The sequence below is a fragment of the Paenibacillus sp. JCM 9796 genome (assembly GCF_055379675.1).
Map to the genome: position 1 here is coordinate 4,772,097 of NZ_AP043723.1, position 57,671 is coordinate 4,829,767.

General features: G+C 54.8%; 56 protein-coding genes and 1 other RNA gene (2 of these 57 cut by a window edge). 51 read left to right on the forward strand and 6 right to left on the reverse strand.

What is annotated here, in order from left to right; all coding sequences use genetic code 11:
- From era to rnpB, 11 genes are all read left to right on the forward strand, one after another.
- Positions 1-129 carry the end of a GTPase Era gene (gene era / locus ACZ439_RS22890; protein ID WP_127608496.1) on the forward strand. 795 nt of this gene lie to the left of the window's left edge, so 129 of the gene's 924 nt are visible here — the last part of the coding sequence; the start codon falls outside the window, past its left edge; it ends in the stop codon at positions 127-129.
- Between the two features lie 143 nt (positions 130-272).
- Positions 273-416: a YqzL family protein gene (locus tag ACZ439_RS22895; RefSeq protein ID WP_127608497.1), complete on the forward strand. Its 144-nt coding sequence runs from the start codon at positions 273-275 to the stop codon at positions 414-416.
- Between the two features lie 39 nt (positions 417-455).
- Positions 456-1,202, forward strand: a complete 747-nt coding sequence (gene recO / locus ACZ439_RS22900) for a DNA repair protein RecO (protein WP_127608498.1) — start codon at positions 456-458, stop codon at positions 1,200-1,202.
- A 193-nt stretch (positions 1,203-1,395) separates the two neighbouring features.
- Complete coding sequence (locus ACZ439_RS22905) at positions 1,396-2,208, forward strand: pyruvate, water dikinase regulatory protein (protein WP_127608499.1); 813 nt, start codon at positions 1,396-1,398, stop codon at positions 2,206-2,208.
- 113 nt (positions 2,209-2,321) lie between these two features.
- Positions 2,322-2,783: a YaiI/YqxD family protein gene (locus ACZ439_RS22910; RefSeq protein WP_127608500.1), complete on the forward strand. Its 462-nt coding sequence runs from the start codon at positions 2,322-2,324 to the stop codon at positions 2,781-2,783.
- Positions 2,784-2,823: 40 nt separating this feature from the next.
- Positions 2,824-4,659, forward strand: a complete 1,836-nt coding sequence (dnaG, locus tag ACZ439_RS22915) for a DNA primase (RefSeq protein WP_127608501.1) — start codon at positions 2,824-2,826, stop codon at positions 4,657-4,659.
- A 46-nt stretch (positions 4,660-4,705) separates the two neighbouring features.
- On the forward strand, positions 4,706-5,824 hold the full coding sequence (gene rpoD / locus ACZ439_RS22920) for an RNA polymerase sigma factor RpoD (protein WP_054797348.1): 1,119 nt from the start codon (positions 4,706-4,708) through the stop codon (positions 5,822-5,824).
- Between the two features lie 135 nt (positions 5,825-5,959).
- Positions 5,960-6,799 (forward strand): hypothetical protein, encoded by an 840-nt coding sequence (locus ACZ439_RS22925; RefSeq protein WP_464620255.1) that lies wholly within the window; start codon positions 5,960-5,962, stop codon positions 6,797-6,799.
- A gap of 5 nt (positions 6,800-6,804) precedes the next feature.
- A complete protein-coding gene (locus tag ACZ439_RS22930) occupies positions 6,805-7,578 on the forward strand; it encodes a tRNA (adenine(22)-N(1))-methyltransferase (protein ID WP_054797349.1) in 774 nt (257 codons plus the stop codon).
- Positions 7,545-8,660, forward strand: coding sequence for a Nif3-like dinuclear metal center hexameric protein (locus ACZ439_RS22935; RefSeq protein WP_141333778.1), 1,116 nt, complete (start codon positions 7,545-7,547; stop codon positions 8,658-8,660). Before ACZ439_RS22930 ends, ACZ439_RS22935 begins: the two co-directional genes overlap by 34 nt.
- A gap of 73 nt (positions 8,661-8,733) precedes the next feature.
- An RNA gene (gene rnpB, locus ACZ439_RS22940) (RNase P RNA component class A) lies at positions 8,734-9,146 on the forward strand.
- A 98-nt stretch (positions 9,147-9,244) separates the two neighbouring features.
- On the opposite strand, the gene ACZ439_RS22945 is transcribed toward rnpB, so the two are convergent.
- Positions 9,245-11,104: a S8 family peptidase gene (locus tag ACZ439_RS22945; protein WP_464620256.1), complete on the reverse strand. Its 1,860-nt coding sequence runs from the start codon at positions 11,102-11,104 to the stop codon at positions 9,245-9,247.
- A 196-nt stretch (positions 11,105-11,300) separates the two neighbouring features.
- Between ACZ439_RS22945 and ACZ439_RS22950 the strand changes: the two genes are divergently transcribed.
- The 13 genes from ACZ439_RS22950 to ACZ439_RS23010 all read left to right on the forward strand — a co-directional run bounded on the left by ACZ439_RS22950 (position 11,301) and on the right by ACZ439_RS23010 (position 21,578).
- On the forward strand, positions 11,301-11,801 hold the full coding sequence (locus ACZ439_RS22950; RefSeq protein ID WP_127608506.1) for a YpuI family protein: 501 nt from the start codon (positions 11,301-11,303) through the stop codon (positions 11,799-11,801).
- Between the two features lie 101 nt (positions 11,802-11,902).
- A complete protein-coding gene (locus tag ACZ439_RS22955; protein WP_464620257.1) occupies positions 11,903-13,048 on the forward strand; it encodes a glycoside hydrolase family 15 protein in 1,146 nt (381 codons plus the stop codon).
- A 66-nt stretch (positions 13,049-13,114) separates the two neighbouring features.
- A complete protein-coding gene (locus ACZ439_RS22960; protein ID WP_054797353.1) occupies positions 13,115-13,330 on the forward strand; it encodes a DUF1540 domain-containing protein in 216 nt (71 codons plus the stop codon).
- 20 nt (positions 13,331-13,350) lie between these two features.
- Positions 13,351-13,785, forward strand: coding sequence for a hypothetical protein (locus tag ACZ439_RS22965; protein WP_054797354.1), 435 nt, complete (start codon positions 13,351-13,353; stop codon positions 13,783-13,785).
- Between the two features lie 119 nt (positions 13,786-13,904).
- Positions 13,905-14,627 carry a lytic transglycosylase domain-containing protein gene (locus tag ACZ439_RS22970; RefSeq protein WP_054800014.1) on the forward strand — a complete coding sequence of 241 codons (723 nt, stop codon included), beginning with the start codon at positions 13,905-13,907 and terminating at the stop codon, positions 14,625-14,627.
- 105 nt (positions 14,628-14,732) lie between these two features.
- Positions 14,733-15,905: a cysteine desulfurase family protein gene (locus ACZ439_RS22975; RefSeq protein ID WP_464620258.1), complete on the forward strand. Its 1,173-nt coding sequence runs from the start codon at positions 14,733-14,735 to the stop codon at positions 15,903-15,905.
- Positions 15,906-17,114, forward strand: coding sequence for a tRNA uracil 4-sulfurtransferase ThiI (thiI, locus tag ACZ439_RS22980; protein ID WP_464620259.1), 1,209 nt, complete (start codon positions 15,906-15,908; stop codon positions 17,112-17,114).
- A 39-nt stretch (positions 17,115-17,153) separates the two neighbouring features.
- Positions 17,154-17,810, forward strand: a complete 657-nt coding sequence (locus ACZ439_RS22985) for a TerC family protein (RefSeq protein WP_464620260.1) — start codon at positions 17,154-17,156, stop codon at positions 17,808-17,810.
- A 185-nt stretch (positions 17,811-17,995) separates the two neighbouring features.
- Complete coding sequence (gene typA / locus ACZ439_RS22990) at positions 17,996-19,843, forward strand: translational GTPase TypA (protein WP_054797356.1); 1,848 nt, start codon at positions 17,996-17,998, stop codon at positions 19,841-19,843.
- Between the two features lie 103 nt (positions 19,844-19,946).
- Positions 19,947-20,240 carry a YlaH-like family protein gene (locus ACZ439_RS22995; protein WP_054797357.1) on the forward strand — a complete coding sequence of 98 codons (294 nt, stop codon included), beginning with the start codon at positions 19,947-19,949 and terminating at the stop codon, positions 20,238-20,240.
- Between the two features lie 7 nt (positions 20,241-20,247).
- Positions 20,248-20,718, forward strand: coding sequence for a hypothetical protein (locus ACZ439_RS23000; RefSeq protein ID WP_054797358.1), 471 nt, complete (start codon positions 20,248-20,250; stop codon positions 20,716-20,718).
- Positions 20,715-20,987: a hypothetical protein gene (locus ACZ439_RS23005; protein ID WP_127608514.1), complete on the forward strand. Its 273-nt coding sequence runs from the start codon at positions 20,715-20,717 to the stop codon at positions 20,985-20,987. Before ACZ439_RS23000 ends, ACZ439_RS23005 begins: the two co-directional genes overlap by 4 nt.
- A gap of 138 nt (positions 20,988-21,125) precedes the next feature.
- Positions 21,126-21,578 (forward strand): pyridoxamine 5'-phosphate oxidase family protein, encoded by a 453-nt coding sequence (locus tag ACZ439_RS23010; protein WP_054797359.1) that lies wholly within the window; start codon positions 21,126-21,128, stop codon positions 21,576-21,578.
- 41 nt (positions 21,579-21,619) lie between these two features.
- Here the strand turns inward: ACZ439_RS23010 and ACZ439_RS23015 are convergent, their stop codons facing one another.
- Positions 21,620-22,177: a YhcN/YlaJ family sporulation lipoprotein gene (locus ACZ439_RS23015; RefSeq protein ID WP_054797360.1), complete on the reverse strand. Its 558-nt coding sequence runs from the start codon at positions 22,175-22,177 to the stop codon at positions 21,620-21,622.
- A gap of 106 nt (positions 22,178-22,283) precedes the next feature.
- Between ACZ439_RS23015 and ACZ439_RS23020 the strand changes: the two genes are divergently transcribed.
- The gene (locus tag ACZ439_RS23020) at positions 22,284-23,618 is read left to right on the forward strand and encodes a PhoH family protein (RefSeq protein WP_127608515.1); all 1,335 of its coding nucleotides are present in this window, start codon (positions 22,284-22,286) and stop codon (positions 23,616-23,618) included.
- Between the two features lie 34 nt (positions 23,619-23,652).
- Here the strand turns inward: ACZ439_RS23020 and ACZ439_RS23025 are convergent, their stop codons facing one another.
- The 3 genes from ACZ439_RS23025 to ACZ439_RS23035 form a co-directional block, all read right to left on the reverse strand.
- Positions 23,653-24,225: a hypothetical protein gene (locus ACZ439_RS23025; protein ID WP_054797361.1), complete on the reverse strand. Its 573-nt coding sequence runs from the start codon at positions 24,223-24,225 to the stop codon at positions 23,653-23,655.
- 25 nt (positions 24,226-24,250) lie between these two features.
- Entirely contained in the window at positions 24,251-25,375 is a 1,125-nt protein-coding gene (locus ACZ439_RS23030; protein ID WP_141333769.1) for a hypothetical protein, read from the reverse strand.
- 192 nt (positions 25,376-25,567) lie between these two features.
- Positions 25,568-26,503 carry a hypothetical protein gene (locus ACZ439_RS23035; protein WP_054800016.1) on the reverse strand — a complete coding sequence of 312 codons (936 nt, stop codon included), beginning with the start codon at positions 26,501-26,503 and terminating at the stop codon, positions 25,568-25,570.
- A 130-nt stretch (positions 26,504-26,633) separates the two neighbouring features.
- On the opposite strand from ACZ439_RS23035, the gene ACZ439_RS23040 reads away from it, so the two are divergent.
- The gene (locus ACZ439_RS23040) at positions 26,634-27,749 is read left to right on the forward strand and encodes a class I SAM-dependent methyltransferase (RefSeq protein WP_464620261.1); all 1,116 of its coding nucleotides are present in this window, start codon (positions 26,634-26,636) and stop codon (positions 27,747-27,749) included.
- Positions 27,750-27,805: 56 nt separating this feature from the next.
- On the opposite strand, the gene ACZ439_RS23045 is transcribed toward ACZ439_RS23040, so the two are convergent.
- A complete protein-coding gene (locus ACZ439_RS23045) occupies positions 27,806-28,036 on the reverse strand; it encodes a DUF2626 domain-containing protein (RefSeq protein ID WP_054800017.1) in 231 nt (76 codons plus the stop codon).
- Between the two features lie 301 nt (positions 28,037-28,337).
- On the opposite strand from ACZ439_RS23045, the gene ACZ439_RS23050 reads away from it, so the two are divergent.
- The 25 genes from ACZ439_RS23050 to murA form a co-directional block, all read left to right on the forward strand.
- A complete protein-coding gene (locus ACZ439_RS23050; RefSeq protein WP_127608519.1) occupies positions 28,338-28,982 on the forward strand; it encodes an RsfA family transcriptional regulator in 645 nt (214 codons plus the stop codon).
- 189 nt (positions 28,983-29,171) lie between these two features.
- On the forward strand, positions 29,172-30,173 hold the full coding sequence (locus tag ACZ439_RS23055; protein WP_464620262.1) for a ketopantoate reductase family protein: 1,002 nt from the start codon (positions 29,172-29,174) through the stop codon (positions 30,171-30,173).
- A 27-nt stretch (positions 30,174-30,200) separates the two neighbouring features.
- The gene (locus ACZ439_RS23060) at positions 30,201-30,596 is read left to right on the forward strand and encodes a DUF3397 domain-containing protein (RefSeq protein WP_127608521.1); all 396 of its coding nucleotides are present in this window, start codon (positions 30,201-30,203) and stop codon (positions 30,594-30,596) included.
- Between the two features lie 13 nt (positions 30,597-30,609).
- Positions 30,610-30,885: a late competence development ComFB family protein gene (locus tag ACZ439_RS23065; RefSeq protein ID WP_054797364.1), complete on the forward strand. Its 276-nt coding sequence runs from the start codon at positions 30,610-30,612 to the stop codon at positions 30,883-30,885.
- Positions 30,886-31,191: 306 nt separating this feature from the next.
- Positions 31,192-32,859: a peptide ABC transporter substrate-binding protein gene (locus ACZ439_RS23070; RefSeq protein ID WP_141333765.1), complete on the forward strand. Its 1,668-nt coding sequence runs from the start codon at positions 31,192-31,194 to the stop codon at positions 32,857-32,859.
- A 224-nt stretch (positions 32,860-33,083) separates the two neighbouring features.
- Entirely contained in the window at positions 33,084-34,019 is a 936-nt protein-coding gene (locus ACZ439_RS23075; protein WP_141333764.1) for an ABC transporter permease, read from the forward strand.
- Entirely contained in the window at positions 34,019-34,933 is a 915-nt protein-coding gene (locus ACZ439_RS23080; protein WP_127608524.1) for an ABC transporter permease, read from the forward strand. Before ACZ439_RS23075 ends, ACZ439_RS23080 begins: the two co-directional genes overlap by 1 nt.
- A gap of 28 nt (positions 34,934-34,961) precedes the next feature.
- Positions 34,962-35,987: an ABC transporter ATP-binding protein gene (locus ACZ439_RS23085; protein WP_054797365.1), complete on the forward strand. Its 1,026-nt coding sequence runs from the start codon at positions 34,962-34,964 to the stop codon at positions 35,985-35,987.
- Positions 35,984-36,943, forward strand: coding sequence for an ABC transporter ATP-binding protein (locus ACZ439_RS23090; RefSeq protein ID WP_054797366.1), 960 nt, complete (start codon positions 35,984-35,986; stop codon positions 36,941-36,943). Before ACZ439_RS23085 ends, ACZ439_RS23090 begins: the two co-directional genes overlap by 4 nt.
- Positions 36,944-37,067: 124 nt before the next feature.
- Positions 37,068-38,693: a bacillithiol biosynthesis cysteine-adding enzyme BshC gene (gene bshC, locus ACZ439_RS23095; protein WP_464621163.1), complete on the forward strand. Its 1,626-nt coding sequence runs from the start codon at positions 37,068-37,070 to the stop codon at positions 38,691-38,693.
- A gap of 35 nt (positions 38,694-38,728) precedes the next feature.
- Entirely contained in the window at positions 38,729-39,997 is a 1,269-nt protein-coding gene (locus ACZ439_RS23100; RefSeq protein WP_127608527.1) for an adenosylhomocysteinase, read from the forward strand.
- A gap of 272 nt (positions 39,998-40,269) precedes the next feature.
- Positions 40,270-41,313, forward strand: coding sequence for a DUF4349 domain-containing protein (locus ACZ439_RS23105; protein ID WP_141333762.1), 1,044 nt, complete (start codon positions 40,270-40,272; stop codon positions 41,311-41,313).
- 118 nt (positions 41,314-41,431) lie between these two features.
- Positions 41,432-41,869 carry a division/cell wall cluster transcriptional repressor MraZ gene (gene mraZ, locus ACZ439_RS23110; RefSeq protein ID WP_127608541.1) on the forward strand — a complete coding sequence of 146 codons (438 nt, stop codon included), beginning with the start codon at positions 41,432-41,434 and terminating at the stop codon, positions 41,867-41,869.
- Between the two features lie 33 nt (positions 41,870-41,902).
- Positions 41,903-42,859, forward strand: coding sequence for a 16S rRNA (cytosine(1402)-N(4))-methyltransferase RsmH (gene rsmH, locus ACZ439_RS23115; protein ID WP_054797368.1), 957 nt, complete (start codon positions 41,903-41,905; stop codon positions 42,857-42,859).
- Positions 42,860-42,873: 14 nt separating this feature from the next.
- Positions 42,874-43,332 carry a cell division protein FtsL gene (gene ftsL / locus ACZ439_RS23120; RefSeq protein WP_127608530.1) on the forward strand — a complete coding sequence of 153 codons (459 nt, stop codon included), beginning with the start codon at positions 42,874-42,876 and terminating at the stop codon, positions 43,330-43,332.
- 29 nt (positions 43,333-43,361) lie between these two features.
- Entirely contained in the window at positions 43,362-45,623 is a 2,262-nt protein-coding gene (locus ACZ439_RS23125; protein ID WP_464620263.1) for a penicillin-binding transpeptidase domain-containing protein, read from the forward strand.
- Positions 45,624-45,699: 76 nt separating this feature from the next.
- The gene (locus ACZ439_RS23130; protein WP_127608532.1) at positions 45,700-47,649 is read left to right on the forward strand and encodes a stage V sporulation protein D; all 1,950 of its coding nucleotides are present in this window, start codon (positions 45,700-45,702) and stop codon (positions 47,647-47,649) included.
- A gap of 220 nt (positions 47,650-47,869) precedes the next feature.
- Positions 47,870-49,357 (forward strand): UDP-N-acetylmuramoyl-L-alanyl-D-glutamate--2,6-diaminopimelate ligase, encoded by a 1,488-nt coding sequence (locus ACZ439_RS23135; protein WP_127608533.1) that lies wholly within the window; start codon positions 47,870-47,872, stop codon positions 49,355-49,357.
- A 3-nt stretch (positions 49,358-49,360) separates the two neighbouring features.
- The gene (locus ACZ439_RS23140; protein WP_054795528.1) at positions 49,361-50,770 is read left to right on the forward strand and encodes a UDP-N-acetylmuramoyl-tripeptide--D-alanyl-D-alanine ligase; all 1,410 of its coding nucleotides are present in this window, start codon (positions 49,361-49,363) and stop codon (positions 50,768-50,770) included.
- A gap of 4 nt (positions 50,771-50,774) precedes the next feature.
- Positions 50,775-51,737 (forward strand): phospho-N-acetylmuramoyl-pentapeptide-transferase, encoded by a 963-nt coding sequence (gene mraY / locus ACZ439_RS23145; protein ID WP_054795529.1) that lies wholly within the window; start codon positions 50,775-50,777, stop codon positions 51,735-51,737.
- 2 nt (positions 51,738-51,739) lie between these two features.
- A complete protein-coding gene (gene murD, locus ACZ439_RS23150) occupies positions 51,740-53,164 on the forward strand; it encodes a UDP-N-acetylmuramoyl-L-alanine--D-glutamate ligase (RefSeq protein ID WP_464620264.1) in 1,425 nt (474 codons plus the stop codon).
- Positions 53,165-53,218: 54 nt separating this feature from the next.
- Positions 53,219-54,316 (forward strand): stage V sporulation protein E, encoded by a 1,098-nt coding sequence (gene spoVE, locus ACZ439_RS23155; protein ID WP_464620265.1) that lies wholly within the window; start codon positions 53,219-53,221, stop codon positions 54,314-54,316.
- A gap of 9 nt (positions 54,317-54,325) precedes the next feature.
- Positions 54,326-55,399 (forward strand): undecaprenyldiphospho-muramoylpentapeptide beta-N-acetylglucosaminyltransferase, encoded by a 1,074-nt coding sequence (locus ACZ439_RS23160; protein WP_054798714.1) that lies wholly within the window; start codon positions 54,326-54,328, stop codon positions 55,397-55,399.
- Positions 55,400-55,602: 203 nt separating this feature from the next.
- Entirely contained in the window at positions 55,603-56,508 is a 906-nt protein-coding gene (murB, locus tag ACZ439_RS23165; protein WP_127608537.1) for a UDP-N-acetylmuramate dehydrogenase, read from the forward strand.
- A gap of 15 nt (positions 56,509-56,523) precedes the next feature.
- Positions 56,524-57,671 carry the 5' portion of a UDP-N-acetylglucosamine 1-carboxyvinyltransferase gene (gene murA, locus ACZ439_RS23170; RefSeq protein ID WP_127608538.1) on the forward strand. It continues 121 nt past the right edge of the window, so 1,148 of the gene's 1,269 nt are visible here — the first part of the coding sequence; its start codon is at positions 56,524-56,526; its stop codon lies off the right edge, out of view.

The window sequence follows — 57,671 nt, forward strand, 5'->3', positions numbered from 1 at the left end:
AAACAGGCGCGCGCCGATATCGAGGCGCTGCTCGGCTCCAAGACGTTCCTCGAGCTGTGGGTGAAGGTGAAGAAAGACTGGAGAAACCACGACCGCGTGCTGAAGGATCTCGGTTTTAGGCACGAATAAGACGGAATTTGTTTCAGTAGTACAAAGGCAGGGTAATGGAGAGCATACATGCCAGTATTTGTTCAGCATACTTCGATGCGATTCGTATCATCCTATTCCTATAAACAGGTATTGTAGTCATGTCACACTGGGGAGGATGTACCATGAGAGATTTTTCGTGGAAGTATTTTTCGATGACTGGAGATGTGGATGCCTACCTGCTTTATAAAGAGATGAATGTCCAAGACGGAGAGGAACCGGAACCGGAGGAAGAAGCGGGGCTGGAAGCCTCCGACTGGCTTCAGTAAGTAATACGCGCGAGGCTTAGGAGCAGGGAGAGACTGCCGATGCAGTATAGGCTGCAGGGAATCGTCATTCGCAGCATGGATTATGGGGAAGGCAATAAAATTATTACGCTGTTTACTCGGGAACAAGGAAAAATGAGTATTGTCGCCCGAGGCGCCAAAAAAGTAAAAAGCCGATTCGGCTCGACCGTCCAGCTTTTTACGCTGGGCGATTTTTCATTTTTCAAATCGGGTCAGCTCGGAACGCTGAATCACGCCGAGATCGTGGAGGCGTTCCACAAGTTGCGCGAAGATTTGCATCTGGCGGCTAACGCGTCGTACCTGGCGGAGCTGACTGACCGGATGCTGGGCGATCAGGAAGGACAACCTTACTTATTCGAGCAATTGAAAGGGAGCTTTCATGCGCTGCTTGAAGGCAAGGATATGCAGATTGTCGTCCACTTATACGAAATGAAAATGATGATGCACGCCGGTTATATGCCTGAGCTGGAACAGTGCGTCATCTGCGGCAGTAAAGGGGAAGCGGTTTCGTTCAGCGTCGGGCTCGGCGGCATCTTATGCGAGACTTGCCGGCTGCGCGATCCGCAGGCGATTGCTTTAACGCCCGGAGCATTGAAGCTGCTGCGGATCTTTGTTCAAACCGACGTCAGGAGGCTCGGGCAAATTGACGTGAAGCCGCAGACGAAAGCGTTGTTGAAACAAATATTGCGCGCTTACTTCGACACGCACGCAGGCTTGCGCTTGAAATCGCGTGATTTTTTAGATCAAATGGATCGCTATGAAATATAGATGAAAAAATTGACATAATTTTCGTGCAATGTTATTATAATATGATGCATCCATGGAATTCTCGTTACAGAGTCTGCTTACTAGGCTTTGGTTAGCGAGATTTTTTGTTTGTCCCATCATGAAACATTACCGTGTATAGGCTCGTAGTAAGAGTAGGTCATGCCAGAACTTTACCAAGGGGGACGAGGCCGAGATGGTAACCATGCTTAAGCCGGTCATATTCGTTGCTTCCGATTCGGCCGGAGATACGGGGGAAGCGGTCGTACGCGCGGCCGCCGTTCAATTCGATCCGTTGCAAGTAGAAATAAGACGGGTGCCTTTCCTGCAGGAAATAACGGATATCGATCGAATGATCCGAACCGTGGTGGAACGCAACGGGGCGATCGTCTTTACGCTCGTTATTCCCGAGCTGCGGGATTACTTGATCGAGGAAGCTGAACGCGCCGGCATCGTATACATCGATGTGCTCGGACCGGTCATTCGCACACTGGAGCATACGCTTAAACAGGAAGCAAGGCATTTGCCGGGAATGATCCACAAGCTGGACGAAGATTATTTCAAGAAGGTGGAAGCGATCGAGTTTGCCGTCAAATACGACGACGGCCGCGATTTCAGCGGCGTGCTGCAGGCCGACATCGTGCTGGTCGGCGTGTCGCGGACTTCCAAGACACCGCTGTCCATGTATTTGGCCCACAAAAAATTCAAGGTCGCGAATGTGCCGCTGGTACCGGAAATTGCACCGCCCGATCAATTGTTCACCGTATCCTCCAAGAAGATTGTAGGCTTGCGGATCGACCCCGAGAAGCTGAACGTGATTCGCACCGAGCGGTTGAAGACGTTAGGGCTGCCCGGCAACGCCACTTACGCGAACACCGCGCGCATTCATAAAGAGCTGGAGTTTGCTGACGCGGTCATGAAACGAATCGGATGCGCGGTCATCGACGTGTCCAACAAAGCCGTCGAGGAGACGGCCAGCATCATCATCGATATATTCCGTTCCAGGTAGTCTGTTTCTTTTGGATATAAGCAGGATTTTTTGTAATTTCATCGTATATAATATTACGGTAGTGCGATTGTAAAAACATTCACATATCTGAATTATCCCCGTGGTGGTCTCTCATGACGTATAAAATAATAGTGGATGCGGACGCTTGCCCGGTCAAAGCCGAAATCCGCAACGCCGCTTCACGGTTTGACGTTCAAGTGGTCATGGTCGCCTCGTTCGATCACCGGCTGCAGCCGGAAGACGGCGTCGAAATCGTTCAAGTGGATCGTTCCGATCAATCGGTCGATCTTTATATCGTGAATCGAATTCAGGCAGGAGACGTTCTCGTTACCCAGGACTTCGGTCTTGCGGCTCTTGCGCTCGGGAAGAAGGCGTTCGCCCTATCCAACCGGGGGCAGCTGTTCAACGATCGTACGATGGATTTTTTGCTGGAACGCCGCCACGAGCAAGCCAAGCTGCGGCGCGGAGGGAAGCATACGAAAGGGCCCAGAGCGTTTACGAATCAGGATCGTGATGAATTTCTACAATCTTTGACAAAACTTTTATCCCGTTTGCAGGAGAATCGCCTAAAGTAGCGAATAGTATTACGTGTTAATTGGATTGAAGGTGGATAGGATGAGTAACGGACGCATTCCCGATCATGTCATCGACGCCGTCCTGAAGGCTCACGATATTGTCGAAGTCGTCGGCAAGTACGTGCATTTGACGAAACAAGGGCATTATCTGAAAGGCCTGTGTCCTTTTCACTCCGAGAAGACGCCGTCGTTCACCGTTACGCCGGAGAAGCAAATTTACCATTGCTACGGCTGCGGCGCAGGCGGGCAAGTGATTCGTTTCGTCGCCGAAATCGAAGGTTTATCCTTCGGTCAAGCGGTTAGGAAATTAGCGGAGGAAGCGAATCTGCAGGTCGGCCTTGGGGCGTCTCATACCGGGGCGGAAACGAAAGAGAGCAAGGAGCGGGCTAAGCTTCTCGAAGCGTACGAGCTGGCCGACAAGCTGTACCAGTACATTCTCCACAATACGGAGCAGGGAAAAGCGGCTAAACAGTATTTGATGGGACGAGGGATTACAGGTAAGCTGATGGAGACATTCGGCATCGGCTACGCGCCATCCAGATGGGATACGCTCGTTAATCTGCTGGACAAGAAGCAATTTCCGCTGCCGCTCATGGAACAAGGCGGTTTGATTTCGGCGAAACAGGATGGCACCGGTTACGTCGACAAATTTCGAGATCGCGTGATGTTCCCGATCCGCGATTGGAAAGGGCAGACGATCGCATTCGGCGGAAGGTTGATGGGGGACGGACAGCCCAAATATTTAAACAGCCCGGAATCGATGCTGTTCCATAAGAGCCGTACCTTGTACAACTTGCACGCATCGAGACCCCAAATACGCAAAATGCAGGAGATTGTCCTGTTCGAAGGGTACATGGACGTCATTCGTTCCTGGGATGCGGGAGTCACGAACGGAGTCGCCACGATGGGAACGGCTCTGACGCCGGAACACGCCGAAGCGATTCGCAGGCTTGCGGAACGGGTAACGGTTGCATACGACGGCGATAATGCCGGACAATCGGCCGCCTACAAGAGCATTCCGCTCTTAGAGAACGCCGGGTGCCAGGTGAAGATCGCGGTAATCCCGGGGGGCATGGATCCGGACGAATATATTGCCAATCACGGTTCTGAACGATTCGTACGCGAGGTTATCGAGACCGCCGTACCGTCGATCAAATATAAACTTCTTTATTTTCGCAAAAACTATAGGATGCAGGAGGATGGGGAGAGGCTACGATATATACAGCAGGCGCTCCGATTGATTGCGGGGCTCACATCACCGATTGAGAGGGAGCACTACGTGAAGGATTTAACTTCCGAGTTCCGGTATTCCTATGACTCCGCGATGCAGACGCTTAATGAGATCAGGCTGCAGACGGAAAAAAACAGCCGATCCGGGGATAATAAACCCAATCCGTGGAATAATGGTATGAATGACGGAAAGCCTCGTGAACAGACCCCTTCAATGATCCCTGCCTATCAATTTGCAGAGCGACAATTGCTTGCCGTAATGATGCTGGACCGGGACGTTTCCCAGTATGTCGAGCGTCGTTTGGGGGACGAGTTCAATATGGAGGCTCATGCGGCCATCGCCGCCTACTTGTACGCCTACTATGCACAAGGATACGAACCGAATGCAAGCATGTTCATCGGGATGCTCCAGGATGACAAGCTCGAGAGCTTGGCAAGCTCTTTGACCTTAATAGATAATCGCAACGGTGTGAACGAAGCCGTGATTGACGATTACATTCGCGAAATTAAGAAGTATCCGCTTCTGCAGCAATTGGAGCGTAAGAGAGAAGAAATTAAACAAGCGGAACGAATGGGAGATATTCCAAGAGCTCTGCAGCTGGGCAGTGAAATTATATCCTTGGAAAAGCAATTGAAATCATCCTGATGCTTAAGCGCGCTTAGGGGAGTTCCAAGGAGGAGGGAGTTGGATTATGGCGAACGATCAACGCACGGAAATAGAGACAGAGTTGACGTTGGAGCAAGTGAAAGAACAACTGATCGAACAGGGCAAGAAGCGCTCGGTTATTACGTACAAAGAGATAATGGAAAAGCTGGCGCCTTTCGATCAAGATCCGGAGCAGATCGACGAATTTTTCGAGCAGCTCCAAGAAATGGGCATCGACGTCGGCAACGAGTCGGATGAAGACCATGACATGAATCCGCATGATAATGAGCACGACGATTTCCACTTTGACGACGATCTATCTTTGCCTCCGGGCATTAAGATCAACGATCCGGTGCGGATGTACTTGAAGGAAATCGGCCGTGTTCCTCTGCTTTCCGCAGAAGATGAAGTCGATTTGGCGAAACGGATCGAGCTTGGCGACGAAGAAGCGAAGCGCCGTCTGGCCGAAGCCAATTTGCGTCTCGTTGTCAGCATTGCCAAACGATATGTCGGACGCGGCATGCTGTTCCTTGATTTAATCCAGGAAGGCAATATGGGCTTGATTAAAGCCGTTGAGAAGTTCGACCATACGAAGGGATACAAATTCAGTACGTATGCGACATGGTGGATTCGCCAGGCGATTACGCGAGCGATTGCGGACCAGGCGCGGACGATTCGGATACCGGTACATATGGTAGAGACCATCAACAAGCTGATCCGGGTATCCCGACAACTGCTGCAAGAGCTCGGGCGCGAACCCACACCGGAAGAAATCGCCAAAGAGATGGATCTCAGTACCGATAAAGTGCGCGAAATTATGAAAATCGCTCAAGAGCCGGTTTCATTGGAAACGCCGATCGGTGAGGAAGACGATTCACATTTGGGGGATTTCATCGAGGACCAGGAGGCGCTGGCACCTGCGGATGCCGCCGCTTACGAACTGCTGAAGGAACAGCTTGAGGACGTGCTCGACACGTTGACGGAACGGGAAGAAAACGTTCTTCGCTTGCGCTTCGGACTGGATGACGGCCGCACAAGAACGCTGGAGGAAGTCGGTAAAGTATTCGGCGTTACGCGCGAGCGGATTCGCCAAATCGAAGCCAAGGCGCTCCGTAAGCTTCGGCACCCAAGCCGCAGCAAGCGGCTGAAGGATTTCTTGGAATAAACGAAACGGTCATGCGTTCGGATCTATGTTGGACCTTCTGCGAGTGCCTCGCAGCAAGGTCTAATTTTTTATGTCCCCGCCGCCGATAATGAAATAGGAAAGAAGTATGCCGGGCCTTGGGGGAGAAGGACGCTTATGGACGAAAAAAAGAAAATGCTCATTCGCGAAATCGAACACTGGCGGCGCAGCCGACTGTTACCGGAGCAGTATTGCGATTTTTTACTTAACATTTATTTGGATAACGATGCAGCGAAGCCCGATACCGGGAGCGGATTTTTGGGGCTTTCGTCATCGCAAATAAGAAACAGCAATTGGAAAATATGGATGCTCAATTTAATCATAGCGGCCGCTTTATCCTTTTCTGCTCTTAATTTTAACGCTTTTGAATTACCAATGCAAATGGGGGTCGCATTGGCCGTTTTGGCCGCCTGTTATGTGTGGGGAGGGCTCAAGCGGGCCAAGGAACCGATGGCGGCGCAAATACTGCTGGGCATGGCTTCGCTATTCCTGCTGTTTATCGGGGTTTATATGATGAAGCTTCACGGCATCGAGGAGCCGGTGCTTGTCGTCGGATATGTGTTTATCACCAGTCTAATATGGATGATCACCGGGCTATTGGCACGGCTGGCGCTGTTCCAGTTGTGCGGATGGGTCAGTCTCGTTTTTTGTTACGGTTGGCTGCTTCATCATCAGCTTGATGCGATCAACTGGTTTACGCTGGAAATTAGCTGGGTGCCGCTTGGGATATTGTTTTGCTGGCTGTCCTGGTTGATCCACGAGAGAAGCCGTCAAATCGGGCTCGTCTTCTTCTTGCTGGGCCTCATCGTTTGGTACATGCCGGAATTGTATGGTATGCTTTATGCCGAGAAGTACGGCGAACAAGCGCTGCAATGGCTGCTGCTAAGCAAAATGTGTATGCAAGCGGCGATCTTGTTCGTTTGGCGAAAAAAATGGACCGTCTGGGTCATGGGGTAATGTGAATGATAAAGTTGTCGAAACGATTGGAATGGATTGCGAGGGAAGTACCGGAGGGCAGCCGGTTAGCGGATATCGGGTCCGATCACGCGCTGCTCCCTTCTTATTTGGCGGCAAACGGGGTCATCGTGAGCGGGGTGGCCGGCGAGGTGAACGAAGGGCCGTATGAGGCGGCATCCAAGCAAGTCCGTTCAGCGGGCTTGAAGCACGTCATCGACGTTCGGCTTGGCGACGGGCTGGCGGTGATCGAACCGGGCGAAGTGGACGTCATTACGATCGCGGGAATGGGCGGAGCCTTGATCGTGTCTATTCTAGAAGCGGGGAAGTCGAAGCTCAAGGGGGTGAAACGGCTCGTATTGCAGCCGAATGTCGGCGAACCTGCGGTTCGGGAGTGGCTGCTTGCGAACGGCTGGGTGCTGATCGGAGAACGTATTCTGGAAGAGGACGGCAAAATCTACGAAATCTTAACTGCTGTGTCCGCCGCTGAAACCGGGCTTGAGCCGGAGCAGATGTACGCTCCTCTCGTATGCGCGGACGGAAGGGAAGTTCAGCGTGAGCTTCTCCTTCTCATGGGGCCCTACTTGACGCGGGAAGCGTCCGACGTCTGGAGAACGAAGTGGACTTGGGAACTTGAGAAAATGGATAAGATATGCGCGCAGCTTCGGTTGTCGCAGACCGAGGCCGCCCGCGCGAAAGAAGCCGAATACCGGAAGGAAATGAACCGGATCAGGGAGGTGTTGGCCGCATGTACGCCAAAGGTCAAGCCGTCATTCAACTAATGGAAGAGTTAGCGCCGAAATCGTATGCGGTGGAGAATGACAAAATCGGTCTGCAGCTCGGAACGCTGCAGAAGGAAATCCGCAATGTGCTCATTGCGCTGGACGTCACGGATGAAGTCGTTGAAGAAGCGCTGCGCGTCGACGCCAATTTGATCATTGCGCATCATGCGATTATTTTTCGCCCGCTGCCGCATCTGCAAACCGATACGCCGGCCGGGCGCTTGTACGAGAAGCTGATTAAACACGATATCGCCGTCTACATTTCCCATACCAATTTGGATGTGGCGGACGGCGGCATTAACGATATGATGGCTGAGGCGATCGGGCTGAAGGTTACCGAGCCGCTTGATGAAGTGCACACCGACAAGCTGAAGAAGCTGGTTGTCTTCGTGCCGGTCGACCACGCGGACAAGGTGCGCGCCGCGATGTTCGATGCAGGGGCGGGCGCTATCGGCAAGTACAGCCACTGCAGCTTCAACATCGAAGGCGTCGGAACGTTCAAGCCGGGCGAAGGAACGGATCCTTACATCGGACGGCAGGGGCAGCTGGAGCAAGCGCAAGAAATCCGCATTGAAACGATCGTGCCGCAGAGCGCCGAACGGCGTGTCGTGCAGGCCATGCTGAAGGCGCATCCGTACGAAGAGGTAGCTTACGATTTATATGCGCTTGACTTGAAGACGCGTACGTTCGGGCTGGGCCGGGCCGGGAAGCTGGAGGCTCCGGTCACCTTAGCTGAGCTGTGCGAGCGCGTCAAACAGGCATATGAAGTGCCGATGGTGCGCATGGTTGGCGACCCGCAGCGCGTCATCCGTAAGGCGGCTGTGCTCGGAGGCTCGGGCGGCAGGTATGTGCGCAATGCGATCTTCGCAGGAGCCGATGTGCTGATCACCGGCGATATCGATTATCATACGGCGCACGATGCGCTCGCCGCGGGCATCGCCTTGATCGACCCCGGACATAACGTGGAGAAGATTATGAAGCAAGGCGTCGCCGATTATTTGCAGCGCAAGCTGGATGATCGCAAATGGAAGACGCGCGCCATCGCTTCGCAGACCGACACGGAGCCTTTCCGATTTGTGTAAGCCCGACCTCATTTAGGCGTATTGCCTTTTGCGGCGAATGGGGTTATACTAGCAATTGCATCTGTTGCAAAAGAAAGTTTGACAGACAATCGCTGGCGGCCTTGCGCCGCGAGAGGAAAGTCCGGGCTCCATAGGGCAGGATGCTGGATAACGTCCAGTCAGCGCGAGCTGAAGGCTAGTGCCACAGAAACGGACCGCCGATGGCCGCCGCTTCACGGCAGCGGCACAGGCAAGGGTGGAACCGTGGTGTAAGAGACCACGAGGAGCCATGGTGACATGGTTCCTGGTAAACCCCATCTGGAGCAAGACCTAGAGGAACGCTAGTCTCTTTAAGGGACAGCCTTAGCCCGAGGCGCGTTCGGGTTGGTCGCTTGAGCCAGGCAGCAATGTTTGGCCTAGATAGATGATTGTCGCTTCAATGGTGGCAGGGTGGCCCCCGTTACGACCACTGGAAGCACAGAACCCGGCTTACGGCAAACTTTCTTTCAGCCACATACAGCAAACGGATGGTTTTAGATGTGCAAAGAAACCGCCTCATGAGGCGGTTTCTTTGCTTTGCGCACATGCGCTGTGCTGGTGCCGGTTCAACTGCCGAACAGACGCTGCAGCCACCCGGGCCAGTTCGGAAGCGTGGTGTTATTCGGAGCTGTCGGCTCTTCCTGCCGGACGGACTTCGGTTGGGCGGCTTTCAGGGCGGCGGCCACGTCGATTAAGCCGTAGCCGAAATATTTATCTTTGCCGGCCTGGCCCAGATCCGTCGCGGTGTCGCGCATGAGCTGCATCACTTCCGTATTTTTCAGCTTCGGATTGACCGAACGAATCAGCGCGGCGAGCGCTGTTACGTGCGGGCTTGCCATTGACGTCCCCGACAATGCCGCGTACTGGTTGTTCAGGTACGTGCTGGCGATGCTGACGCCCGGCGCCGTAACGTCGATGTAATCGCCGTAGTTGGAGAACGACGCCTTCGACTTCTGGGAGTCGGCCGCCGCGACCGCGAACACTTCCTCATAAGCGGCGGGATAACCCGGCCGATCCGTGTTATCGTTGCCGCTCGCGGCAATCAGCACGACATCGCGGTCGTACGCATATCGAATCGCGTCATGGAGAAATTCGGCATCGGCATAATTGCCGAGACTCATATTGATGACTTTGGCGCCATGGTCGGTGGCCCAAATGATGCCTTGCGCCACGGCATAGGTGCTGCCGGCTCCGCTCGAGTCAAGTACTTTAACCGGCATGATCCGGTTGTACCAGCTCATGCCGGCTACGCCCAGATTGTTGTTGACCAAGGCTCCGATGACCCCGGCGACATGGGTGCCGTGCCCGACATCGTCCTGCGGATCGGCGTCCTTATTTACGACGTTCAAACCGCTAACAAGCTGGTTCTTCAAGTCCGGGTGCTTCAAATCGACTCCGGTGTCGATGACGGCAACGGTGACTTGATCGGAGCCTTTGGAAATGTTCCAGCCGGCCTCGGTTTCGATTTGCGGCAAATTCCATTGATACCGGCGATATAAAGCATCATTCGGCGTGATGCTGTTAGCTGTCGGCGTGGGAACGGCCGACTCGTTGGTTAAATAAAGGAAGTGAGGCTCGCTGTACGAAACATTCCATTTGCGGAAGTAATTCATAAGCGCCTTAGCTTCCATGCGGTCGGACTCGAACACATAGGTGTAACCGAGCTTCTGCACGGTGCTACCGCCGATTTCTTTGCGAATTTGGGAAAGCTCGGCTTCGGTCGGTTCTTTGTTGAACCGGACGACAACTTGATTTTGATGATAATGGCTCGTGCCTTGATTTCCTTCCGGATGATGGACATGAACATCCTGTAAGGTATCAGAATCGACCGATTCGATTTTGTAGCGTCCTTCGCTCGGATAGGTGACAATCCGCAAGTTTTTAAGCTGATGATCGGCCACCTGCTTCAGAATGTGCTGCTCTACGACGCCGATAATACCGCTTGTACCGTCATCCGCCGGCTCGCCTAAGACGAAGTACTGGCTGCCTTCCGCTTCGAAGGCCGGCGATTGATACGAGCGTCCTGCGTCTACTTGGATTTTCGCTTCCGTCATATAGGTATCCGCAGCCCGGCGCACCGGATCTTTCAAAGTACCGGCAGCTTTGCCCTGCGACAAGGACTCGTTGCGCTTGGTTCGAACAAGAAGCTGCATATGCGGATGATCCTTTTGCAAGTCGGACAGTAAAGCCGGAATGCGGTTTTCGTCATTGCGGCTCATCTCGCCGGCCACACGGCGCAGCTCATAGCTGCATTGATTGCGGCACAGCTCTTCGGTCTGCTTAAGGTCTTGATTCAATGTCGTTTGCTTCATCTGAAGCTCGGCTTGGGGCGACAAGGCTTCGGGTCGTGGCGTTTGATCGCCGCGGGGGAACAGGATCAGCGCGCCTGCAACTACGAGCAACACGGGGAACGCGTATTTCCACATCGGTGACAGCCTCCTGTATTCGTCATAGGAGTAGACTTCCCGACGTTCGTAGGAATCATCATAAGCAAAGTTAACCAGCCGGATGAATGAATTTCTCCTATTACTTTTACTCTGGTTTTATGGTACGATTGATTGGAAATCTGCTTGTATGAATAAAATTTATTGTTGCGTCAAAGTTGAGGAGGCTACCGGAATTATGTCAGTAGAACATGTGAAAAACCTTTGTGAAACGACGAGAGCAAAATTGAGCGAAGCCATCGCCAAAATGGAGCAGTTTTTAAACGGGAGCTCGCTCACGAAATTAAACACCGAGAACGACAGCGCGATGGAAGAGTTTTATAAAGGATATCTTTCCGATACCCGGCACTTGCTCGTATTTTCGGAGGTGGCTTACGAGAAGCTGGGGGTTGCGCTGCGCCGACCGAACTTCAACGTGGAATATTCGGAGAAAGTACTTTATGAAGTGTATCATTCATCCGTAAACAGCTTCTTTTATCCTAAAAATGAATGTTATTCCGAAGACGGTCGTTACGCCTACACAGGCCAGGATGCTATTCGTTTCCGCAAAAAGCCGGTGCGTGAAGTCCGCGACTTGACGATTGAGCTCTCCAAAATTTTCGAGACGCTTCGCGAAGATCTGTCGTACTATGAAACCGACTATATTACGCAAAAAAGGATGCAGGGCGAAAAGGTATAACGTATAATCGCCACTGCTTTTCCATATAATGACAAGTAGAGGTGCTTTCCGGCATCTCTTTTTATTTAGCTTGATACAAGCGTAAAGGAAGTGTCGCCCGGATGACCGCTAGGCTGACGGCGGAACAATTGGCGGAAGCCAGCACCCGCGTAATAACATGGAATCAGCACGAACGGGGAGGGTACGTAGCATCCCCTTTATTTTCCCATTACACGTTCAGTTGGCTGCGCGACGGCAGCTTTATCGCTTACGGCATGGATGTTGCGGGGCAGCATGACAGCTCCCGCCTGTTCTATGAGTGGGTAAGCCGAATTATCGAATCGAAAAAGCCGCATATTGACGATTTGCTAGGCAAGAAGGAGCGGGGCGAGTTTATTCCGCAGGAGCAGTTTTTACATACGCGCTACTATGCGGACGGCCGCGACGACGAACAATCGGATTGGGGTCACTTTCAACTGGACGGTTACGGCGCCTGGTTGTGGGGACTGAGCGAACATTTGAAGGCGACGGGGCAGCCGCAAATTCCGGATGCGTATCGCCCGGCTGTCGATGCGACGGTCGCTTATTTGGTCGCGTTCTGGCAGCTGCCGAATTTCGACTGTTGGGAAGAATATGCGGAATTTATCCACCCCTCCACGCTTGCCTGTTTGTACGGCGGGCTGAAAGCGATCGCGCGACTGGACCGGCGGAATGAGCTGGAAACGGTTTGCGCGAGCATTCGTGAGTTCCTGCTGCAGCATGCGGTCCACCCGGACGGACATTTCGTGAAAAATATCGCGCCCGTCAAAGCCGACGACACGGTAACGTATAAAATCAATTACGAAGGCGTCGATGCGAGCTTGCTGTGGCTGTTTGAGCCGTTTCACATGTTCGAAGCGGATCATCCGGCGATGGAGGCGACGCTTAATCGAATCGATGCCGAGCTGCGCACGGCACAAGGCGGGCTTCGCCGTTATGCCAGCGACACGTATTACGGCGGCGGCGAGTGGCTCCTCCTGACCGCCTGGTACGGATGGGCCGCTCTTTCGCGCGGCCGACGCGAGACAGCCGAAGCGGCGCTGCATTGGATCGTGTCCAAGGCCGACGCCAGCGGCCGGCTGCCGGAGCAGGTTCCGGATGCGCTTCCGTCACGCGAAGGGTACGAGAATTGGGTCAGCAAATGGGGCCCTCCGGCGAGGCCATTATTATGGTCGCACGGCATGTATTTGGTGCTGTACCATCGACTCTACCCCGACTCTATCCGGTAAATGAACCCAGTTTGGCAAGAATACCCCCTCTTTGCAGCGGGCAAGCTGTGGGCAGGGGGTGATCATATGCCAGAAGTCAAATGCAGCGTTGCCAACTGCGAATACTGGGCGCAAGGCAACAATTGCAATGCGAAAACGATCATGATTGAAGTCGACAAACATGCTGAAGTCGGGTACGATACTGAATTCGCGACGGATTTCGTTGATCATCAAGACCGTGCCACAAGCGTAAGAAACACCTGTTGTCACACCTTTGAGCCGAAGAAGTCCAAATCATCCTGACCCGGAAAGGACGAACGGATATGAAACGGAAGCTCGGAGGGGAGCCTGCAAAGCCTGACCGTAACGATGCCGCGCTGCAGCGTTACAAGCTGCAGCAGGTTACTCGCGAATCGGGGGGTAGCGTTCACGAGGAATTTGCCGCAGAGGCGGGCATTTATCCTCCTTCCGGTGCGCCTGTTTCCGTAAGGGAACGGACGGAAGACCGGGCGGTACGTACAACAAGTGAGGGTCAGGCGCCGGAGCGATCGGGTACTGCGTACCGCTGGCTCGGTTTGACGGCGATCGTGCTCGCCGTCTTGTCGCTGTTCGCGTTCCCGGCGCTGCTCGGCAGTACAGCCGCTGTGCTGGGGCTGTTCGCTTACTCTGTCGGACAGCGTGCACTCGGCGGCTGGGCGCTTGTAATCGGATTGATATCGCTGGCTGGGTATTTCATCCTCGTACCGCTGTACGCATGACTTCGGGAGAAACGAAGCAGGCCGCCTTCGGCCTGCTTTACATTTTTAGGGTAGAACCCGTACTCGAAAGAGTGTACAATAGATCTATGATCTCTTATACGTAAGGAGCATTCACCATCATGTCCATGAACATCGGATCCCTGGATCCGCGCACGATCAAGGAACTGCTGCAGCTGCAAACGATAAATAAAGCCGGCTTGCTTTCCTCGAATCCGGCAGGCTCCGACGGGAGCGACGGCGATTTCGCCGAGTTGCTCGAGGGGCTGATGGCGACTCAGGCTGCCCGGCAAAATGCGGCTAAAGCCTCGGGAGCCGCGCTAACCTCGGCCGCGTCATCGGCTATGTCCAAATCGCCGCTTTTCGCGAATGGGACGTTCGGTTCGTCAGGAGCGTATTGGCAGGAGCAATTGGCCCCAAGCCAACCTACGGATTTCGAGCCTATCATTCAAGAAGCGAGTCAGAAGTTCGGCGTGCGGCCGAGCATGATCAAGGCTGTCATTGAAGCGGAATCTTCATTCAATCCTCGCGCTGTTTCCCAGGCGGGGGCGAAGGGCCTGATGCAGCTGATGGATTCGACGGGCGCCGACCTCGGGGTTACGAACGCTTTCGATCCAGCGCAGAACATTGCCGGCGGTACGCAATATTTGTCCGATCTGCTCATGAAATACAACGGCAATCAAGGTGTGGCGCTAGCCGCTTACAACGCCGGTCCCGGCCGTCTGGACCGGCTCGGCATACGCACCGATCAACAGTTGATGGACAAGCTGCATCTGCTCCCGAAGGAAACGCAAAACTATGTTCGCAAAGTGCGGCAGCTTCAAACTGCCTACGAGCTTTCTTAAAAGGTTGGGTAGGACCAATTTCCGTTTCCGGTGTACGGAGGCGCGAGGATTGGTCTTGTTTTTCGTTAGACGGCTAGTACTTATTGGAAGCGGAGGCTCATAGACTTGTTATATTTGGATTATGCGGCGACTGCGCCGATGCTGCCCGAAGTTATTGACACGATGACGGAAGTCATGAAAACCTATTACGGGAATCCGTCTTCGCTGCACCGCCTCGGTATCGACGCGCAGACGCTCGTCGCCCGCAGCCGGGAAACGATTGCGTCTGCGCTTCACTGTAAGGCTGCGGAAATTCGGTTTACGTCCGGCGGCACGGAAAGCAACAATTGGGCGATAAGAGGGGCCGCCTATCGTTACCGGCACCGCGGCACGCACTTGATCGCGTCTCAAATCGAACACGACTCGGTTTACGCCACGTTCCGGCAGCTGGAACAAGAAGGGTTCCGCGTGACCTACGTGCCGGTCGACCGCACCGGCCGGATTGACATGGATGCGCTGCGCGCCGCATTGACCGACGATACGATTCTTGTAAGCGTCATGTATGTGAATAACGAAATGGGCCGCGTGCAGCCGATCCGGGAAATCGGAGAGCTGCTGCGTCCCCGCGTGAAGACGCTGTTCCACGTCGATGCGGTACAAGCTCTGGGCAAGCTGCAGGTGGTCCCGCAGGAATTGGGGGCCGACCTGCTTACCTGCGCGGCGCATAAGCTCGGCGGGCCGAAAGGAACGGGATTTCTGTACATCCGTTCCGGGGTGGAGCTGCAGCCCCTGCTGTATGGGGGAGGCCAGGAGCAAGGGCTGCGATCCGGCACCGAGAACGTGCCGGCGATCGTCGGCATGGCTAAGGCAGTCCGGATCGCCGTTCAGCAGCAGCCGCAGTTTGCGGCTCATACCGCGGAGCTGCGAACGAAGCTGGAGGCCGTAATCGGCTCCCATCCGGAGCTGATGCTTAGCGGAACGGACGAGCCTGGAGGCATGGCACCGCATCTGATTCACTTCACTTATCCGGGCATGAAATCGGAGGTGCTCGTTCACGCGCTTGAGCAGCGAGGCATCTTCGTCTCGGCGCGGTCGGCATGTTCGTCCTCCGTGGAGAAGCCCAGTCGCATATTGACAGCTATGGGGTATACGGACGCCGCTGCCCGCAGCGGTATACGTCTAAGTTATTCATTGCAGCAAACGCTTGGGGATGTGGAGCGGTTCGACCGCATGCTTACCGAGGTGTTGAAAGCCGTTAAACCGCAGGTTACCGCACGTAGCCGGAAAGGACGAAACTAGATGAATCAAGCGCAACTGGCTGTGCTTCGCTACGGGGAATTGGTTTTGAAAGGAAAAAATAGGCACCGTTTTGAGAAAACGGTGTTCGAACAGGTGAAACGAGGGCTCAGGCCCTTTCCGGCGATCCGGTTCGAACGGGAATTCGGCCGGATCATGCTTCACTTGAACGGCGTGCCGTACGAAGATGTTTTGCCGCCGCTGAAGCGCGTGTTCGGGCTCGCTTCGATAAGTCCGGTGGTCAGCACCGAACTGGAGCTGGAGCGCATTCAAGAGGCGGCCGCCTCCATGATGGAGGCGCTGACGCCGCAGCCGGACACCTTCAAGGTGACCGTCCGCCGTGTTAACAAAAGCTTTCCGCACGATTCGCAGGCGATGAACCGTCTGGTCGGCGGGGCGGTGCTTCGCGCGCTGCCGGAGCTGAAGGTCGATGTGCATCGGCCCGACACGGAGCTGAAGGTGGAGCTTCGCGAAGAGGCGGCATGGCTGTACTGCCGCGTGGATCAGGGCGCGGGCGGCTTTCCGCTCGGCTCGAACGGACGGGCTGCGCTCATGTTGTCCGGCGGCATCGACAGTCCGGTAGCCGGGTATTTGGCTATGCGCCAAGGGCTGAAGGTGGAGGCCGTTCATTTTCACAGCTATCCGTACACCAGCGAGCAATCCCAGCAGAAGGTAAGAGACCTGGTGCGGCGGCTCGCTCCTTACGGCGGCTCGGTCAAGCTGCACATGGTGCCGTTCACCGAAGTGCAAACGCGTATTCATCAAGCGTACTCGCAAAACTTGCTGATTACATTGCTGCGGCGCGCCATGTTCCGGATTACCGAGAAGCTGGCCGAGGCCGGGGGCGCCGGAGCGATCATCACCGGTGAAAGCTTGGGGCAGGTCGCAAGCCAAACGCTGGCCAGCATGGACGCGATCGGCCGCGCCGTTCAGATGCCGGTGCTAAGGCCGCTCATTTGTATGGAAAAAAAGGAAATTATTAAAATCGCGGAAATGATCGATACTTTTCATATCTCGATATTGCCGCACGAAGATTGCTGCACGCTGTTTCTGCCGCCCAGTCCAAGCACCAATCCGAATTTGAACGTCATCCACAGTATCGAGCGCAACATGCCTTGGCTGGAGGAAGCGATCGAAGACGCGGTTCTCCGGACGGAAACAACCTGGATAGAAGCCGGCGAGCGGTTCGACCGCTTCGACGCCTTTTTCTAGCCGTAAGCTCACCTGTATATAGGGAAATGGGGGGTATTCATGCTCTGGGACAATATCGTCTTGTTTCTGGAAATTATGCTGATCAATATCGTGCTGAGCGGAGACAACGCGGTAGTTATCGCGCTTGCCAGTAAAAATTTGCCTGTGGCCCAGCGCAAGCAAGCGATATGGTGGGGGGCATTCGGCGCCATCGCGCTGCGGGTTTTATTGACGCTAGCCGCCGTTTATGTGCTGGACATCCCTTACATTCAAGGAATCGGATCGCTGCTGCTGCTCTGGATCGCCATTAAGCTGCTGATTGACGAAGATGGGCATTCGGACGTGAAGGAAGCGTCCACGCTCGGCAAGGCGATCTCGACTATTATTTTGGCCGACTTCGTCATGAGCCTGGACAACGTACTGGCGATCGCAGCCAAGGCAAAGGGCGAAGTCGGCGTCATCATTTTAGGAATCGGGCTCAGCATTCCGATCATTATCTGGGGCAGCAACCTCGTGGTGACTTTGTTGAAAAAGTTTCCGGTGCTCGTATTTTTGGGAGCGGGCATTTTAGGATATACAGCGGGTGAAATGTTCATGGCGGACGAGCAAATTTCGCATCTCGTGCTCGGAGATATCCCGCATTACGTGCTGCCGACCGTCACAACGGTCATCGTAATCGTCAGCGGCGTGTTGAAGAAGCTGATCGTCAGGCCGTAGCATTCCTAGCTTCGTGTCGAAATGGCGAATGTTTACGGTGCGTAAATATCGGCGATTTCCTTGCCTTTTGCCGTAATCGCACGTATAATGGAATATGGAATGATGCGTCGGCGCTTCTTGAGTCGACGCTTCTTTGTTGAACGGGCTTCGCAGGCCAAATTAGAAGAGAGGAATTAAAACCACCTATGCATGCCAGAGATAAAATTCGCAATATTGCTATTATTGCCCACGTCGATCACGGGAAAACGACGCTTGTCGACAAGCTTCTCCAGCAATCCGGTACGTTCCGGGACAATGAAGCGGTGCAGGAGAGAGCCATGGACTCCAATGACTTGGAGCGTGAGCGGGGCATTACCATTTTGGCTAAAAACACCGCCATCAGTTACAAAGACTACTTGATTAATATCGTGGATACGCCGGGCCACGCCGACTTCGGCGGCGAAGTGGAACGGATTATGAAGATGGTTGACGGCGTTCTGCTCGTTGTTGATGCGTTCGAAGGCACGATGCCGCAAACGAAGTTCGTGCTGCGCAAAGCGTTGGAGCAGCACTTGACGCCGATCGTCGTCGTGAACAAAATCGACCGTCCGAACGCCCGTCCGGCCGAAGTGGTAGACGAGGTGCTCGATTTGTTCATCGAGCTTGGCGCCGACGACGCGCAATTGGATTTCCCCGTCGCCTATGCGTCCGCTCTGATGGGAACGTCCAGCCTTGATCCGGATCCTGCTAAACAGGAAAACAACATGCAGGCCTTGTACGATACGATCGTGAATCATATTCCGGCTCCGACGGAAAGCGTAGAAGAGCCGCTGCAATTTTTGGTCACGTTGATGGATTATAACGAGTACCTGGGCCGTATCGCCATCGGCCGGGTGAACCGCGGCGTCGTCCGCCAAGGTCAGCAGATCGCCGTCATCAACCGCGAAGGTCAAATTAAACAGGCGCGCGTGGAAAAGCTGTTCGGCTTCCAGGGGCTGAAACGTTTGGAGATCGAAGAAGCGGGTGCCGGTGATATCGTTGCGATTTCCGGTATTAAAGACATCAATATCGGCGAAACGCTGGCCGATCCGGCTAACCCTGAGGCGCTCCCGGTGCTGAAGATCGACGAGCCGACGCTGCAAATGACGTTCCTCGTCAACAACAGTCCGTTCGCCGGCCGTGAAGGGAAGCACGTCACGTCGAGGAAGCTGCGCGAACGGCTGATGAAAGAGCTGGAGACCGACGTCTCGCTGCGCGTTGAAGAAACCGACAGCCCGGATGCGTTCATCGTTTCCGGCCGCGGCGAGCTTCATCTCGGGATTCTGATTGAGAATATGCGCCGCGAAGGCTTCGAGCTTCAAGTATCGAAACCGGAAGTTATCATTAAAGAGATCGACGGCCAGAAGATGGAGCCGATCGAGCGCCTGATCATCGACGTGCCGGAAGACAGCATGGGTTCCGTTATGGAAAGTCTCGGTACGCGCAAAGCCGAGATGGTTAACATGATTAACAACGGCAACGGCAATGTGCGTCTGGAATTCCTGATTCCGGCCCGCGGATTGATCGGTTACCGCACCTATTTCCTGACGCTGACGCGCGGTTACGGCGTGATGAACCATGCGTTCGACAGCTACGGTCCTTACGCCGGCAGCGGCGTAGGCGGACGTCACGAAGGGGTACTCGTCTCCAGCGAGACGGGAACGTCGACCTTCTACGGCATGCTTTCCGTGGAAGACCGCGGCATCCTGTTTCTGGAGCCGGGCACGGAAGTTTATGAGGGCATGATCGTCGGCGAGCATAACCGCGATACCGACATCATCGTGAACATCTGTAAAGAGAAGCAGCTGACCAACGTTCGTTCCGCAACGAAAGAGGAGACCGTACGTCTGAAGACGCCGCGCATCCACTCGATGGAACAAGCACTGGAATATTTGAACGACGACGAGTATTGCGAGATTACGCCGAAATCGATTCGCTTGCGCAAGAAGATTTTGAACAAGAGCGAGCGCGAGCGCTTCGAGAAGCACCGCAAGATGGCGGAAAGCAGCGTCTAACTAACTAACTATAACTTCGTAACATTAAGCGGGGAAAGCTCTGAGCGATCAGAGCTTTCTTCATAACTATTCTATCCCTTTGGAACCGGAGGTGTCGGTACGTATGCTCGAATGGTTTAGGGCGCATCCTTGGATCGCTTACGTGCTTATATTCGTTCTTCTTACATACGTATACAACAAAGTGTTTCGGGCGCGCAAGCTGCCTTTGCTGAAAGAAGCGGTCATTTATTTGCTGCTTGCGCTCGGCTCCTTGATGCTGTTGTTCTTTCAATTGGCGGGCTTGCCGATCATCTTGAGCTTATCGGTGGCCGTGGGCTTGATGCTGACGCTTCGCCTGCGTTATTTCGTACAGGAACGCATCAATAAGGGTAAACCCACTGATCCTGGCAAGGAGTGAAGTTCGCATGGCGACGTACTGGCTTGTGCCGCTGGAATGGGACGGCGAAACCGCGGTGTTCAGTGAGGAGAGATTCGCGCTGGCCCCGGCTGATAAACGCGACCGCTTTGTGCGTGCGCTGCAAGCGGTTCATCCGCGGCTGCTGCTGGCGTTCAAAGCCCATCTGCTTGTAGCTGACGAGGCGCTGGACGCTTGCGGCACGGATGATCTGCCGTTTGCCCTCGGATCTGCCGGGCCGATTGTGCTGCGCAGCCTGGAGGCTTCGACGGCGACTGACGAGGAGCCTTCCGCGGGGTGGCCGCTTTCGCATTGCGCGGAAGCTTATTTATCGGGCCTGCCTTCGCCCGGAGAAGCAGCCCGTTTGTTAAGTCTAGCCGATCTCGAGCCGGGGACGGAAGAGTGGGCGGCCGCGCTGCGAGCCTGGTTATTGCGGGGCGACCGGATCATTATGCTGAGAGAGGACGGAGTCGATCGATGAATTTGCAGGATACATTGTTTAACTGGCTGCAAATCAGCATCGTGGCCGAAGCACGTCCGGAGGACGGAGCGGCGCGCGAAACGAAAGATTTTTTCGAGCTCATCTTACGGGAGGACCATGCCTTGAGCCGGTTCTCTTATGAGGAGAACGACGATTTGTACCGCGTGGAGTACGAGCAGGACGGACAAACCCGCATGCAGCGGTACGACCGGGAATTGGCCGAGCAGCTGCTGACCGATATTAATTCGAATCCCAAATATAACGAATGACATAATTTCCGGACATTTAGATAAAATAAAGTATTCAAATGTGAAGGGAGTGTCTGTTGCAACTATCGGTAGCTGTACCAATTTGCGTATGATATAATGGATGTAGCAATAGGAACTATTAACACAGGAGGAGACTCTATGGCGGAAACGATCACAGCACTATCCGAGCAACTGATCGAACATTTGCAGAAAGAAGCGCTCACCCTTTTGAGCACGATCGATCACGAAAGCGGTTCGCCGACCATGAATGCCATTTCATGGCTGTTCGCCAAGGATGCTTCCACGATTCGTTTCGCCGTGGATCAACGTTCTCGGCTCATAACGAATATGAAGGCCAATCCGCTGGTCACATTAACTTATATTGGTGCCGGTTCCGTCCATGCCATTTACGGCAAAGCGCGTCTGGTTACCGATGCTCTCGACGAGGTGCCATTCAAACTGGCCTGCTTCGATATTGAAGTAACGGAAGTTCGCGATGGGATGTTTTACGGAGCGCGCATTTCGGTTCAACCTGAATATGAGAAGACGTATGACAAGCGTGCCGCTGAGAAACTGGATACGCAAGTGTTCAGCGCCATGAAAAAAGCCTAGATCCGTTTTCGTTTCTAGGCTTTTTTGCACACGATTTTTTATTAAAGCGATGGGTTGGGGACTTGCGGATTGCCGCTGTTCTGCGGTTCGTTCGGTCGAATGGGGTCGACGTCGCGCGGTATCTGCGGAATGATTCGCCCGATGATCGCAGCCATTTCTTCTGCAAGCCCGTTAATGCCCCGGCCGTTTTGAAGTTGATTCCGGATTTTCTGTAAACGTTCGCCTAAATCCATATCTGCGGTTACGAAGGCATCGACGCCGTACGGATCTTTCTTTAATGCTTCCGCTACGGAAAGTTTGATGGTACCGACCCTTGACCGATCCATCCCCGGCGGCACATTGATGCCGACGATCGCCGTATTTCCGAACACGACGCAATTGGCGCTTTCTACATTCGGAACGCTGAGGGCGATTTGTTCCAGCCGCTTCGCTACCGTCTGCGGGTCAGTAATTTCTTTCTTCTGCGGTGCCGTTTGCTGGGCCTTGACCTGTTGGTTCGGATCAGCAGCTTGAGAGGTGGAAGCTCCATTCTTTGGTGATTGGTTACATCCTGCTAAAGCAGCGGACAACAACAAGATTGCCGCGACAAACATTTTCATTCGTCATCGATCCTTTCTCTGCAGCATCAGCTTTGGTTAGTTTGTCCTCACGGCCAAATTCCTATGTATCGCATAGAGCCAAACACCAGACCCGGGAGGGACTCACATGAAAAAAATTTATGTGTTGGATACGAATGTCCTGTTGCAGGATCCCAATGCGATTTACGCCTTTGAGGATAATGAAGTCATCATCCCTGCCATTGTGTTGGAAGAAATTGACTCGAAGAAGCGAAACGCCGACGAGCTCGGGCGCAATTCCCGGCAAATTTCCCGGATGCTGGACGCGCTAAGGGCAAACGGCCATTTGTACGAAGGCATCGCCCTGCCGAGCGGCGGCAGCTTGAAGGTGGAGCTTAATCACAGAAGCTTTGCCAAGCTTCAGGAAGTGTTTGCGGATGCAAACAACGACAACCGCATTTTGGCGGTGGCGTTGAACTATCATCTGGAAGAGCAGGAGCGGTCTGAGCCGCGTCCGGTCATACTGGTTAGCAAGGACATGCTTGTGCGCATTAAAGCCGACGTTCTCGGCATCACGGCCCAGGACTACTTGACGGATCGGGTCGTGAATGTCGCTGACGATATTTACAGCGGTCACTTGACGCTTCATGTGCACCCGGCCATCATCGATGAGTTTTACACTTACCGTTCGCTGAGCGTTAATTCGTTGAACTTGACGTACCCGCTGCATCCGCACGAGTTCGTCATTCTGAAGGATGAGATGGGCACGAGCAAGTCGGCGCTGCTGAAGGTGAATGCCGACGGCCGTAAGCTCGAGCCGCTTTACATGAGCAATGATCCGATCTGGGGGATAGCGGCCCGCAACGCCCAACAACGGATGGCGCTCGAGCTGCTGCTCAACGACGATGTGCCGCTTGTGACGTTGACGGGTAAGGCCGGTACAGGGAAGACGCTGCTGACGCTTGCTGCGGGGCTTATGAAGGTGGAGGACGAGCGAAAGTACAAGAAGCTGCTGATCGCCCGCCCGGTTGTGCCGATGGGCAAGGACATCGGGTATTTGCCGGGGGAAAAGGATGAGAAGCTGCGGCCTTGGATGCAGCCGGTGTACGACAACCTCGAGTTTTTGTTTGATACGAAAAAGCCGGGCGACATCGATAAAATTCTCGCCGGCCTCGGCAGTATTCAGGTCGAAGCGCTGACCTATATCCGCGGCCGTTCGATCCCGGGGCAGTTTATTATTATCGACGAGGCGCAAAACTTGTCCAAACACGAGGTCAAAACGATCGTATCCCGTGTCGGCGAAGGCAGTAAAATCGTATTGCTCGGCGATCCGGAGCAGATCGACCATCCTTACCTGGACGCCTCGAGCAACGGCTTGACCTATGTTGTCGAGCGCTTCAAGGAGCAAAGCATCAGCGGTCACATCATGCTGGAGCGGGGCGAACGTTCGAACCTCGCACAGCTGGCGGCGGATTTGCTGTAAACTGAAGAGAGCCCTGGCCGAATCGGCCAGGGCTTTATTTGGCGTGGGGGGCAGGCTGTGGCCGATATCGCCACTGCACCGCGCAGCCGTAGGCTTCGGCGATGGCTTCAACCAGCCGGTCATGCTGCGCCTCGATGGCGAAGATCGTCCGGCCGTAATCGTCACCGGCGCCGTCTTTACCATCCGGGTCGAATGCTGCAGGCCAATCGGCGAGCACATGCTCGTCCAGCTGAGCGGCCGCCGAGGCGGGCTCGTAAGAACGCGACGCGGCTGGAGCGTGGGTGAGTTGAAACAGCGCCGCCATATCGGCGTAAAGATAAGGCTGCTGCTCCAAGCGGCTGACGAAGCCGAAGTCGGTGAAGGTGGGGCGAGCCTGCAGGCTCGCAGGCAGCAGGAGCAAATCGATCGGTTCGGCAGGAACGGCGTACTGCGTCATGACCGGTTCTGCCGCCGAGCGCTCTTCGGGGGAAGAGAAGATCAGCAGTTCCTTGTCCCGATCGAACAGCGACGTGCGTTCCGCCAACGCCTTGACGATTTGTGCGTAATAGCCGGCTCTTTTGCCTTCGGGCATATGCATGGCTAACGCATATTTCAACATGAAATCCATAGGAATCGGTCACCTCTCGGACAGATTAAAACAACAGTTTAAAAATAATCTTCAACTTGCCTTCCTCCAGCTTCACTTCGGTTACCTGCAAGTACGGCGCCAGTTTCTCCGGATAAATGCTCAGATCGATTTCCTTCTCCAGCGATTCCACCGTGGTGTCCGGCAGCAGAAAGCCGTTAAACTGCAGCTCATCGATACGGAAGCGAATATAAGGCTTTTTTGAACCCCCGGTTTCTTTCGTCGCCAGCATGTAGGTGCCCTTCACCGAAAGCTCGATGCCTTCGTGTGAGCCGGAAGCGATCACTTGATCCTGTAAAAAATGAAACGTTAAATTTTGAAACATCGTGTTCTTCGAACGCAAATAATCGTTGAGCTCGGCGTCCGTCAGCTGAAACGTGGAATGAAGGCCGTTATCGAACAGGCTGATTTTGTTGCTTTGTATGGCACCGTTTTTGCCCGACATGATTTCGGGCAAATCCTGCATCGCTCGGGCCAGCTCCCTAAAGTACGTCTTGAATTGGGGGAGGCCTTGCTCATACCACAACCGGTTGAGATCGAGCATCTGCTGCTGCAGGCTAACGGCCTGCACTTCTTGCGAAGCAAGCTGCCGGTCCACTTCATCCTGCAGCGCCACGAGCTTCGCGCGTTGTTCGATATAACGCTGCTTCGCCTGCTGCAGCGATGCGCTTGCCGCGTCCAGCGACTGCTTGATCTGCGACTGCTGCTTCCAGGCTTCCTGATGCCGGCCTAAGGCCAGTTTATCGTTGCGGATTATCATTTGCAAATATTCAAGCGTTGCCAAGCCGTCGGAGAACGAACGTGCGGCGAACAGCAGCGTCCACAGCGAATCCCGGTCTCCCATATAATAAGCGCGGATCACTTTGGCCGCATGCACGCGGGCCTCACGGGAAGCCGCTTCCGCGGACGCCAGATTGTTCTCCGCGGACGCGATTTGACTCTGCAGTTCCGTTTCCTGCGCTTCGATTCGTTGGAGCTCTTGGTCGATTTCGAAGATCGTCAATCCTTTTTGCAGCAGTTCCTTATTCGACGGTTGTCCGGTTTCCGCGCTGTAAGCAGGATATAGAACCGGTATGTATACAACGGCCAAGAGCAGCCCCAGGAACGCCCATTTTCGCATCTTCACCCGCATGTCCCTCCAGTCCCTCTTAACTACAGATTATCATAGGAAGGGGAAAAAGATGACAACAAAATTTTGGAGCAGCCGGTTCGGCGGCCGATAGCTGCGCTAATAAAAATACCTTCCGTGTAGACTTTTCGGCTTTTATTTGCCGTGTCTGCATAGAAGGTACCCGTTCATAAGCCGGCGGTGCGGCACGTTCTTTTAGTTCGGAGAGGCTTTGGGCAGCAGGCGCAAAATCTCATCCGTATTCTTCAATAGCTTCGGCGTTTCTTTCTCGAACGTCTGCGGTTGATTGACGGCATCTATTCGATGCGTCCACTGGATGGCGTGGACTGCGCCGCCCTCTTTCAAGGTGAAACGAAGCTGTGCTTTCTGCTGGCGAATAAACCCTTGGCTATCGATCCAGGTCTCCAGCGAAGAAGGGGCTGTCACTTGCAGCGAACGGCTCGCTTCCTTCCATGCTTTCGCTTGCGCTTCGCCGATCAAGCCGCTGCTCAGCCATTCGTCGGCTATAGCGGGCAGAACGGCGGCCAAATAAGAAGCGGCTTGCTGCTTATTTTTATCCGTCACCAGCATGGAGATGTGTTTGGCCGTTTCTCCGCCCGCGAGCGGCTCATCGTTTCCGCTGGATTCAAGCCAGTCTGGGTTCGCGGCTTGCAGCAGCTTGCCGCTGACAGAGGCCGACATTCGGCCGGTGTTCTTCAGTCGATCGGCATTGGATCCAAGGGGCAGCATGAAAAATTCGTCCGTTTTGTTGACGGCTGGCATATGCAAGTACAATTTGTTATCTTTAAGTAAGATTGGAAGCTCCAGCCCGCTGTCTGCGCCCTTGGGCGTCAACTTGACGTCGGCTTCGAGTTGAACGGGTTCGTTAAGCGAAGCTTTGCCGCTATAGGCGATCCGGCTTTCTTTAAAGACGGACAACAGGCCTGCGGTTAACGGTGGAGCGCCCTCGAACAGGGAGGCGTCGAGCTGCAGGTCAAGCTCGCCGGAGAATTGATAGCTTAACGCTTGCTCTTGCTTGGCGGCGGCTTGCTGCCACTCTTCTTTCAACTGCTGGCGGTCGGTACAGCCCGATACAAGCAGAACGGTAAGGCCAAACAACGCGGCGTATCGCGTGAAGCGAGAGATGGACATCTCATTCTGCCCCCTAGAATTGGATAGGATCATGTAGTAATCTCGATGAATATGGAAATGAGGTACCCGTATAATTATAACGATTCGGGTGCGCTTTGTCTGTAGTAAAATGGTTTGAGGCGGTGGGATCATGCATCAGGTTGAGACCGGACTTGCGGGGATCATTCGCAATAAGATTGCGGACAGCGAAGGCGGCTGGATCCCGTTCAGGGATTTTATGGAGATGGCCTTATACGATCCGAAGTATGGATATTATATGAAGGAACAAGAAAAAATCGGTCGATCCGGCGATTTTTACACAGCCTCCTCGGTCGGCGCTTTGCTAGGGGAATGCGTCGCGCACTATACGATTGGCGCGGCGAAGTCAGTGGATCGAGGAGCGGCGCTGCAATTTGTCGAGTGGGGCGGGGGGGACGGCCGGTTTGCGCGGCAGTTTCTCGACGCATTGAAGGAAGCGGATGCCTCGGTGTACAGACAGGTGATGTATACAAGCGTCGAGGCGAGTCCGTACCACCGGCGGCTTCAAACGGAGGCGCTGGCCTCTCATGCCGGTCGCGTGCAATTCATAACGCCGGAAAGCTGGATGGCTGGAGGGACTTGGGCGCAGGCGATCCTGTTCTCGAACGAGCTGCCGGACGCTTTTCCGGTTCATCGGCTTGTCCGGCGGGCGAAGGGCTGGATGGAGCTTGGCGTCCGTTACGACGGTGACACGTGCTCGTTCAAGGAAACGGAGCAGCCGGTAAGGAACGAAGAACTGTTGCGTTATATCGAGGCGGAAAATCTGCCGGAGCGGGAAGGTCAGCGGTTCGAAGCGAGTTTGGACTCGCTTCGCTGGTATGGACAGGCGGCCCGGCGGCTTGCCCCGGGATGCCGCGTGTTGACGATCGACTACGGTCATACGCGGGAAGAGCTGCATGCGGCGCATCGGATGAACGGGACGCTGCTTTGTTACCGCGGACATCAGGCGAGCGATACCCCGCTTGAGCATGTCGGCGAGCAGGATATTACGGCACATGTCAATTTCAGCGCTTTGATGGAGGCGGGCGAGGAAGCAGGGCTGGAAACGGTCGCGTACTTCACACAAAAGCAATTTTTGGTCGAGCACGGTATCCTTGACGGGCTGCAGGATCATGACGCCCGTGATCCGTTCTCCCCGGCGGCGCGGCGCAATCGGGCGATCCGTCAACTGCTGCTGTCGGACCGGATGAGCGAGCTGTTTAAAGTATTGATTCAACAAAAAAGGTGAGCCGCAGCTTAGATGCGGTTCACCTTTTTCAAATTCATTGCCGAGTCTGGGAGAGATTAAATGGACATTTTGAAGAATGACCAATACGTAACCCCTGAGAACGAGAGAATCATGTAGCCCCAGAAAAGCAATATGTAGGTGCGTTCGGACAGCTTCAAGTAACCGAGCAGTACGAAAATGGCCGTTTGGGCGAAAAAGAGAAGCGCCATCGGAATAAAGTCGCCGGCTAGAGCCATAAGCCCGATCGCCAGTGTCCAGAAGCCGAGTACGCGAAACATGCGATCCATTGTGCATCCCCCTCTCTAAGCTCACAATTCAAAAACTAACATTACTATCCAACATTATAGCGAAAGCTGTCTAACGTGTAAACGCCCAATCGGTGACGAATTTAAGTCAATTTTACGATCGGTATATATATGTTAACCCTATTGCAAGGAAACATGTATGACTGCTTGTAAAAATGGCAATACAAAATACTAGAAAAGTATTCTATGAACTCTACCATGGGCATAGAGATAAGGTAATGCAACATGTTCAGCACGACCATCATAGATGGATGAAACCCCAGGGGTTAGGAGGACTGCTTCAATGACCGCAATTCGACAAGATGCATGGAGCGATGAAGACGACTTAATTTTAGCGGAGGTGACATTGCGTCATATTCGTGAAGGAAGTACGCAGCTTTCCGCGTTTGAAGAAGTAGGGGAAAAAATAGGTAGAACCGCAGCGGCTTGCGGCTTTCGCTGGAATAGTTTCGTTCGTAAAAAGTATGAAGCGGCGATACAAATAGCGAAAGCGCAGCGTCAGAAGCGCAACCAGCAGCGCAAGCACGCGAATGCGTTCGCAAGCGTATCCGGCGGCGTTGGGGTCATAACCGACTCGTCAAGCGTACGGACGGACGGAATCGTCGAAGAGCTTTCGATCGACGCAGTGATCCGCTTTTTACGGCAGTGGAAGGGCAGCTATCAAGAGATGGTGCGCCATTTGCGTCAGCTGGAGAAGGAATTGAACGACAAGCAGGATGAATTGGAGCGTTTGCGGAGCGAGAATGAGGAACTGAACAAGCAAGTTAGCGACGTTTCTACCGATTACCGGGTCGTGAACGACGATTATAAAGCGCTTATACAAATCATGGATCGGGCGCGGAAGCTGGCCTTTCTCGTGGAAGAAGACGAGGAGACGAAGGCGCGCTTTAAGATGGATGAGAATGGAAACCTGGAACGTATTGAATGATAATGTCTGACTGCGAGAAAACGAAGCCTCCTCTTGGTATGCCGGATCATGGTGCCGGAACCGAACGGAGGTTTTTGTGCTTTCGGCAGAGCGGACCTGATGCGGGGCGAGAACCTTCGACCGGACCTGGCTTTTATGGTAGAGTTGGGAGAAGAAGTTCGAGAAACCCGATAAGGAAGTGACGTTCGTTTGGGTCGATACACCATTGTTGGCGCAGGAGCGCTCGGGATATTGTTTGCCGTTAAATTGACGGCCGGGGGTTACAGGACCGAGCTGGTCGTGCGGCGGGAGGAACAACGACAGCGGCTGGCGCAAGAGGGGATCACGCTGGGCCGCGAAGGTGAAGCGCCGCTTCGCGTCTTCCCGGACGTGACCCGGATCGATGAGCCGGATGCAGGCAGCCGCGGCGTCGCAGAAGCGCCTGAGCTGCATTATATCGTCCTGACCGTTAAACAGACGGACATCACCGTTCAGCTGGCCGAGAACCTGAGAAGCCGTATGGGGCCGATGTCGTGGGTCGTTTGCTTGCAGAACGGAATCGGCCACGCCGAGACGCTGGCGACGCATATCCCGGCCGGCCGGCTGCTTCTAGCCGTTACGACCGAAGCCGCGCTGAAGCGGTCGGATACCGCGGCAGACCATACCGGTCAGGGCGAAACCTGGGCAGGGCCTTGGACGCCGGATTCATCCCGATTTCAGGATGTGTCGGGGACGGAGCGTTCATTAATGGAAAAAACACAAAAAAATCTGGCAAAAGAGCTCGAATCGGCAGGATTTCGTACCTTTCTGTCGAATGACATCACTAGCCGCATTTGGCAAAAACTGCTGATCAATGCCGTCGTTAATCCGTTGACTGCTATTCTGCACGTGCGCAACGGCGAACTTTTGCAAACTTCCGGGCTGCAGGATTACATGCGCGATTTGCTGGCGGAAGGCGAGAAGGTTGCGGCCGCGCTGGGAATTCAGTTGGAATCAGGACTCTGGGAGCGTCTGCTTCAAGTTTGCAGGCTAACGGCGACTAACCGTTCATCTATGCTGCAGGACATACTGGCCGGAAGGCGGACGGAGATCGAAGCCATTAACGGAAGCCTGATCCGGAAGGGTGAGGACCTCGGGCTTGACATGACGGTTCACAAGAGCGTCTATCGACTTGTGAAGGCGTTGGAGGAGCGGAATTCGGCAAACGGCTGAACCATTTCGTTCGAATCGGGTGATGTCATGAATGTACTGATCGGTTGGCTTCATCAGCTCTATATGCTGCTTGCTCTTGTTCCTTTCGTAGCTTTTTTCATCGTCTGGACGATTGCCTATTGGGTCAGCCGGGATAAGCGGAAGGCCACGCACCTTAGTATGGACATCACAACGCTGTTTCTTATCGGATCCGTCGCCTTCATGAGCCGAAATTTGTTCGGTTCCGGGATGCTGTCGTGGACGATCGTGCTTCTGTTTCTGGTTGCCGCGGGTTTGCTCGGAAATTTACAAAACCGCCTCAAGGGCCGGATCGATATGATGAAGATCGCCCGTACGCTGGGAAGATTCGGGTTCCTTGTGCTAACGGCTTGTTACGTATTGCTGCTTGTAGTGGGAATAGGAAAGTATATGTTTGAGCCTTAGGAGGAGAAGACGTTTGAACGTACATAATTTGATGGAGGATGTTGTGAAAGCGTGTCTAAAAGATTTAATGCTGCACCAAGAGCAATTGTCCGCTTTGGACGAGAAGTCCCAGAGCGACATTATGGCCATCGCGCTGAATCGGCTGCCCGCGAAGTACGTCTCAACCGCTAGGGGAGAAGTGATTGCCAAGGCCCAGATGGGGATGCAGGCCGAAACCGACGTTTACCGCGAATTGTCCTATGCGATCGATAAGGTGTTGAACTCGGTGCGCAAGTTGGATTTATCTTAAATGTTGCGAATAAAATAGTACCTGATTTGAGAGCCTATGACATAGGCTCTTTTTTTTTCAGGAAACAGGGAAGCTGCCGCGTTTTTTTGTGCGGCTACATCATCTAATAATTGACCAATGTTAAATAATAGTACTAGAATTTATTGACCAATGGATGTATAATTTCTATCTGGCAACGGTTACAGCTATTTACAATTGGAAAGATAATAAATTCAATGAATAAATACAGGATAATATTACTTTGGTGGGAATTCTGGAATAGTTCGGAATTAACATATAATTACATATTTGAGGAGGAGGATGTCTATGAAGTTGAATAAACTTCTAGTCTTGGCGACTGTAACGGCCGTGCTTGGCGCTACGGTTGCGGGATGTTCAGGCAATGCCAACAATGACCAAGCGGGGGGTGCTGCAACAGAACCCGGAAAAGCGTCGGCGCAAGAAATTCGAATCAATTTATCGGCCGAACCGCCAGCTTTAGATAGCTCGATTGCTACGACAAACCCGACCTTCACGATCATCAATGCGATCAATGAAGGTTTGTATCGTCTTAACGGGGAAGGCAAGCCGGAGCCGGCGCTAGCTAAAGAGCTGCCGAGCATTTCTCCGGACGGTCTGGTGTACACGATCACGCTGCGTGACGGTTTGAAATGGGCAGACGGCTCGCCGCTGACCGCAAATGACTTCGTGTGGGCCTACCAACGCACCCTGGATCCGGCCACGAAAGCGAAATACGCATCGATGCTTGCCTGGATTAAAGGCGGAACAGCTTTGAATACAGCGAAGCCGGAAGAAGTCGAAGCCAGGAAAGCGGAGCTCGGCGTGAAGGCGAAGGACGATAGAACGCTTGAAATCACCTTGGAGCGTCCGGTCGCGTTCTTCACCGATCAATTGTCCATGCCGATCTTCTTCCCGCAGAAAGCGGACTTCGTGAAAACGCAAGGCGACAAATACGGCGCGGATGCGGACAAGGTAATCGGCGCAGGTCCGTTCAAGCTGGAAAAGTGGGATCATGAGCAGCAGCTCGTCATGGTCAAAAACGAAAATTATTGGGACGCCGCTAACGTGAAGTTGACCAAAGTTACCGTTAACGTCGTCAAAGACCCGAATACGGCTCTGAATATGTTTGAGACGGATCAAGTTGACCTGACGGAACTTAAAGGCGATCAATTCCAAATGTATCAGGGCAAGCCGGAATTGACGCTGAAAAAGGAATTTGTTACCAGCTATATCATGTTCCATAACAACAAAGTGCCGGCGTTTGCTAACGCAAAAATACGTAAAGCGCTCGGCATGGCCGTAGACCGGAAAGCGTTGAATGAAGTTGTGCTTGGCGGCGCCTCGATCCCTTCCACCGGTTTGGTGCCGGGAACAGTGATGGACGGCAACAAGCAAGAGTTCCGTAAAGTAGCGGGCGATACGCAGTTTGCGTACGACGTGGCAGCTGCGAAGGCGCTGCTTGCCGAAGGTTTGCAGGAACTGAACATGACGTCATTGCCGAAGTTCAAGCTGACTTCCGACGATACGGAAACGGCTAAGAAAACGATCGAGTTTGTTCAAGCGCAATGGAAACAAAATCTGGGAGTCGAAGTGGACGGCGAACCGCTGCCATTCGCACTTCGCGTGAAAAATATGCAGGAGAACAACTTTGACGCGTTGATCGCTTTGTGGGGCGCGGACTATAACGACCCGATGACGTTCCTTAACATGTGGATGTCCGATAACAAGTCTTTTAACTACGTGCAGTACAACAGCAAAGCTTACGATGATCTGGTCAAAGCGGCCGACAAAGAGGTTGACTTGGCGAAACGTTCCCAAATGCTCGTTGACGCCGAGAAAATGTTGATGAACGACGCACCGGTCGCCCCGCTCTACTTCCGTACGCGTCCGTACGCGAAGAAAGTGAATGTCGACGGTTTGATTCTGCCGGCGATGTCCAAAGAGTGGGAATTAAAATGGGTTTCTATCAAGTAATTTTATATTAATCGAGGCTGATTCGATGCAAGAGGGGGCCGTTCTGCTTATGAAGAACGGCCTCGATTTTTCTTTTGGACCGCTGGCGACAGGTAAGGACGGCGGTTGCGCGGAACTGCTTCGCAAACATAGTCCCTGGTGTTGTCTACTATGCTTGCGAAGCAGTTCGGCTGATTCGGCCGCGCTGTGCGCAATTGTTTTTTTACTAGTTTAGGAGGTGTGCCATGCTTCGTTACTTGCTACGACGTCTGGTGTATATGGTGGTAACCTTATGGCTCATTGTGACATTCACATTCGTGTTGATGAAAAATTTGCCGGGGGACCCGTTTGGCGAAGACTCGCAGAAAATGACCGTTGAGCAGCGTCAGATCCTGTATGCCCAATACGGTCTCGACCAGCCGATCTGGAATCAGTACCTCAAATATATGAACAACGTCATTCACGGCGATCTGGGTGTTTCGTTCCAGTTTCCTACGCGTAAAGTGACGGATATTATTCAACAAGCATTCCCGGCCTCGCTCGAGCTTGGATTGTGGGCGCTGCTGATCGCTATTGTCGTCGGTCTTATTCTCGGTATTGTTGCATCGTTAAATCATAACAAGGGGCTGGACGTGGCGGCGATGTTTACGGCTATCGTCGGGATTTCGATTCCTTCCTTCGTGCTCGGACCTCTGCTCTCCTATTTCGTCGGCGTGAAGCTCGGCTGGCTGCCGCCGGGCATGTGGACAGGGCCTTCGTCCAGGGTACTGCCCGCCATCGCGTTATCGTTCGGTACCATTGCCATCCTGGCGCGGCTTATGCGAACGTCGATGCTCGACGTGCTGAATCAAGACTACATTAAGACGGCGCGGGCCAAAGGATTATCCTCGCCTTCGATTGTGGTGAAGCATACGGTCCGGAATGCGATTTTGCCGGTCATTACGGTGCTCGGTCCCGTATTCGTTAACCTGATTACAGGTACGCTGGTCGTGGAGCAAATTTTTGTAGTGCCGGGTCTCGGCAAGCATTTCGTCCAGTCGATTTATTCCAATGACTACACGATGATTACGGGTTTGACGATTTTCTATGCGTTTATTCTCGTCGTGGTGCTGTTTATTACCGATGTGCTCTATGGGCTTGTCGATCCGCGGATACGCTTGGCGAAGGGAGGAAGCAAATGATGGAAATATCCAAAGATCTGTTCCAGCCGGTCGGCAAGGAAGAAGTGAACCGGGAAACGATCGTTCGTCCGTCGATGACGAATTGGCAGGACGCTTGGCGGCGGTTGAAAAAAAACAAGCTCGCCATGTTCGGCTTGATCACGCTCATCCTTCTGACGCTTCTGTCGATCTTCGGTCCGATTTTGTCCAAATTCGACTATGCGACGCAAAACTATGATATTAAAAACATGGGGCCGTCGGCCGTCCACTGGTTCGGCACGGACGACTTCGGACGGGATTTGTGGGTTCGGGTATGGTGGGGTACGAGGATCTCGCTTGCGATCGGAATTACGGCCGCGCTGCTCGACCTCGTGTTCGGGGTCATTTACGGCGGAATCTCCGCTTACTACGGGGGCCGCGTCGATGATATTATGCAGCGGTTCATCGAAATTATTTATTCGATCCCATTTCTGTTGATTTCCATTTTGTTGATTATCGTGATCGGACCGGGCTTCAAGACGATTATCATTGCCTATGCCATCACCGGCTGGGTGCCTATGGCGAGGCTTGTGCGCGGTCAAGTTTTACAATTGAAGGAACAGGAATACGTGCTTGCGGCTCGTACCCTCGGCGCCGGGGGCGCGCGCATTATTATGAAGCATTTGGTGCCGAACGCGCTCGGTTTGATTATTGTACAAATTACGTTCATCGTCCCTTCGGCGATTTTCGTTGAAGCGTTCCTCAGTTTTATCGGACTTGGCATCCGGGTTCCGCTGGCATCGTTAGGTTCGCTGTTGTCCGACGGCGCGAATTCGATTCGCTTGTATCCGCATCGGGTTATTTTCCCGACGCTGCTGTTCAGTTTGATCCTGATGAGCTTCAACCTGCTTGGCGATGGCCTGCGGGATGCCCTTGATCCGAAGATGCGCAAATAAGCAGTCAGTTATTCGGAGGTGACAATTCATGAGTAAACCGATATTGGAAGTTAAGGATTTGCGGGTTTCGTTCCGCACCTACGCCGGCGAAGTACAAGCTGTGCGGGGCGTATCCTTTCATTTAGATAAAGGCGAAGTATTGGCGATCGTAGGCGAATCCGGGTGCGGGAAATCCGTGACGGCACAAACGATCATGCGGCTGATTCCTTCGCCGCCGAGCTGGATTAAAGGCGGTTCGATCTTGTTTGACGGCAAGACGGAAATTACCAGCTGTTCAAATTCGCAGATGGAGAGCATCCGCGGTTCGGAGATGGGGATGATTTTCCAGGATCCGATGACGTCGCTGAATCCGACGATGACAATCGGCAAGCAAATAACAGAAGGCCTGATCAAGCATCAAGGCTTGAGCCGTGACGCCGCTAACGCGCGAGCGGTTGAAATCCTGAAGCTGGTCGGCATTTCCAATCCGGAAGGCCGGATTCACCAATATCCGCACGAACTCTCCGGCGGCATGCGGCAGCGCGTGATGATTGCGATCGCGCTGGCGTGCAATCCGAAGCTGCTGATCGCGGATGAACCGACGACGGCGCTTGACGTGACGATTCAGGCGCAGATCATCGACTTGATGAAGAAGCTGTCGGAGCAAACGGAAGCGTCCATCATCGTCATTACGCACGACCTTGGCGTCGTCGCGGAGATGGCGCAGCGCGTCGTCGTCATGTATGCGGGCAAAGTGGTGGAGCAAGGTACCGTCGATGAAATTTTCTATCAATCGAGACATCCATACACATGGGGGCTGCTCCGTTCGGTACCGCGCCTGGATCAGGACAAGGATAGCGATCTGATTCCGATTCCGGGCACGCCGCCGGATCTGTTCGCACCGCCCAAGGGCTGTGCTTTCGCAGCGCGCTGCCCTTATGCGATGAAAGTATGTCTGGAGAACGATCCGGAGCAGACCCCGCTCTCCGAAACGCATGCGGCCGCCTGTTGGCTGCTGCATCCGGACGCGCCGAAGGTCGAACGTCCGCTAGAAACGGGAGGTGTCTCGCGATGAGTAAGCCGCAGCCTTTATTGGAAGTTCGCGATTTGAAGAAGCATTTTCACCTGGGCAGCGGCAAAACGTTGAAAGCCGTCGACGGCTTGAATTTCGCCATCGAGCGCGGCGAGACGTTCGGACTCGTCGGCGAATCCGGTTGCGGCAAGTCGACGGCCGGCCGCACGATCATCCGGCTCTATGAAGCGACCGGCGGCGAGGTGCTCTTTAACGGAGAGAACGTTCACGGCCTTCGCGGCCGCAAGCAGCAGGAGTTTCGCCGTCACATGCAGATGGTGTTCCAAGATCCGTACGCTTCGTTGAATCCGCGGATGACCGTCGGCAACATTATCGCTGAGGGAATCGACATTCACGGGCTGTACATGGGCAAGCAGCGCAAGGCTCGCGTATCCGAGCTGCTGCAAGCCGTCGGCTTGAACGAAGAACACGCAAACCGGTTCCCGCACGAGTTTTCGGGCGGTCAGCGCCAGCGGATCGGCATTGCCCGGGCGCTCGCGATCGAGCCGCAGTTCATCATTGCGGACGAGCCGATATCGGCGCTGGACGTGTCTGTACAAGCGCAAGTCGTCAACCTGTTTAAGAAGCTGCAGAAGGAACGCGGTCTGACCTACTTGTTCATCGCGCACGACTTGGCGATGGTCAAGCACATCTCCGATCGCATCGGCGTGATGTACTTGGGCAAACTGGTCGAGGTGACGACGGCGGAGGAGCTGTACGCGAACCCGCTGCACCCGTACACGCAATCGCTGCTGTCGGCGATCCCGATTCCGGATCCCGAAGTTGAGCGTACGCGCGAGCGCATCATTCTGCAGGGTGAGATTCCGAGCCCGCTCAACCCGCCCAGCGGCTGTCCGTTCCGGACCCGCTGTCCGATGGCGATGCCGGAATGCGCAGCGGTGATGCCGGAATTCAAAGAAGTGAAGCCGGGACACTTTACCGCTTGCCATCTTTATTAACAGCTTACGAGAAGCCCCTTGCTCTTTGGGGGCTTTTTTTGTTAACATCAGTAGGAATGAGTTGTCAATACGAGTTCGACTCCATACAGAGGAAAGGGCGGCGGGAGCTTTGCGTTTGGAAACAGTGGAATGGCGAACCGGCCAGCCTTTGACCGACGATTACATAAATCGCTCCGAGAAGGCAAGCGGACTTTACGATTACGACCCTTGGTCGAAGGGGGCGTGGAGCGCGCGCGCGGACTGGTTAGACCGTGAACGGCCGTTCGGTGCAGATCGCGAAGGGCTTGCCGAAGCTTTGCGGGCTTTCAATCGCAAGGCCGGCAACGCTCCCGAGGCGTTGCAAGGGATCGAATCGCTGCGCGATGCACGCACGTTGTGCGTGGTAGGAGGGCAGCAGGCGAGTTTGTTTACGGGGCCGCTGATGGTCGTTTATAAGGCGATCACCATTATACAGGCGGCGAGGCAATCGGCTGAAGCGTTGAACCGGCCGGTTGTGCCGGTATTTTGGATTGCCGGGGAAGATCACGATTTCGACGAAGTGAATCACACCTATTTCTTGTCGGCCGATTTGCGGGTTGAGAAAATGAAGGTGGAGCGTCCGGACGATCGGCGTACGTCGGTCAGCCAAACCTTACTTAGCCGCGAACAATGGGAATCGGCTCTGGCGCAGCTCGATGCATCGTTGATGCCTACCGAGTTTAAGGAAGGCGTGCTGGCGGAATTCCGCTTCGCGGCGGAGTCTTCGGACACATTGGTGGATGGGTTCGCGAAGCTGCTGGCGGGCTTGTTCGGCAAGTACGGGCTTGTGCTGCTGGATTCGGACGATCCTGCGCTGCGCCGGCTGGAGGGACCGATGTTCCATACGTTGATCGAACGTTCGTCTGCGATCGGCGAGGCGCTGCTGCGCAATCGGGCACGCTTGCAGGAGCTTGGATACGAGCCTCAGGCGGACGGGAGCGAGAACAGTCTGAACTTGTTCGTGTTCGACGAGCGGGGCGAGCGGACGCTGCTGTTTGCAGATGCGTCAGGTCAGTGCTATACGGATCGTAAAGGCGAGCGCCGGTTTTCGAAGGAGCAGCTGCTCGACTGGGCGCAGACCGCGCCGGAGCGGCTCAGCAACAACGTGATGACGAGGCCGCTCATGCAGGATTACTTGCTGCCGGTGCTCGGCACGGTGCTCGGCCCCGCGGAGATCGCCTACTGGGGGTTGACGCAGCAAGCGTTCCATACGCTTGGCATGCGTATGCCGATTTTGTGGCCGCGTCTTGGCTTCACGATTGTGGAAGGGACCGCTCAGAAGAATATGCAGAAGCTCGGGCTGACCTTGGACGACGTCAGGTTCCGTCTGGAGGAACGGCGTCAGGCTTGGCTGGAAGCGCAAGACCGCTGGCAGCTGAAGGATCGTTTTGCCGACGTCAAGAACAAGTTTCGGGAGCTGTACGAGCCGATCGTGTCGTCGGTCGCCGAGATCAATCCGGGCCTGCAAAAGCTGGGTGAAACGAATTTAGGCAAAATTTTGGAGCAAATCGACTTCTTCGGGCAAAAGGCGGAAGACGGCCTCCGTTCGCAGAACGAATCGGGTTTGCGTCAGTTCGCGCGGATCGGTCAATCCGTCCTGCCGTCCGGCAAGCTGCAGGAGCGGGTATTCAATATCTCCGCGTATTTGAACAAGTACGGCAGCGCCTGGCTGGACGAATTGGTGCAAACCCCGCATGAAATTGACGGCAAGCACCGCATCTGTTATATGTAATTCATTTCATTATCTATTATGAGGAGGAAGTTTACGTGGCTAAAAGTACGGTAGATTCCAGTATTATCCGCGACATCTCGCTCGCGCACGAAGGGCATTTGAAAATCGATTGGGTGAATGCCCACATGCCGGTGCTGAATAAAATTCGCGAGCAATTCGAAAAAGAACAGCCGTTCAAAGGGCTTAAAGTGGCGATTTCGCTTCATCTTGAAGCAAAAACGGCCTATTTGGCCAAGGTTGTCCAAGCCGGCGGCGCGGAGGTGGCGATCTGCGGCAGTAACCCGCTCTCCACGCAGGACGACGTGTGCGCGGCGCTCGTCGAAGACGGGATTACCGTGTTCGCCAAGTACAACCCGGACCCGCAGGAGTACAAGGAACTAATGCTCAAAACGCTTGAGACCGAGCCGGACTTGATTATCGACGATGGCGGGGACTTGGTGACGATTCTTCATTCCGAGCGCAAGGATTTGCTGAAAAAGGTGCGCGGCGGCGCGGAAGAAACGACCACGGGCATTTTGCGCTTGAAGTCGCTTGAGAAAGACGGACAGCTGCAGTTCCCGATGGTTGCCGTCAACGACGCGTTCTGCAAATATTTGTTCGATAACCGGTACGGTACGGGCCAGTCGGTTTGGGACGGTATCAACCGGACGACGAACCTCGTTGTCGCCGGGAAAACAGTTGTCGTTGTCGGATATGGCTGGTGCGGCAAAGGTGTGGCGATGCGGGCCAAAGGACTCGGCGCCAACGTGATCGTGACGGAAATCGATGCGATCAAGGCGGTTGAAGCGTACATGGACGGATTTGCCGTTATGCCGATGGTGGAAGCGGCGAAAGTCGGCGACTACTTCGTCACGGTCACAGGCAACCGCGACGTCATTCGCGGCGAGCATTACGAAGTGATGAAGGACGGTGCGGTGTTGTCCAACGCCGGCCACTTCGACGTCGAAGTGAACAAACCGGAGCTCGAGGCATTGTCCGTATCGAAGCGTACCGTGCGCCGCAATATCGAAGAATATACCTTGAAGGACGGCCGCAAGTTTTATCTGCTCGCGGAAGGACGGCTCGTCAATCTGGCGGCAGGCGACGGTCATCCTGCGGAAATTATGGATATGACGTTCGCACTGCAAGCGATGTCCCTGAAATATGTGAACGACAACTATAAGCAAATCGGCAGCAAAGTGGTGAACGTGCCTTACGAGCTGGACGAACAGGTGGCTCGCTTCAAGCTGGCGGCGCTCGGCTTCGGTATCGACACGCTGACGAACGAGCAGAAGTCGTACTTGGACAGCTGGGCCGAGCATTAATACGATTGTATAAGGAGCGCCTCGACGAAACGGTCGAGGCGCTTTTTGGACGATAAGGGCAAGGTTTCCTGGCTTCTCGGATGTTTCCGGTATGTTTCGGCCGTATGGGAAGGGGCGCTTTGGATCGGAATCGGCGTTTTTTTAATTCGGGCTGGCGGTCTGTGCAACATCAATTCTTCCCTAATCGTCTGGATAGATAAGGCTGCGCTTCCTGTTAGGATTACGGAGGGCGGCCTGACGGATCGATTGCAGAGAGCGAGGGGGATTATCGAATGAAAGAAGAGAGAAGTCGGTCGGGCAACGGGTTCCGAGTCGCGATCAACCGCCGGGGCGCGAGGCTGCTGCTCGCGTCGGCGCTTATCGCGTCGGCGCTCGCGGGCTGCAGCTCCGCAAGCTCCGATAAATCCGCGAGCGAGGCCGCCAAATCGGGAGCACCGACGGCAAACTCGGCTCAGCACGAAAGCGTCAGTGCGGGCGCTGCCGATCAGGCGGGCGGCGAAGCGCAGAACGCCGCCGCCGCGTCTTCGCAGAACGCGCCGCCGCAGGGCGGGAGCTTTACCGGGCAAACGGCCGCGGAAGGCGACGATGCATACAGCCGTAAGATTATTTATCGCGCCAACCTATCGATGCAGGTCGAGAACTACGCGGACACCGAGACGCGCGTGCAGGAGGCGGTTAAGCGTTCGGGCGGCTATGTGCTGCAGTTTAACGAAAGCACATCGGCATCGGAGAAGTCCGGCACCTTCGTCATCAAGGTCCCGGCGAACGGCTTCCAATCGCTGCTCGTCGAACTGGAGAAAATCAATCCGTCCATGCGCAAATCGATGGAAGGCCAGGATGTGACGGAGGAATATGTGGACCTCTCGTCCCGATTGAAGGCGAAGCAGCTTGTGGAAAGCCGGTTGATTTCCTTCATGGAGAAGGCGACGAAAGCGGATGAGCTGGTAGCCTTCTCGAGCGAGCTGGGCAAGGTGCAGGAAGAAATCGAACGTATTAAAGGGCGTATGCGTTATCTGGAGCAAAACGTATCGTACTCCACCATCGATCTGCGCATCGCGCAAAAAATCGGTTCGGCGGAGGCGATCGGCGCACAAGAACGAGGGCCGCTCGCCAAACGGGCATCCGCCGCGCTGCAGGGCTCGCTGACTGTGCTGAACGTCGTCCTGCAGGGGATCGTTGTCGTACTGGCCGGCGCGCTTCCGATTCTTGTGCTGCTTGTCATCGTCGCCATTCCGCTCTGGTGGGTGCGCCGCCGAAGGAAAGCGAAGCTGGCAAGCGTGCGACAGCGGCTGGCGGAAGAAAACAAAACCGAATAAATCGAAAAAATCCTGTTTCATCGCGACGATGAAGCAGGATTTTTTGTTAATATGGCGAAACATTACTATACAAGTGGTGGGAAGTGGGGTAAAGTGGAGGGAAAGGGGGTGGCGAGTGGTGTTCATGGGGGAGTATCAGCACACAGTCGACGACAAAGGCCGTATGATTGTGCCTGCCAAATTTCGTGAAGCCCTCGGAGCATCGTTCATCGTCACTCGCGGTCTCGATCAATGTTTGTTCGTGTATCCCATGCAAGAATGGTCTGTTCTGGAGCAAAAGCTTAAGGCGCTGCCTCTGATGAAATCGGATGCGCGTGCGTTTACGCGGTTTTTTTTCTCCGGCGCCACCGAATGCGAGCTGGACAAGCAAGGCAGGGTAAACCTGCCGAATACGTTGATCGACCATGCCAAGCTGGAGAAAGATTGCGTCGTGATCGGCGTATCCAACCGGGTCGAGATTTGGAGTAAGGCAATCTGGGAAGACTATTCCAGGCAATCGGAAGAATCGTTTGCCGAAATCGCCGAGAAGCTTGTCGACTTCAATTTTGACTTTTAATCCGGTGTTAGTTCGATGTAGGAGGATGGAGCCGTGTTTCATCATATTACGGTGCTTAAGCAAGAAGCCGTGGAAGGATTACATATAAAGCCTGACGGTATATATGTCGATTGTACGCTTGGCGGAGCCGGGCACAGTTTGGAAATTGCGTCGAGACTCGGTCCGGGCGGGCTGCTGATCGCATTTGATCAAGACGACATGGCCTTAGCGAACGCCAAAGAGCGTCTTTCCGGCGTTCAGGACAAGGTACGGCTCGTACGCAGCAACTTTCGTTATTTGGAACAGGAGCTCTCCCGAATTCCAGAGGCCGTGAAGGACGGGCATCCACAGGTCGACGGCATCTTGTTCGATCTCGGCGTCTCCTCGCCGCAGCTCGATGAAGCCGACCGGGGATTCAGCTACAATCACGATGCGGAGCTGGATATGCGGATGGACCGTACAGCGCCGCTTACGGCGAAAGATATTGTTAACGGTTGGTCCGAGAAAGAAATCGCCGATATTCTGTTCGAATACGGGGAGGAGAAATTCGCCCGGCGCATCGCCGCAAACATCGTCTCCGCCCGCAGCGCAGCTCCTATCGAGACGACGGGACAGCTGGTCGAGCTGATTAAAGAAGGGATTCCGGCTGCCGCGCGCAGAACCGGGCCGCATCCCGCCAAGCGCAGCTTCCAAGCGCTGCGGATTGCCGTCAACGACGAGCTTGGCGCCTTCGAAGATGCGCTGAAGCAAGCGGTGCGCTGCCTTGCTCCGGGAGGGCGGGTGGCCGTCATTACGTTCCATTCGCTCGAGGATCGCATCTGCAAGCAGACGTTCGCCGGGTACGTGGCAAAATGCATATGTCCGCCCGATCTTCCGATGTGCGCATGCAACCCGACAGGTCAATTGAAACTGGTTAACCGTAAGCCGATAGAACCGGGTGAAGAGGAGCTCGAAGCAAATCCGAGAGCCCGTTCGTCAAAACTTAGAATCGCGGAAAAAGTGAAGGATTAAGGGGGAGAATTATTTTGCCGGCTTATATTCATGGAAACCTAGCGGTGGAGCAGCGAACGGAGCAACAGGTGAAAGCGAAAGAGACGAAGCGCGTCGTACAACGGAATAAGACGCTGCCGCTGCAGGAAAAGCTGTTGTATTTGTTTACGGTTGCGATTTGCGTCGTCGTTGCAGGGTTGATTATTTGGCGTTACGCGCAAATTTACGAAATGAATGCCAACATCAGGAGCATCGAGCAGCAAATCGCCAAGCTGGAAGCGGAGAACAGCATTTTGAAGCAAAAGGTGGATGCTTTGTCCGAGCCGCACCGGATGCTCGAAAAAGCGAAGGAGCTCGGCTTCGTAACGCCTGAGCCCGATCAAGTGAAGACGAACAAGAACAAAGCCGCGGCCGATTCGAATGGACAAGCCGCGTCTAAATCGACCGAAACCAAGACGGCGTCCGGCGTCAAGAAAACGAAGGATCAGCCCTGATCCGTAAGCGGGAATAGGGGGATAAGACCATGACGAAAATGGTGAAACTGCGGTCGTTACTCATTGGAGGGGGATTCACCCTCCTTTTTGCTGTTCTGGTGACCCGATTGTATTGGGTGCAGGTTGTTCAAGGCGAAGAGCTGCTCTCCAAAGCGAAGGAAAAATGGGCGATGGACAAAGAAATTCCACCTATCCGCGGCACGATAACCGACCGGAACGGCAAGGCTTTGGCGGAAGATGCGCCTTCCTACACGATCGCGTTGGAGCCGGAAACGATTATGAACAAAGGACTTGAATTGGATGTCGTCAAAGGATTGGCGGCAATCTTAAGTCCGGCTGACGATGCGGGCGCTGTGATGGCGATGGAGGACAAGATCCGTACGCGCATCAACAAGAAGAAAGAGGACGGCAAGTATTACGCCCAGGTGGAGCTGGGGAACGATGGCTGGAAAATCGACGCCGAAACGGCTGATAAAATTAAGAAGATGATTTCCGATTTACAGTCGAAGCTGCCCAAGAAAAACGAAAGTACGGGAATCCTGCTGCTTCCCGAGCAGAAGCGGTTTTATCCCGCCGAGACGATGGCTTCGCACCTGATCGGATATATAAACAAGGAAGATAAGCCGATTATGGGGCTGGAATTAACGCTGGATAAATATTTGAGAGGTTCTCCCGGTTGGTTGATTTATGAGAAAGACCGGAAGGGCGTCGAGCTGCCGGACTCGCAAAGCCGGTATCAGCCGGCTGTCAACGGGGATGATGTGAAGTTGACCCTCGATAAAAATATTCAGTTTTATATCGAAAGCGCCTTGCAGAAGGTAAACGAGAAATTCAAGCCGAAAAGCATAACGGCGATTGCGGTCGATCCGCAAACGATGGAAATTTTAGGATTGGCGAACGTCCCGACGTTCAACCCGAACAAATATTGGGAAACGAAAGAAACGCGAGATTTTCTTAATCATGCCGTGGCCTCCCAATATGAGCCCGGTTCTACCTTCAAGCTGGTCACATTAGCGGCTACCGTAGAAGAAGGGCTGTTCAATCCGAATGAGACGTATCAATCCGGTTCGATCAAAGTGGCCGACCGGCGTCTTCATGACCATAACATTTCAGGATGGGGGAAAATTTCGTACTTAGAAGGTTTGAAGCGTTCGAGTAACGTCGCCTTCGTTAAGCTTGGCATCGAGAAGCTCGGGCAGGACAAACTGCGCCAATATATTACCAAATTCGGCTTCGGCGCAAGGACGGGCATCGACATTTCCGGCGAGGTGCCGGGTATCGTCAATATGCGTTACGCTCCCGATTTTGCAACGGCGACCTATGGACAAGGCTTGACCGCTACAGCCATTCAACAAACGGCCGCCTATGCCGCCGTTGCGAACGGGGGCAAGCTGATGTGGCCTCATCTGATTAAAGAGATTACGAAGCCTGATACCGGCGAGGTCATCCAGAAGTTCGAACCGAAGGTGATCCGCGAAGTCGTATCGGAGAAGACGGCGAAGCAAGTCAGCGAATATTTGGAGCAGGTAGTCTCCGACCAGGATATTGGAACGGGAAAAAGAGCCTATATCGACGGCTACCGGATCGCCGGTAAGACAGGTACGGCCAACAAAGTGCTTCCGGGTGAAAAGGGATATGCCGAAGGGAAATGGGTCATTTCCTTTATCGGCTACGCCCCGATTGAAAATCCGCGCATTCTTGTTACGATTATCGCCGACGAGCCGGATCTCGGCGGGGACTACCATCGCGGTGGAGAGGTTGCCGCGCCTGCGTTTCGCGAGATTGTTTCGCAATCGCTGCGTTATATGGGGCTTGCTCCGACGACGGTGCAGACGCAGCCGGCGCCGGTCAGCGAGAAGACGAAAGCGCCGGACTTGACCGGCATGACGCTTGACCAAGCGAAATCTTTAATGAACAAATCGGGCGTCAGTGTGGAATCGTATGGAAAAGGCTCGACCGTTTTGGCCCAATTGCCTGCTCCTGATACTGAAATCGGGAATTCGCAACGAATCTATGTAGTGCTGGAACAGCCTGAGCACGTATCGATCCCGAATTTAACCGGCAAATCGCTTCGCGACGCGATGGAAGTATGCTCGCTCCTGAAAGTGCGCTGTCAATCCGTAGGAGAAGGGTATGTGGCTGCCCAAACGCTCGAAGGAACCGAGAGCGAGCGGGTGCTGACGCTGTCCCTGAAGCCATACAGCGAACTGTTGGAGACGCCGGATAACCCGGCTGAATCCCCATCGTCCGCAACCGGAAGCAAAACCGATAAGAACGCCGCCAAACGATAGCTTGTTCTAACCCCGGGTTGTCCTGAATAGGGATGATATGAAACCATTCTTGATTCAGGAGGGGGAAGGAGCGGGCATGCGGGCATCGAATGTAACGGTTCGCCGACGATTATTCGCCGCACTGATAATAGGAACGATTTTGTTCTTCGCGCTGGTGGTGCGGCTCGCGTACGTGCAAATATGGATGGGGCCGAGGCTGTCGAAAGAAGCCGAGGAATCTTGGCGAAGAAACATCGAGGTTACGGCTAAACGGGGAGAGCTGCTTGACCGGAATGGCGTACAGCTGGCCTACAATATAAGCACGCCGACGGTCATGGCCATTCCTGTCCAGATCAAAGATCCGCAGATGACGGCGGCCAAGCTGGCGGCGGCGCTCGACCTCAGCGAAGCGGAAGTTTACAAACAAATTACAGTACGCAAATCTCAAGCTTATATCAAGCCCGGCGGCCGCAAAATTTCGCAGGAAAAAGCGCAGGAAATCCGCAATATGCAGCTGCCGGGCATTGTTGTCACCGAAGACAACAAACGGTATTATCCGTTCGGCGGATTGGCCGCACATGTGCTCGGTTTTACCGGAATTGATAATCAAGGCTTGACGGGCATAGAATTGAAGTATGATAAATTGCTCACGGGTCTCAATGGCGGCATTTCGTATTTGGCGCAAGCCAACGGCAAGCTGATGCCGGGATCGACCGACACGTACAAAGAGCCGATGGACGGACTCAATCTGCAGCTGACGATCGACAGCAACATTCAAGCGATCATGGAGCGGGAGCTTGATCAAGCGATGCTGAAATATCAACCGAAACACATCGTTGCGATCGCCATGGATCCGAACAACGGCGAGGTTCTTGCGATGGGGTCCCGGCCGGGTTATGAACCAAGCAACTACAAGCAATACCCGGTGGAAAGCTATAACCGCAACCTGCCGATTTGGATGACCTACGAGCCCGGATCAACCTTCAAGATCATTACGCTTGCTGCGGCCCTCCAGGAAAACAAAGTGAAGCTGACCGAAGGCTTTCACGATCCCGGCTCGATCGAGGTGGCGGGGGCGCGTCTTCGCTGCTGGAAGCGGCAAGGACACGGAAGCGAAACGTTCCAGCAGGTAGTTGAAAACTCTTGCAACCCGGGCTTCGTCGTCATGGGCCAGCGTCTGGGCACCGACTTGCTGTTCAAGTACATCCACGACTTCGGCTTTGGCAAAAAAACCGGCATCGACCTCGGCGGCGAGGAGAACGGCATTCTGTTCAAGCCGTCCCGCGTCGGTCCGGTCGAGCTGGCGACCACCTCGTTCGGCCAAGGAGTTTCGGTGACGCCGATTCAGCAAATTACGGCCATCTCGGCGGCGATCAACGGCGGTAAGCTGTACCAACCGCATGTGGCGAGGGCCTGGTATAAGCCGGAGTCCGGCGAGATGGTGCAGAAGGTCGAGCCGACCATGGTGCGGCAGGTCATCTCCGAGGCGACGTCCAAGCAGGTGCGCGAGACGCTGGAGAGCGTCGTGGCGAACGGAACCGGACGAAACGCGTTCATCGACGGCTATCGTGTCGGAGGGAAGACGGGAACGGCGCAAAAAGTTATTAACGGACGTTATTCCGCCGACGAGCACATCGTTTCATTCATCGGCTTCGCGCCTGCGGACGATCCGAAGGTCGTCATTTATGCGGCCGTAGACGACCCGCAAGGCATCCAGTTCGGCGGATTGATCGCAGCGCCGCTCGTGAAGAGCATGATGGAAGATACCTTGCGTTATATGAAGGTGCCTCCGCGGAAAGACCAGCTCGACCGCAAATACGTCTATGGCGACAAGCGCATCGTGGAAGTGCCGAATCTCGTCGGCATGACGGTCACCGATATTTACGAAGATTTAAATATGAATTTTCAGCTGGCCAAATCCGGTACCGGCAAGACGGTGATCAACCAGGTGCCGAAGCCGGGCACGCGTGTGGAGCAAGGCTCCACGATTCGCATCTACTTATCCGACACGGGCGTGCCGCAGGAGCCGGCGCCGCCGGCGTCTTAAGCGGCCCCAGTCCCGCAATTTCATTATGAAAATTGAAAATTGGGCTTTTCATCGGGCGTTTTTTTGTCCATAATAGATACCATGTGTGAAAATGAAGATCGATCATCCGTGCGGATTTTTATTCAACGAAGAAAGGTTTATCGAGACCATGTGTGAAAATGGAGATCGATCATCCGTGCTTTTTTTTTAACGATTTATTGACCAATGGAGGGGACGCTCGATGCAGCTACAAGAACTGGCCTCCCAGCTCGTCACGAGCCGCCTGATCGGCGACGGCGCCACGGAAGTGACCGGCATGGCGACCGATTCCCGCAAGGTCAAACCGGGCGACTTGTTCATCTGCGTACCGGGTTTGACTGTGGACGGTCATGATTACGCCGCCGTCGCCGTTGAGCGGGGGGCCTCTGCGCTGGTTGCGGAACGCGATCTGCGGGCGGGCGTTCCGACGCTGCTCGTGCGCGATGCCAGAATGGCGGCGGCCGTGCTTGCGAATCACTTTTACGGGTATCCGAGCCGGGAACTGAAGCTGATCGGAGTGACGGGCACGAACGGCAAGACGACCACGACGTATATATTGGAAAGCATTTTGAGCGATCAAGGGTTTCAGACCGGTTTGATGGGCAATATTCATGTCAAGATCGGATCGGAATACCGCGAGAATAAAGCGACGAATACGCAGGAAGCGCTGGAATTGCAGCGCATCTTGCGGGACATGGTCGAGGCCGGTACGGATTACGCGTTAATGGAAGTTTCTTCCCACGGGCTGGATATGGGCCGGGTGAAGGGATGCCGGTTCCGCACAGGTATTTTTACCAATTTAACGCAAGATCATTTGGATTATCACCTGACGATGGAGCAGTACCGGGATGCGAAAGGGCTTCTCTTCTCCAGACTGGGGAACGAGTATACGGAAGACCCGGCCCGCCGGCAGTTCGCTGTGCTGAATGCGGACGATGCCGCATCGGCGTATTACCGTAAAGCGACCGCCGCACAGACCATTACATACGCGATTGACGATGAGACTGCGGATGTGAGAGCGGTTGATATCGAAATGACGGCGGGCGGGACGCGTTTTCGATTGCTGACGTTTCAGGGCGAAGCCGAGGTGCGGATGCGTCTGGTCGGGAGATTCAACATCTATAACGCCCTGGGCGCCATCGCCGCAACATTGGCCGAAGGGATTCCGCTGCAGCGTATTGCGGACAGCATCTCGCGGATCGCTTCGGTAGAGGGGCGGATGGAGATTGTGGACGTCGGGCAGCCTTACTTGGTGCTGGTCGATTACGCCCATACGCCGGACGGTTTGAAGAACGCGTTAGCGACGATTCGCCAGTTTGCCGAAGGAAACGTGTATTGCGTGTTCGGCTGCGGCGGTGACCGGGACCGGAAGAAGAGGCCGGTGATGGGGGCGATTGCGGCGTCTTACAGCGACTATATTTACGTGACGTCCGATAACCCGCGGACGGAAGATCCCGAGCGGATTCTGCTCGACATCGAGCCGGGTCTTCGCGAAGCGGGCTGGGATACGTCCCGGTACGAACTGATCGCAGACCGCAAAGAAGCGATCCGCAAGGCGATTGGGCGTGCCGGGGCCAAAGACGTGGTTTTGATCGCGGGCAAAGGGCATGAAACATATCAGGAAATTTGCGGCGTCAAACATCCGTTCGACGACCGGTTGGTGGCTCAGGAAGCGATAAGGGGACGATGAAGCGTGATGAAACGAACGTTGGCTGAAATCGCCGTGATGGCGGGGGGCACGTTGACGGACGAATCGTCCGGAAGCTTGATGGCGCAGGGCGTATCGAAGGATACGCGGACGCTGGCGCCAGGCAATCTGTATATACCGTTAATCGGCGAAGCGTTCGACGGGCATCGATTCGTCGAAGCCGCTTCCCGGCAAGGAGCAGTCGGGTCGTTCTGGCAGCAGGATCGTCCGGATGCGCCCGAAGGCGTGCCGTTGATCTTGGTCGACGATACGCTGGCGGCGCTTCAGCGGCTGGCCGTTAATTACAAGCGGCAGCTTCACGTTAGAATTGTCGGCATAACCGGAAGCAACGGCAAAACGACGACGAAAGATATGACGGCAGCCGTGCTCCAGACTTCGTTTCGGGTGCACAAAACCGGGGGGAATTATAATAACCACATCGGGCTGCCGCTTACGCTGCTGCAATTATCGGAGGACACGGAGATCGCCGTGCTCGAGATGGGGATGAGCGGCCGGGGCGAAATCGAGTTTCTCTCGCGGCTCGCGGAGCCGGAAATTGCCGTGATTACGAACATCGGCGAAGCGCATCTGCTGCAGCTCGGCACGCGTCAGGAAATTGCGCGCGCCAAGACGGAAATATTGGCCGGCCTGCTGCCGGGGGGCACACTCGTATACAATGGCGACGAGCCCTTGATCGAGGAAGTGCTGCCGGAGCTGTCCGAGCCGGGACGGATGCAGGCTCCCTCGTATGGGCGCGTTCGGTTCGGCCATGGAGCGGAGAACGATCTGTATCCATCGGACATTAGAATGGATGCGAAAGGGACGCATTACCGTATCCATGAGGCGGGGGCGCGGGATTTTTACATTCCGCTGCTCGGCGCGCACAATGTGGTCAACTCGCTGGCCGCTTATGCCGTAGGCAGACATTTCGGTTTGGATGCGGAGACGATTGCGCGAGGATTGGCGGGTGCGGCGGTGACCGGCATGCGGATCGAGGTGATGCATGCGCCAAGCGGGCTTACGATCTTCAACGATGCCTACAACGCGAGTCCGACAGCGATGCGCGCTGCGATTGCGCTGCTGCATGAAGCGGAAGGCTTCGAGCGCAAATTCGCCGTACTGGGCGACATGCTGGAGCTGGGCGAGAACGAAGCGGCGTTTCACCGGGAGGTTGGCGAGATGCTCGATCCTGCGAAGGTGGAGGCTGTATTCGTGTACGGTCCGCTCGCGGTTCATATCGCGGAAGGGGCGAGAACCCGATTCCCGGACAACCGCGTCCGGCATTTTGAGGATAAAGAACAATTGGCGCACGAGCTCGGCCGAACGGCTGGCGCAAACGACGTCGTGCTGATCAAGGGATCGCGCGGCATGCGAATGGAGCAAGTGGCCGCCTGGGTCATGCAATTGGGGGGATAAAGCTGTGGATTTCAATATCGTAATGATCACGCTGGGGGTTGCCTTTTTACTGGCGGTGATTATGGGTCCATTATTCATACCGCTGCTGCGCCGACTGAAATTCGGCCAGCAAATTCGGACGGACGGTCCGCAGGGACATTTGAAGAAAGCCGGAACGCCGACGATGGGCGGCATTATCATCATGCTGGCGCTGGCGCTCGCGGTCCTTCGCTTTGGCGAGAAAAATATGGAGACCGTCATTTTGCTGCTGGCGTCGTTAGGCTACGGATTCATCGGTTTTCTTGACGATTACATTAAAATTTTGTTCAAACGCTCGCTCGGCTTGACCGCAAAACAAAAACTGATCGGTCAGCTGCTCATTTCGGCGATCGTGTGCTTGCTGCTCGTACAATCCGGGCACAGCACTGATATACGCATTCCGTTCTTCGACGTATCGTTCGATCTCGGCTGGCTTTATTTTCCCTTTATCGTCTTTCTTATGCTCGGCACATCCAATGCGGTCAACTTTACCGACGGTCTGGACGGCTTGCTTGCCGGCACGAGCGCGATTGCGTTCGGCGCTTATGCGATAATCGCCCTGAACAACACGCAGCCGAACGTCGCCATCTTCTCGGCGGCCATGGTCGGCGCGGTGCTCGGGTTTCTCGTGTTCAATGCGCATCCGGCGAAGGTGTTTATGGGGGATACCGGCTCGCTCGGCATTGGCGGAGGGCTGGTTGCAGTGGCGATCCTGACGAAAGCCGAAATATTGCTTGCGCTGATCGGCGGCGTGTTCCTGACGGAAATTTTGTCGGTCGTTATCCAGGTCGTATCCTTCAAGACAAGGGGCAAGCGTGTGTTTAAAATGAGCCCGATTCATCATCACTTTGAATTGGTGGGCTGGTCGGAGTGGCGCGTCGTCATATCTTTCTGGACGGCGGGTCTGATCTTGGCGGGTCTTGGACTATATATTAACGAGGTGTTATAAGGATGGAGCATCCTGCAAATTACCGCGGCCGCCAGGTCGTCGTCTTGGGTCTGGCGCGCAGCGGGGTCGCGGTCGCGAAATGGTTTCACGAAGCCGGCGCGAACGTGACGGTCAACGATAGGAAAGAACGAGAACTATGCCCTGAGGCCGACGAACTGGAGGCTCTGGGTATTTCTGTTGTTTGCGGCGGTCATCCGGCCGGACTTGTCCACGAGGGCGTGTCGCTCGTCGTGAAAAATCCAGGAATCCCCTATAGCGTGGAGCCGATTCGCCGTGCGGATGAGCTCGGCATTGAAACGGTCACCGAAGTGGAGGTGGCGTACTACCTATGCCAAGCTCCGATCATCGGCATTACCGGCTCAAACGGCAAGACGACGACGACGACATGGACCGGTCTGATGCTGGAGGCGGGCGGGCTGAAGCCTATCGTCGCCGGGAATATCGGGCGGGCCTTAACCGAAGCTGCGCTCGAAGCGGCGGAGGATAACCGGATGGTCGTGGAATTGAGCAGCTTTCAGCTGAAAGGCACGAGCAGCTTCCGGCCATCGATAGCCTGCTTGTTGAATGTGTATGAAACGCATCTTGATTATCATGGAACGATGAATGACTACGTTGTTTCGAAGATGAAGCTGTTCGCCAATCAAACGGAAGCCGATACGGCCGTCTTGAACTGGGACGATCCGGTTTGCCGCCAAACGGCGGCAAAGGTGCGTTCCCGCGTACTGCCGTTTTCCGTACGGGAGGAGCTGCCTTACGGGCTGTTCGTGAAGCCGAGCTTGAAGGAGGCGAAGGAGCGGCAAGTGACGGCCCTGTTAACGTACAGGGATGAAAAGGAGACCGAGCATACCCTCCTGCCGGTCAGCGAACTCGGCATTCCCGGCAGCCATAACGTGGAGAATGCGCTCGCAGCGAGCGCGATGGCCATCGCTTCAGGCGTAGCTATCGAGACGATTGCCCGTGTGCTGCGCGAATTCAGGGGCGTTGAGCATCGCCTCGAATACGTGCGAACTAAGGACGGCGTCTTGTTTTATAATGATTCGAAAGCCACGAACCCGACGGCGACGATCAAGACGATCGAGTCGTTCGGTCAAGATATCGTCCTCGTGGCGGGTGGGCTGGACCGGGGCTCCGACTACATGGAGCTGCTTCCCGCGTTCCAGCGGCAGGTGAAAGGACTCGTCGCCATCGGCGAAACGAAAGAAAAAATTGTCCGTGTCGCCAAGCTCGCAGGCATGAGCCGTCTGAAAACCGTCGATACTGCTGCTAGCGGGTTGCAGGATACGGTGACGGATGCGGTGCGGGAAGCGTTCGCGCTCGCGAAGCCGGGCGACGTCGTGCTGTTATCGCCGGCGTGCGCCAGCTGGGACATGTTTCCTTCCTATGAGGAAAGGGGAAGAATGTTTAAGCAGTCCGTGCATAACCTTTAAACAGGAGGATGACAAGCCGCCTCCTAAATTTTTAAGGTTAGAGGTGTGGTCGCAATGGTCAAAGCACGGTCGGCTCCGGATATGTACTTGCTCGGCTCTACGCTGCTTCTGCTTGTCATCGGCGTTATTATGGTATACAGCGCCAGTGCGGTGCTGGCGTTTCGCGAATTCGGCGATGCGTTCTACTACTTGAAACGTCAGGCGCTGTTTGCGGCGCTCGGCGTTATCGCCATGTTTTTTATGATGAATACCGACTATTGGATTTGGAAGAGGTACGCCAAACCGGCGCTGATCGTCTGCTTCGTGCTGCTTGTCGCTGTCTTGATTCCGGGCATCGGGGTCGTTCGCGGCGGCGCCCGCAGCTGGCTCGGCATCGGGTCGTTCGGCATCCAGCCTTCCGAATTTATGAAGATGGGCATGATCATCTATTTATCCAAATGGCTGTCCGAGCAGAAGAACCCGATCACGGCGTTTACAAAAGGACTGCTGCCGCCCCTCGCTTTAGTCGGACTGGCTTTCGGGATCATTATGCTCCAGCCGGACCTTGGGACCGGCGCGGTGCTTGTCGGCGCTACACTGCTTATTATTTATACGGCGGGCGCGCGATTGCAGCACTTGTCGTATTTAGGGTTGATCGGGGTGGCGGGATTCGTCGGCCTCGTGATAGCGGCCCCTTACCGGTTGAAGCGGATTACGGCTTTTCTCGATCCGTGGCAGGACCCGCTCGGCGCGGGCTATCAGGCGATACAATCGCTGTATGCGATCGGACCCGGCGGGCTCGTTGGGCTCGGACTTGGGATGAGCCGGCAAAAATACAGCTATTTGCCCGAGCCGCAAACGGACTTCATCTTTTCTATCATCGCGGAGGAGCTCGGCTTTATCGGCGGTTCCTGCGTGCTCATTCTGTTTATGGTGCTGGTCTGGCGCGGCATGCGCACGGCCATTACGGCTCCCGATACGTTCGGCAGCCTGCTCGCCACCGGCATCGTCGGCATGATCGCTGTGCAAGTCATCATCAATATCGGCGTCGTCATCGGCATGTTCCCGGTCACGGGCATCACGCTGCCGCTGATCAGCGCGGGCGGTTCTTCCTTAACATTGATGCTGACCTCCATCGGCATACTGCTTAATATTTCCCGATATTCGAGGTGAGTTTCGCATATGAACAAAATCGTCTTCACCGGCGGAGGGACCGCCGGCCATGTGACGCCCAATTTGGCGGTCATGGCCAAACTGCGCGAGCGGGGGTGGGAGATCCACTATATCGGTTCCCGGAACGGGATTGAACGCGAAATCGTCGAGCATGAAGGGGTACCGTTCCATCCCATCGCCTCCGGCAAGCTTCGCCGCTATTTCGATTTGAAAAACTTCAAAGACCCTTTCCGCGTCGCGTTAGGCGTCGGGCAAGCGTACGGACTGCTTCGGCGGCTCAAGCCGCACATCGTCTTCTCCAAGGGCGGCTTCGTTTCCGTTCCGGTCATCGTGGCATGCCGGCTGGCCGGCGTACCGGTCATTTCGCATGAATCCGATTTAACCCCCGGCCTGGCCAATAAAATCTCAATGCCCTTTGCCTCCCGCATCTGCGTTACCTTCCCTGAGACGTTGCAATACGTGCGCAGCGATAAAGCGGAATGCACGGGCTTGCCGATACGCGAGCAAATTTTGCAAGGGGCAGCCGCTCGGGGCCTCTCGCTGTGCGGCTTTCATTCGCAAAAGCCGGTGCTGCTGGTGATGGGCGGCAGCCTTGGGGCGCAGCGCATCAATCAGACGGTGCGCGCGTCGCTCGATACGCTGCTGCAGCGCTATCAGATCATTCACATCTGCGGCAAAGGACATGTCGATCCGACGCTGGCAGGCAAACGCGGCTACAGCCAATTCGAATACGTCAAGGACGAACTGCCGGACCTGCTCGCCGCCGCCGATCTTGTCGTATCGCGGGCAGGCTCGACGTCCATTTTCGAATTTCTTGCCTTAAACAAGCCGATGCTGCTTATTCCGTTATCGCGGGCGGCAAGCCGGGGCGACCAAATATTGAACGCGAATTCGTTCCAGAGCCAAGGCTACGCGCACGTTTTGTTCGAAGAAGACTTATCGGCGGACGCGCTCGTGAGCGGAATTTCCGCCTTGTATGACGAACGGGATGCGATGAAGCGGCGCATGGCGGATAACCCTTACGGCAACGGAACCGAAACCATCGTCCGACTGCTCGAGGCGCTTAAGCGTTCCGGCGGTTGACGAATTTAGCAATAGGCGATTGTCACACTCTGCAGCATTCCACATAAACTACACTATAACCGTGACAGACACCCGGCGAAGCGGCAAGCGGCAAGCGGCTCGGATACAAAAGACAGTCGGAGCCCGGCGGCCGGCCGCTCTCTATTTTTCGAACGATATTCGAGAATAGGGTGCCAGGGCGTTCTGTGAAGGAGGTTGTTCCCATGCAACAGGTCATATCAGAATTGATGAAGGGATCGTTCGGCGAGGTTCGCCTTGACGAACCGCTTGCCCCCTACACGACATGGAAGATCGGAGGGCCGGCTGACGTTCTGCTTATTCCGGAGAATAAGACGCAGCTTGTGGCGGCAGTGAAGCTGCTCCATCAGCACCGCGTCCCATGGACGGCGCTCGGTCGGGGCTCCAACATGCTCGTCGCGGACAAAGGCATACGCGGTGTCGTGATCAAATTGGGGGATGCGCTGGAAACCGTCCGGATTGAAGGGGAGTCGATTGTGGCCGGCGGCGCATATTCGTTCATCAAGCTGTCGGTCATCGCCGGCAAAGAAGGATTGACCGGCTTGGAGTTCGCGGGAGGCATCCCGGGAACCGTGGGAGGCGCCGTCTACATGAACGCCGGGGCGCACGGCTCTGACGTGTCACGAATACTACAGCGGGCTGAAGTGCTGCTCCCGAGGGGTGAGTTGGTTACGCTGCAAAACGAGGACTTGGCATATGCTTATCGACATTCGATTCTGCAAACGAACCCGGGCATCGTCACGGAGGCGGAATTCCGGCTCCGTTATGGCGACCGGAAGGAAATTGCGGCGGCGATGGCTGCCTACAAGGACCGCCGGTTGCGAACGCAGCCGCTGCAGCTGGCCTGCGCGGGCAGTGTCTTCCGGAATCCGGAAGGCCGTCACGCGGCGCAGCTGATCGAAGAAGCGGGCCTGAAAGGCCTGCGTGTCGGAGGCGCCGAAGTCTCGCCCTTGCACGCCAATTTCATCGTCAACATAGGGCAGGCGACAGCCTACGACGTGCTCACCTTGGTCGAACAAGTCAAAGAAACGGTCCGTACCCGATTCGGAGTAACTCTCGTACCTGAAGTATTGGTGGTGGGTGAGCGGTAAATCGGAGGTGGGACTTTGGAAAAGTTGGTTATCGAAGGCGGGAAACCACTATCGGGAGCCATCAGCATTCACGGCGCGAAAAACGCCGCACTGCCGATCCTGGCAGCGAGTATCATGGCGGAAGGAACGGTTAAGATCGAGAACGTCCCCGATCTTTCCGACATCGGCGTCATGTTGGGCATTCTTCGTTCCTTGGGGTGTAAAGTGGAGCTGGCCGGAGATACGGTCATCGTTAATACGAATGCGGTCCACCAGTATCACATCCCGGAAAGCTTGATGAGCCAAATGCGTTCCTCGATATTCTTGATGGGGCCGCTGCTGGCGCGGCTCGGCAAAGTGGAGCTTTATCAGCCAGGGGGCTGCGCGATCGGCGAGCGTAAAATCGACTTGCATTTAAAAGGTCTCGCAGCGCTGGGCGTCGTCATCGAAGACAACGGCAGCCGTATCGTATGCACGGCGAAGGAACTGGTCGGCGCCGACATCGTGCTTGACTATCCGAGCGTTGGCGCTACGGAGAACATCATGATGGCAGCGGCGATGGCCCGGGGAAAAACGACGCTCACCAATGCGGCTCGCGAGCCTGAAATCCAAGATTTGCAAAACTTCCTTAATGCGATGGGGGCGAGAATCATCGGCGCCGGCACGGATACGATTACGATCGAGGGCGTTCCGGAACTCGTCCCATGTACTTACCGGATTATTCCCGATCGTATCGTCGCAGGTACGATCATGATCGCCGCAGCGGTTACCCGGGGCAGCGTTACCCTGAATGGCGTCTGCCCGGCTCATCTTACTTCGGCCATTCATGTCCTCAAACGCGCAGGTGTTCAAATCACAATCGACGGTGATATAATGTACGTATGCGGGTCCGGCCGACTGAAAGCGGTCGAGAGGATCGTCACGTCGCCCTACCCGTCATTTCCAACGGATTTACAGTCGCAGATCATGGTGCTCTTGAGCCTCGCCGACGGCGTCAGCATCGTCAAAGAAACCGTATTCGAAGGCCGTTTCAAACACGTCGACGAATTGTCCCGCATGGGCGCTGACATTCGCGTCGATCTGAACTCGGCATTCATCCGGGGCGTACCGCGGTTGTACGGCGCCACGGTGGAAGCGACCGACCTGCGCGCAGGCGCTGCGCTCGTCATCGCGGGTTTAACCGC

Bases quoted from the DNA above. Each gene is read 5' to 3' on its own strand.
- rpoD (WP_054797348.1), top strand. From the start codon at position 4,706: ATGGCGAACGATCAACGCACGGAAATAGAGACAGAGTTGACGTTGGAG.
- dnaG (WP_127608501.1), top strand. From the start codon at position 2,824: ATGAGTAACGGACGCATTCCCGATCATGTCATCGACGCCGTCCTGAAG.
- ACZ439_RS22945 (WP_464620256.1), bottom strand. From the start codon at position 11,104: ATGTGGAAATACGCGTTCCCCGTGTTGCTCGTAGTTGCAGGCGCGCTG.
- ACZ439_RS22935 (WP_141333778.1), top strand. From the start codon at position 7,545: ATGTACGCCAAAGGTCAAGCCGTCATTCAACTAATGGAAGAGTTAGCG.
- ACZ439_RS22905 (WP_127608499.1), top strand. From the start codon at position 1,396: ATGGTAACCATGCTTAAGCCGGTCATATTCGTTGCTTCCGATTCGGCC.
- ACZ439_RS23075 (WP_141333764.1), top strand. From the start codon at position 33,084: ATGCTTCGTTACTTGCTACGACGTCTGGTGTATATGGTGGTAACCTTA.
- ACZ439_RS23015 (WP_054797360.1), bottom strand. From the start codon at position 22,177: ATGAAAATGTTTGTCGCGGCAATCTTGTTGTTGTCCGCTGCTTTAGCA.
- ACZ439_RS23130 (WP_127608532.1), top strand. From the start codon at position 45,700: ATGCGGGCATCGAATGTAACGGTTCGCCGACGATTATTCGCCGCACTG.
- ACZ439_RS23060 (WP_127608521.1), top strand. From the start codon at position 30,201: ATGAATGTACTGATCGGTTGGCTTCATCAGCTCTATATGCTGCTTGCT.
- ACZ439_RS23080 (WP_127608524.1), top strand. From the start codon at position 34,019: ATGGAAATATCCAAAGATCTGTTCCAGCCGGTCGGCAAGGAAGAAGTG.
- ACZ439_RS23125 (WP_464620263.1), top strand. From the start codon at position 43,362: ATGACGAAAATGGTGAAACTGCGGTCGTTACTCATTGGAGGGGGATTC.
- recO (WP_127608498.1), top strand. From the start codon at position 456: ATGCAGTATAGGCTGCAGGGAATCGTCATTCGCAGCATGGATTATGGG.
- thiI (WP_464620259.1), top strand. From the start codon at position 15,906: ATGAATCAAGCGCAACTGGCTGTGCTTCGCTACGGGGAATTGGTTTTG.
- ACZ439_RS23050 (WP_127608519.1), top strand. From the start codon at position 28,338: ATGACCGCAATTCGACAAGATGCATGGAGCGATGAAGACGACTTAATT.
- ACZ439_RS23085 (WP_054797365.1), top strand. From the start codon at position 34,962: ATGAGTAAACCGATATTGGAAGTTAAGGATTTGCGGGTTTCGTTCCGC.
- ACZ439_RS22895 (WP_127608497.1), top strand. From the start codon at position 273: ATGAGAGATTTTTCGTGGAAGTATTTTTCGATGACTGGAGATGTGGAT.
- ACZ439_RS23105 (WP_141333762.1), top strand. From the start codon at position 40,270: ATGAAAGAAGAGAGAAGTCGGTCGGGCAACGGGTTCCGAGTCGCGATC.
- ACZ439_RS22995 (WP_054797357.1), top strand. From the start codon at position 19,947: ATGCTCGAATGGTTTAGGGCGCATCCTTGGATCGCTTACGTGCTTATA.
- ACZ439_RS23035 (WP_054800016.1), bottom strand. From the start codon at position 26,503: ATGTCCATCTCTCGCTTCACGCGATACGCCGCGTTGTTTGGCCTTACC.
- ACZ439_RS23090 (WP_054797366.1), top strand. From the start codon at position 35,984: ATGAGTAAGCCGCAGCCTTTATTGGAAGTTCGCGATTTGAAGAAGCAT.
- ACZ439_RS23045 (WP_054800017.1), bottom strand. From the start codon at position 28,036: ATGGATCGCATGTTTCGCGTACTCGGCTTCTGGACACTGGCGATCGGG.
- ACZ439_RS23010 (WP_054797359.1), top strand. From the start codon at position 21,126: ATGGCGGAAACGATCACAGCACTATCCGAGCAACTGATCGAACATTTG.
- ACZ439_RS23020 (WP_127608515.1), top strand. From the start codon at position 22,284: ATGAAAAAAATTTATGTGTTGGATACGAATGTCCTGTTGCAGGATCCC.
- murD (WP_464620264.1), top strand. From the start codon at position 51,740: ATGGAGCATCCTGCAAATTACCGCGGCCGCCAGGTCGTCGTCTTGGGT.
- ACZ439_RS23040 (WP_464620261.1), top strand. From the start codon at position 26,634: ATGCATCAGGTTGAGACCGGACTTGCGGGGATCATTCGCAATAAGATT.
- spoVE (WP_464620265.1), top strand. From the start codon at position 53,219: ATGGTCAAAGCACGGTCGGCTCCGGATATGTACTTGCTCGGCTCTACG.
- ACZ439_RS23160 (WP_054798714.1), top strand. From the start codon at position 54,326: ATGAACAAAATCGTCTTCACCGGCGGAGGGACCGCCGGCCATGTGACG.
- ACZ439_RS22965 (WP_054797354.1), top strand. From the start codon at position 13,351: ATGAAACGGAAGCTCGGAGGGGAGCCTGCAAAGCCTGACCGTAACGAT.
- ACZ439_RS22955 (WP_464620257.1), top strand. From the start codon at position 11,903: ATGACCGCTAGGCTGACGGCGGAACAATTGGCGGAAGCCAGCACCCGC.
- ACZ439_RS23030 (WP_141333769.1), bottom strand. From the start codon at position 25,375: ATGCGGGTGAAGATGCGAAAATGGGCGTTCCTGGGGCTGCTCTTGGCC.
- typA (WP_054797356.1), top strand. From the start codon at position 17,996: ATGCATGCCAGAGATAAAATTCGCAATATTGCTATTATTGCCCACGTC.
- ACZ439_RS22985 (WP_464620260.1), top strand. From the start codon at position 17,154: ATGCTCTGGGACAATATCGTCTTGTTTCTGGAAATTATGCTGATCAAT.
- ACZ439_RS22925 (WP_464620255.1), top strand. From the start codon at position 5,960: ATGGACGAAAAAAAGAAAATGCTCATTCGCGAAATCGAACACTGGCGG.
- ACZ439_RS23070 (WP_141333765.1), top strand. From the start codon at position 31,192: ATGAAGTTGAATAAACTTCTAGTCTTGGCGACTGTAACGGCCGTGCTT.
- ACZ439_RS22950 (WP_127608506.1), top strand. From the start codon at position 11,301: ATGTCAGTAGAACATGTGAAAAACCTTTGTGAAACGACGAGAGCAAAA.
- murB (WP_127608537.1), top strand. From the start codon at position 55,603: ATGCAACAGGTCATATCAGAATTGATGAAGGGATCGTTCGGCGAGGTT.
- ACZ439_RS22970 (WP_054800014.1), top strand. From the start codon at position 13,905: ATGTCCATGAACATCGGATCCCTGGATCCGCGCACGATCAAGGAACTG.
- ACZ439_RS23025 (WP_054797361.1), bottom strand. From the start codon at position 24,225: ATGGATTTCATGTTGAAATATGCGTTAGCCATGCATATGCCCGAAGGC.
- ACZ439_RS22960 (WP_054797353.1), top strand. From the start codon at position 13,115: ATGCCAGAAGTCAAATGCAGCGTTGCCAACTGCGAATACTGGGCGCAA.
- ACZ439_RS23005 (WP_127608514.1), top strand. From the start codon at position 20,715: ATGAATTTGCAGGATACATTGTTTAACTGGCTGCAAATCAGCATCGTG.
- ACZ439_RS22930 (WP_054797349.1), top strand. From the start codon at position 6,805: ATGATAAAGTTGTCGAAACGATTGGAATGGATTGCGAGGGAAGTACCG.
- ACZ439_RS23000 (WP_054797358.1), top strand. From the start codon at position 20,248: ATGGCGACGTACTGGCTTGTGCCGCTGGAATGGGACGGCGAAACCGCG.
- ACZ439_RS22910 (WP_127608500.1), top strand. From the start codon at position 2,322: ATGACGTATAAAATAATAGTGGATGCGGACGCTTGCCCGGTCAAAGCC.
- ACZ439_RS23135 (WP_127608533.1), top strand. From the start codon at position 47,870: ATGCAGCTACAAGAACTGGCCTCCCAGCTCGTCACGAGCCGCCTGATC.